Origin of the sequence: Maribacter aquivivus, assembly GCF_900142175.1 — a bacterium.
Taxonomy (GTDB): Bacteria; Bacteroidota; Bacteroidia; order Flavobacteriales; family Flavobacteriaceae; genus Maribacter; species Maribacter aquivivus.
On record NZ_FQZX01000001.1, the window covers coordinates 1,901,898 to 1,959,568 of the forward strand.

Annotated in this window: 38 protein-coding genes (2 of these 38 cut by a window edge); 21 read left to right on the forward strand and 17 right to left on the reverse strand. The window is 34.7% G+C overall.

The genetic code is table 11. The features are described from left to right. Window positions 1-128 carry the 5' portion of a hypothetical protein gene (locus BUC31_RS08095; protein WP_036157855.1) on the reverse strand. Its footprint begins 94 nt before the window's first position, so the window shows 128 of its 222 coding nt (coding positions 1-128); the start codon lies at window positions 126-128; the stop codon falls past the left edge of the window. 548 nt (window positions 129-676) lie between these two features. Between BUC31_RS08095 and uxaC the strand changes: the two genes are divergently transcribed. Genes uxaC through BUC31_RS08115 form a run of 4 tightly spaced genes read left to right on the forward strand, consistent with a single transcriptional unit; the run spans window position 677 to window position 4,834 of the window. After that, the gene (gene uxaC / locus BUC31_RS08100; RefSeq protein ID WP_073242891.1) at window positions 677-2,083 is read left to right on the forward strand and encodes a glucuronate isomerase; all 1,407 of its coding nucleotides are present in this window, start codon (window positions 677-679) and stop codon (window positions 2,081-2,083) included. Window positions 2,084-2,096: 13 nt separating this feature from the next. Continuing rightward, window positions 2,097-3,074, forward strand: coding sequence for a TRAP transporter substrate-binding protein (locus BUC31_RS08105; RefSeq protein WP_073243824.1), 978 nt, complete (start codon window positions 2,097-2,099; stop codon window positions 3,072-3,074). Between the two features lie 6 nt (window positions 3,075-3,080). Further along, window positions 3,081-3,539, forward strand: coding sequence for a TRAP transporter small permease (locus BUC31_RS08110; protein WP_073242893.1), 459 nt, complete (start codon window positions 3,081-3,083; stop codon window positions 3,537-3,539). Beyond that, complete coding sequence (locus BUC31_RS08115) at window positions 3,539-4,834, forward strand: TRAP transporter large permease (protein WP_073242895.1); 1,296 nt, start codon at window positions 3,539-3,541, stop codon at window positions 4,832-4,834. Before BUC31_RS08110 ends, BUC31_RS08115 begins: the two co-directional genes overlap by 1 nt. A gap of 61 nt (window positions 4,835-4,895) precedes the next feature. Here the strand turns inward: BUC31_RS08115 and BUC31_RS08120 are convergent, their stop codons facing one another. Further along, a complete protein-coding gene (locus tag BUC31_RS08120; protein ID WP_073242897.1) occupies window positions 4,896-5,918 on the reverse strand; it encodes a LacI family DNA-binding transcriptional regulator in 1,023 nt (340 codons plus the stop codon). Window positions 5,919-5,992: 74 nt separating this feature from the next. After that, entirely contained in the window at window positions 5,993-6,685 is a 693-nt protein-coding gene (locus tag BUC31_RS08125) for an NUDIX hydrolase (protein ID WP_073242899.1), read from the reverse strand. A gap of 374 nt (window positions 6,686-7,059) precedes the next feature. Here BUC31_RS08125 and BUC31_RS08130 point away from each other — a divergent pair, with 374 nt between their 5' ends. Continuing rightward, window positions 7,060-8,235, forward strand: coding sequence for an aldose epimerase family protein (locus tag BUC31_RS08130; protein ID WP_073242901.1), 1,176 nt, complete (start codon window positions 7,060-7,062; stop codon window positions 8,233-8,235). A gap of 241 nt (window positions 8,236-8,476) precedes the next feature. Beyond that, window positions 8,477-9,295 (forward strand): SDR family oxidoreductase, encoded by an 819-nt coding sequence (locus BUC31_RS08135; protein ID WP_073242904.1) that lies wholly within the window; start codon window positions 8,477-8,479, stop codon window positions 9,293-9,295. A gap of 60 nt (window positions 9,296-9,355) precedes the next feature. On the opposite strand, the gene BUC31_RS08140 is transcribed toward BUC31_RS08135, so the two are convergent. Beyond that, complete coding sequence (locus BUC31_RS08140; RefSeq protein WP_073242905.1) at window positions 9,356-9,892, reverse strand: lipid-binding SYLF domain-containing protein; 537 nt, start codon at window positions 9,890-9,892, stop codon at window positions 9,356-9,358. A 274-nt stretch (window positions 9,893-10,166) separates the two neighbouring features. On the opposite strand from BUC31_RS08140, the gene BUC31_RS08145 reads away from it, so the two are divergent. After that, window positions 10,167-10,358 carry a hypothetical protein gene (locus BUC31_RS08145; RefSeq protein ID WP_073242907.1) on the forward strand — a complete coding sequence of 64 codons (192 nt, stop codon included), beginning with the start codon at window positions 10,167-10,169 and terminating at the stop codon, window positions 10,356-10,358. A gap of 78 nt (window positions 10,359-10,436) precedes the next feature. Here BUC31_RS08145 and BUC31_RS08150 read toward each other — a convergent pair whose 3' ends face one another. After that, window positions 10,437-11,267, reverse strand: a complete 831-nt coding sequence (locus tag BUC31_RS08150; RefSeq protein ID WP_073242909.1) for a DMT family transporter — start codon at window positions 11,265-11,267, stop codon at window positions 10,437-10,439. A 359-nt stretch (window positions 11,268-11,626) separates the two neighbouring features. Between BUC31_RS08150 and BUC31_RS08155 the strand changes: the two genes are divergently transcribed. Next, window positions 11,627-12,445, forward strand: a complete 819-nt coding sequence (locus BUC31_RS08155; RefSeq protein WP_073242911.1) for an SDR family oxidoreductase — start codon at window positions 11,627-11,629, stop codon at window positions 12,443-12,445. Window positions 12,446-12,658: 213 nt separating this feature from the next. Beyond that, window positions 12,659-14,893, forward strand: a complete 2,235-nt coding sequence (locus tag BUC31_RS08160; protein WP_073242913.1) for a DUF7133 domain-containing protein — start codon at window positions 12,659-12,661, stop codon at window positions 14,891-14,893. 8 nt (window positions 14,894-14,901) lie between these two features. Here the strand turns inward: BUC31_RS08160 and uxuA are convergent, their stop codons facing one another. From uxuA to BUC31_RS08175, 3 genes are read right to left on the reverse strand one after another with little or no spacing between them, the layout of a single operon-like run. Further along, a complete protein-coding gene (gene uxuA, locus BUC31_RS08165; RefSeq protein WP_073242915.1) occupies window positions 14,902-16,080 on the reverse strand; it encodes a mannonate dehydratase in 1,179 nt (392 codons plus the stop codon). Between the two features lie 31 nt (window positions 16,081-16,111). After that, on the reverse strand, window positions 16,112-17,467 hold the full coding sequence (locus BUC31_RS08170; protein ID WP_073242917.1) for a Gfo/Idh/MocA family protein: 1,356 nt from the start codon (window positions 17,465-17,467) through the stop codon (window positions 16,112-16,114). Between the two features lie 5 nt (window positions 17,468-17,472). Then, the gene (locus tag BUC31_RS08175) at window positions 17,473-18,852 is read right to left on the reverse strand and encodes a 3-keto-disaccharide hydrolase (protein WP_073242919.1); all 1,380 of its coding nucleotides are present in this window, start codon (window positions 18,850-18,852) and stop codon (window positions 17,473-17,475) included. 406 nt (window positions 18,853-19,258) lie between these two features. Here BUC31_RS08175 and BUC31_RS08180 point away from each other — a divergent pair, with 406 nt between their 5' ends. Next, the gene (locus BUC31_RS08180) at window positions 19,259-20,578 is read left to right on the forward strand and encodes a Gfo/Idh/MocA family protein (protein ID WP_073242921.1); all 1,320 of its coding nucleotides are present in this window, start codon (window positions 19,259-19,261) and stop codon (window positions 20,576-20,578) included. A 9-nt stretch (window positions 20,579-20,587) separates the two neighbouring features. On the opposite strand, the gene BUC31_RS08185 is transcribed toward BUC31_RS08180, so the two are convergent. Continuing rightward, window positions 20,588-21,457, reverse strand: coding sequence for an AraC family transcriptional regulator (locus tag BUC31_RS08185; protein ID WP_073242923.1), 870 nt, complete (start codon window positions 21,455-21,457; stop codon window positions 20,588-20,590). Between the two features lie 236 nt (window positions 21,458-21,693). Here BUC31_RS08185 and BUC31_RS08190 point away from each other — a divergent pair, with 236 nt between their 5' ends. The 6 genes from BUC31_RS08190 to BUC31_RS08215 all read left to right on the forward strand — a co-directional run bounded on the left by BUC31_RS08190 (window position 21,694) and on the right by BUC31_RS08215 (window position 32,028). Beyond that, on the forward strand, window positions 21,694-24,948 hold the full coding sequence (locus BUC31_RS08190; protein ID WP_073242925.1) for a DUF1553 domain-containing protein: 3,255 nt from the start codon (window positions 21,694-21,696) through the stop codon (window positions 24,946-24,948). A 26-nt stretch (window positions 24,949-24,974) separates the two neighbouring features. Continuing rightward, window positions 24,975-26,489, forward strand: coding sequence for a DUF1501 domain-containing protein (locus BUC31_RS08195; RefSeq protein WP_073242927.1), 1,515 nt, complete (start codon window positions 24,975-24,977; stop codon window positions 26,487-26,489). An 18-nt stretch (window positions 26,490-26,507) separates the two neighbouring features. Beyond that, complete coding sequence (locus BUC31_RS08200) at window positions 26,508-27,614, forward strand: twin-arginine translocation signal domain-containing protein (RefSeq protein ID WP_073242929.1); 1,107 nt, start codon at window positions 26,508-26,510, stop codon at window positions 27,612-27,614. 21 nt (window positions 27,615-27,635) lie between these two features. Beyond that, entirely contained in the window at window positions 27,636-29,027 is a 1,392-nt protein-coding gene (locus tag BUC31_RS08205) for a DUF2231 domain-containing protein (protein WP_073242931.1), read from the forward strand. A 25-nt stretch (window positions 29,028-29,052) separates the two neighbouring features. Next, entirely contained in the window at window positions 29,053-30,543 is a 1,491-nt protein-coding gene (locus BUC31_RS08210) for an alpha-L-fucosidase (protein ID WP_073242933.1), read from the forward strand. Between the two features lie 297 nt (window positions 30,544-30,840). Next, on the forward strand, window positions 30,841-32,028 hold the full coding sequence (locus BUC31_RS08215; RefSeq protein WP_073242935.1) for an HYR domain-containing protein: 1,188 nt from the start codon (window positions 30,841-30,843) through the stop codon (window positions 32,026-32,028). A 121-nt stretch (window positions 32,029-32,149) separates the two neighbouring features. On the opposite strand, the gene BUC31_RS08220 is transcribed toward BUC31_RS08215, so the two are convergent. The 4 genes from BUC31_RS08220 to BUC31_RS08235 all read right to left on the reverse strand — a co-directional run bounded on the left by BUC31_RS08220 (window position 32,150) and on the right by BUC31_RS08235 (window position 41,908). Further along, window positions 32,150-35,455 carry a VCBS repeat-containing protein gene (locus BUC31_RS08220; RefSeq protein ID WP_073242937.1) on the reverse strand — a complete coding sequence of 1,102 codons (3,306 nt, stop codon included), beginning with the start codon at window positions 35,453-35,455 and terminating at the stop codon, window positions 32,150-32,152. 146 nt (window positions 35,456-35,601) lie between these two features. Beyond that, window positions 35,602-37,044 carry a PKD domain-containing protein gene (locus BUC31_RS08225; protein ID WP_073242939.1) on the reverse strand — a complete coding sequence of 481 codons (1,443 nt, stop codon included), beginning with the start codon at window positions 37,042-37,044 and terminating at the stop codon, window positions 35,602-35,604. 17 nt (window positions 37,045-37,061) lie between these two features. Then, a complete protein-coding gene (locus BUC31_RS08230) occupies window positions 37,062-38,609 on the reverse strand; it encodes a RagB/SusD family nutrient uptake outer membrane protein (protein WP_073242941.1) in 1,548 nt (515 codons plus the stop codon). Window positions 38,610-38,620: 11 nt separating this feature from the next. Next, a complete protein-coding gene (locus BUC31_RS08235; RefSeq protein ID WP_244534019.1) occupies window positions 38,621-41,908 on the reverse strand; it encodes a SusC/RagA family TonB-linked outer membrane protein in 3,288 nt (1,095 codons plus the stop codon). 555 nt (window positions 41,909-42,463) lie between these two features. On the opposite strand from BUC31_RS08235, the gene BUC31_RS08240 reads away from it, so the two are divergent. The 5 genes from BUC31_RS08240 (at window position 42,464) to BUC31_RS08260 (ending at window position 50,977) form a co-directional block, all read left to right on the forward strand. Next, window positions 42,464-44,125: a sulfatase family protein gene (locus BUC31_RS08240; RefSeq protein WP_073242945.1), complete on the forward strand. Its 1,662-nt coding sequence runs from the start codon at window positions 42,464-42,466 to the stop codon at window positions 44,123-44,125. A 38-nt stretch (window positions 44,126-44,163) separates the two neighbouring features. Then, the gene (locus BUC31_RS08245; protein ID WP_073242947.1) at window positions 44,164-45,780 is read left to right on the forward strand and encodes a DUF5060 domain-containing protein; all 1,617 of its coding nucleotides are present in this window, start codon (window positions 44,164-44,166) and stop codon (window positions 45,778-45,780) included. A gap of 120 nt (window positions 45,781-45,900) precedes the next feature. Then, a complete protein-coding gene (locus BUC31_RS08250; protein WP_073242949.1) occupies window positions 45,901-47,448 on the forward strand; it encodes an alpha-L-fucosidase in 1,548 nt (515 codons plus the stop codon). Window positions 47,449-47,815: 367 nt separating this feature from the next. Further along, complete coding sequence (locus tag BUC31_RS08255) at window positions 47,816-49,324, forward strand: sulfatase family protein (protein ID WP_073242951.1); 1,509 nt, start codon at window positions 47,816-47,818, stop codon at window positions 49,322-49,324. An 84-nt stretch (window positions 49,325-49,408) separates the two neighbouring features. Continuing rightward, the gene (locus BUC31_RS08260) at window positions 49,409-50,977 is read left to right on the forward strand and encodes an alpha-L-fucosidase (RefSeq protein ID WP_073243826.1); all 1,569 of its coding nucleotides are present in this window, start codon (window positions 49,409-49,411) and stop codon (window positions 50,975-50,977) included. A gap of 71 nt (window positions 50,978-51,048) precedes the next feature. On the opposite strand, the gene BUC31_RS08265 is transcribed toward BUC31_RS08260, so the two are convergent. From BUC31_RS08265 to BUC31_RS08280, 4 genes are all read right to left on the reverse strand, one after another. Further along, the gene (locus tag BUC31_RS08265; RefSeq protein ID WP_073243827.1) at window positions 51,049-52,551 is read right to left on the reverse strand and encodes an alpha-L-fucosidase; all 1,503 of its coding nucleotides are present in this window, start codon (window positions 52,549-52,551) and stop codon (window positions 51,049-51,051) included. Between the two features lie 10 nt (window positions 52,552-52,561). Next, complete coding sequence (locus BUC31_RS08270) at window positions 52,562-55,390, reverse strand: glycoside hydrolase family 2 TIM barrel-domain containing protein (RefSeq protein WP_073242953.1); 2,829 nt, start codon at window positions 55,388-55,390, stop codon at window positions 52,562-52,564. Next, the gene (locus BUC31_RS08275) at window positions 55,390-56,631 is read right to left on the reverse strand and encodes a glycoside hydrolase family 117 protein (RefSeq protein ID WP_073242955.1); all 1,242 of its coding nucleotides are present in this window, start codon (window positions 56,629-56,631) and stop codon (window positions 55,390-55,392) included. The genes BUC31_RS08270 and BUC31_RS08275 overlap by 1 nt, the downstream gene beginning before the upstream one ends. Window positions 56,632-56,804: 173 nt before the next feature. Next, window positions 56,805-57,671: the 3' portion of a family 16 glycosylhydrolase gene (locus BUC31_RS08280; protein ID WP_073242957.1), read on the reverse strand. 24 nt of this gene lie beyond the right edge of the window; only the last 867 of its 891 coding nucleotides appear in the window; the start codon falls outside the window, past its right edge; its stop codon occupies window positions 56,805-56,807.

Consider the following 57,671-nt stretch of genomic DNA (forward strand, 5'->3'; position numbering starts at 1 on the left):
TCCTTATATATTTCATTAATACTTAAAATAAGTGCTTTTGCCTCTCTCGACGCTTCTACTCGGTCACTGGTAGACATATTACTCATTTTTCGACCTATAAATTCCTGAGCTTTTTCAAGTAACTCCATTTGCTTCTTTTTTTTCAAAGTTAACATAATATTCAAATTACGCAATTCTTTGTCAATTGTATATAGTTATGAGACTATTAGATAATAGTATTTATGAACAATTTAACGAAATAGGGGTGTTTTGACCGCTTTTTTTCAATTTATAGATTAATTTTTGTTGTCCGATTGTTGTTTTTTCAAGCTTTTTTGATAAAGTATGAGAAAAATTACGTTTAATTCAGTGTATTTCTATGCTTAATTATGAAATGTTTATTCTGTAGCGTTCAAATTGTTTATAAATGTAATTTCAAGTGTAATTACTTGCTGAATATATAAATTTAGATATATTTGTGTAATCGATTGCATTAAATTGACGGTGACTTGTAAAGCAATTTCTAAAGCGCTCTTTATGTAAATAGGAGTAGGTTTTGAATGTAAGTTTACTTTTTGTGTTGGTTTGAATTTTTTTTATAGAAATACAACCGATTGCCTTCTAGTTAAAATGATATTGATATTTTAAAGTAATGATAAGTAGTGTCAAGTAAAAACTACAATTGAATAATAATGATATGATAAAAAACAAAACCTTTATAACTAATGATTTTCTATTAGAAAATAAATTTGCGCAAAGGCTCTATCATGATTATGCTTCGCAAATGCCAATTATAGACTACCATTGTCATTTACCACCAGATGAAATTGCTAATAATAGGCAGTTCGAAAACCTGACCAAAATTTGGAATGATGGAGACCATTATAAATGGCGTGCGATGCGAACCTTTGGTATTGATGAAAAATATATTACGGGTGACGCTCCAGATAAAGAGAAATTTCTTGAATGGGGTAAAGCGGTGCCTTATACATTAAGAAATCCGTTATATCATTGGACACATTTAGAGCTTCAACGCTATTTTGATATTGATTTGTTGTTGAATGCCGATACGGCTAGCGAAATATATGATGAGGCAACAGCAAAACTTCAAACTTCAGAATATAGCTGTCAAAGTTTAATTAAGAAGATGAATGTAGAGGTTATTTGCACAACCGAGGATCCTATTGATAGCTTAGATCACCACGTTAAAATTAAGAATAGTAATTTCAATACAAAGGTAAGTACCGCCTTTAGACCAGATAAGGCTATTGTTATTTCTAATGATACCTACCTTGAGTATTTAGAAAAACTTTCGGCTGTTAGTAACGTAAACATAGATTCTTATAAGTCTTTGTGCGATGCGCTTTCCTTACGATTAGATTATTTTGCTGAAAACGGATGCACATTATCTGATCATGGTTTAAGCTATGTTCCGTTTAGAGTATTTACAGATGCTGAAATTGAGAATATTTTCCAAAAAAGGACAGAGAGAAAGCAATTAACTTTAGAGGAGGATGAAAAATTTCAAACTGCAATTTTATTATTTCTATGTGAACAATACCATTCTCGCGGCTGGATACAGCAATTTCATTTAGGTGCATTACGGAATAACAACGCGAGAATGACCCGAATTTTAGGTCCGGATACGGGTTGGGATTCTATCGGAGATTATTCGCAAGCAAGAACGCTTTCAAGTTTTTTAAATGCCTTAGATTCTAAAGACAAGCTTACTAAAACTATATTATATAATCTTAATCCGGCTGATAATGAAGTATTGGCAACCATGATTGGTAACTATAATGATGGTAAGGTAAAAGGTAAAATGCAGTTTGGTTCTGGTTGGTGGTTTTTGGACCAAAAAGATGGAATGACAAAGCAACTAAATGCCTTATCTAATATGGGATTAATAAGTTGTTTTATTGGTATGTTGACAGATTCTAGATCGTTTCTTTCATACCCTAGACATGAATATTTTAGAAGAATTGTTTGTAACCTCTTTGGTCAAGAAATGCAGAAAGGTGAACTGCCTCAAGATTTTGAATTGGTTGGTAAAATAATTCAAGATATAAGTTATAACAATGCCAAAGCTTATTTCAAATTTTAAGCAATATAAAGCTATGAAAACTATAAAAATCGTACTGCTATTCATTATAATTGGCACCTTTTTAGGTTGTGAAATACAAAGCGAAGTAAAAACATTACGATTGGGTCATGGTCTAGATGTTAGCCATTCTGTACACAAGGCAATGGTAAAAATGGCTGAAGATTTGTTGGTGCGATCTGGGGGTAAGCTTAAACTTGAAATCTATCCTAGTCAGCAATTGGGTACTGAAAGAGAATGCTTAGAACTTTTACAGATCGGTAGTTTAGATATGACCAAAGTATCTGTTGGTGTATTGGAGAATTTTGCTCCAAAAATGAAGGTTCTTGGTCTTCCTTTTTTGTTTAGAGATCGTCAACACTCATTTAATGTACTTGACGGACCTATTGGAGAGATGTTATTGAACGACGGTGAGAAATATTGGTTAAAAGGCTTAGGATATTATGATGCCGGTAGCCGTAGTTTTTATACCATGAATAAACCTATTGAAAAACCAGATGATTTGATCGGTGAGAAAATACGGGTTATGGAAAGTGCCACTGCTGTTAATATGGTAAAAGCCCTTGGTGGTTCCCCAACTCCAATTTCATGGGGAGAATTATATACTTCCCTGCAACAAGGGGTAGTTGATGGTGCAGAAAATAATCCTCCAAGTTTTTACCTTTCTAGACATTATGAGGTTTGTAAATATTATTCTTTAGATGAACATACCGTGTTGCCAGATGTTTTATTGATAGGTACATATGTATGGGATAAGTTAAATGAGCAAGAGCGAAAATGGCTTAAAGAAGCAGTGAAAGAATCGGTGAAATACCAACGAATTCTTTGGGCAGAAGCAGAAGAGGAAGCATTACGCGAAGTTCAAAAAGCAGGAGTACAAGTTATAAGACCAGATAAATCACTTTTTGCAGAAAAAGTACAAAGCATTTTTGAAGGTTATAAAGAGGATAAAGAAATGTATTCGCTTATCAAACAAATTCAAGAAACTAAATAGTTTACTATGCGAAACAAAATAGATTCCATTTTAGGCAAGACATTGGTGCTTATTATGTCAGTTATGGTCATAAATGTGCTATGGCAAGTATTTACAAGATATGTAACGGGCAATCCAAGTTCCTTTACAGATGAGCTGGCGCGTTATCTTATGATTTGGATCGGTGTACTTGGTGCTGCATATGTTTCTGGTCGAAACTTACATGTGGCTATTGATATTTTACCATTAAGGCAAAGTAAGAAAACACAGAAAAAATTAAAAGTTATTGTAACCACTTTAATTATTCTATTTGTCTTTTTCGCTTTTGTAATAGGTGGATCAAGATTGGTGTATATCTCTTATGTTCTAGGGCAACAATCACCGGCTTTACAATTACCATTGGCAGTAGTTTATCTTATAATTCCCATTAGCGGTTTATTGATTATGTATTACAAAATATCTGACTTAAAAAATATCAATTCATGATGGAGCATCTACCAATTATTGTTTTAGTACTAAGCTTTATTTGTTTGTTATCAATAGGTACGCCGGTAGCTTGGAGTATTGCTATTTCATCTTTACTGACCATGTTAGTAAGTATACCTGCTATGCCAGCATTCACTACAGTATCGCAGCGTATGGCGACCGGTTTAGATAGTTTCGCCCTCTTGGCTATACCTTTCTTTGTACTTTCTGGTGAATTGATGAATAAAGGTGGTATTGCTCACAGACTCATTGCTTTTGCAAAAACTTTGGTAGGGTCCTTTCCTGGCGGCTTGGCTTTAATCAATGTAATTGCTGCAATGTTAATGGGAGCTATCGCTGGTTCAGCAATGGCATCTGCATCTGCCATGGGAAGTATTTTAGGTCCAGAAATGGAAAAAGAAGGGTACTCTAAAGAATTTGGTGCGGCAGTAAATATAACATCAGCAACCACAGGTTTAATTATTCCACCAAGTAATGTATTGATCGTTTATTCATTAGCAAGTGGTGGTGCGTCTATTGCAGCTTTATTCTTGGCAGGATACATTCCTGGTATTATGACAGGATTATTTCTAATGATAGTGGCATCTTTTTGGGCGAAAAAGAAGAAATATAAAGTTGGTAAGCGTAGTAGCTTAAAAGAAGTAGGTAAAACGTTTATTGATGCATTACCTAGTCTTTTTATGCTTGTAGTAGTAATAGGAGGTATAGTAACGGGGATTTTTACAGCTACAGAGGCTTCTGCCATTGCTGTACTATACAGTTTAATTTTAGGTTTTATTTACAAGGAAATTACCTTGCCAAAACTACCTCAAATTTTATTGGATTCTTCGGCTACGACTGCAATTGTTATGTTATTGATAGGTTCTTCTATGTGTATGTCATGGGCATTGTCTTATGAAAACATTCCACAGGATATTAGTAGCGGAATTTTAAACTTAAGTGATAATAAAATTGTTATTCTATTGATTATCAACTTATTGTTATTGTTCGTAGGTATTTTTATGGATATGACACCCGCAGTTTTAATTTTCACTCCAATATTTTTACCAGTTGTAACAAAACTAGGTTTGGATCCTGTTCACTTTGGTATTATCATGGTTCTTAATTTATGTATAGGATTGTGTACACCACCTGTAGGGTCGGTCTTATTTGTTGGGGTTGGTGTAGCCAAAACTACCATAGAGAAAGTCTTTAAGCCTTTATTGCCTTTGTTTATAGCAATGATTGTTGCACTGTTTTTGGTAACCTATATTCCACAGTTAAGTTTATGGTTGCCTAGCTTATTTGATTTGTAAAATTGCGCTATGATAGTTATTGGCTTAATTGAGATTGTAGGGAGGGAGATGAAATTATAATTTACTTGTGTTTGCTAGATGATTTTCTAATAATCAATTTAGCAGGTAGCACAACGTCTTTATGAATTTTCACGTCTTGATTACTTTCTATCTGCTCTAAGAATACTTTAGCAGCCATTTTTCCCATTTCTACGGGCGACTGATCTACAGAGCTAATAGATGGCTCTAAAAATTGGGTAAAGGGCTCATTACTAAATCCTACTACACAAAAATCTTCTGGTATTTTTACAGCTATACTTTGTAGGTATTTTACAGCTCCCAACAATCCATTATCTGTAGAAGAGAAAATAGCATCGGGTGGTACTGGCAAGTTCATGAGTTTTTCAGCAGCTTCTTTACCTGCTTCCATATCACTTTTTAAGGTAATTACGTAATCGCTATTGTAGGCTACACCATGTTTTGAAAGTGCATCTTTATAGCCTTTAAATCTGTTGTTATATAGTTCAATATTTTGATTTACATTAAAATGGGCTATTCTTTTGCAGCCTTGGTTTATTAAATGTTCGGTTGCATCAAAGCCACCTTGATAATCATCTATGGTTACCGTACTAATATCATCAAAATGTAAAACACGATCAAAAAATATAAAGGGAGAAGATTTTTTTAAAACCTGATGTAATTGATTTTTATTCTCATTTGTAAAAGAGGTAGACACTAGAATGCCATCGACCTGAGCATTTATCAAATTTTGAATAATTTTCTTTTCACGATCATTTTCCTCATGGGTTTGGGAAATGATAACATGAAAGCCTTTTGGATAGAGTTCTTCTTCAATACCACGTATTACAGAGGCAAAAAAGTTCTTATTAATAAACGGTACTACCACACCTACATTATTGCTCTTGCCACTTTTAAGTGCAACGGCAAGTCTATTTTGTTTATAATTTAATTTTTCAGCAGTGGCAAGAACCAGGTCGCGAGTTTTTTCGCTTATTTTAGGATTGTTGTTTAAAGCCCTAGAGACAGTAGCTGCAGTTATTTTCAGCTCTTTTGCAATATCATAAATGGTGGCTTTCTTGCTCATAAAAAAGTGTAGAACGAATTTACGATTATTGAACCATAAATTGTTTCTGCAAGTTGCTTAAATATAAATGGGAGTTAAATTTTGAAACTAAAACCTTCTTCTACCTTTTTTTGGTATTTATCTTCATCGAATTCAAATAGAAAGGCACCTTTTTTAGATGAACTCATATCTTTTTCTTTCAATTTAGTCAATAGGTCAAAAGAGTTGAATTTGTTGATAAAATTTCTTTTGTCCAATTCGGTATCTAAAATCGCTTCATAAAGTTTTTGAAGTTGGCGCATGGTAAATTTTTCTGGTAAAAGCTCAAATCCGATGGGTTTATTGCCAACTCTATTTCGAAGAGATTTAAGAGCATCTTGTACCATGTCATTATGGTCAAAAATTAATTCAGGACAATCTTTAAGATCAAACCATTTAATTGGGTTTTGCTTTAAAAGATCTTTACAATGATGGGCTATATCAATTAGCGCAAAATATGATACTGATATGGTTCTTTCTTCCGGATCACGGTCTAATTTAGAATAGGAATGAACCTGTTCCATGTAAATGTTGTTCAGTCCTGTTAAATGACTAAGAATTCTTGTTGCTGCAACATCTAAATTTTCCTCTTTTTTAAGAAAACCACCTATTAGTGACAATTCGCCTTTGGCTGGTTCAAAGTCTCTTTGTACAAGTAATATTTTTAATTCTTCTTGATAAAATCCGAATATAATACAATCTACAGCAAGTAAGACTTTGTCTTCTTTGCAATAATTATTCAAAACCATTCCTTAATTTTTGCGAGCCTAAATTAATAAGATTGAATCAAATAAAACCCTTTTAATTACGAAAAGGTTTGAGCATTTTTTTTCTATAGTTGCCTATTATTAAATATGTTAATGAGTTTACAGGGGTATTTTGTAAAATGAAAACTAAATAGATTTCTTTTGTGATATAACGTTAGTAAGTGAGAATTACAGAGCGGAGCAAACTTTTGGTATAGCTTCTATAGCGTTAATTTAGTTTAAGTAGCGTATAATGACTTTCAAATTATTTATAATATTTTGAATAGACAGTTTATAATTCATCGTTTAGAATTAAATGTGGTTAGGTAAAAATAAAGTTTATCTATACATTTAATTTGTTACTAAGCACTAATAGTATGAGATTAGAAAAGCAGACTGCTCTTTTGATAGGGATTTATATTGTTTTGACAGTTTGTTTTGCTTGTAATGAGAATATTAAAAAGAAAATCATCAGAGAAAAGGAAAGTATGATGCAAATCGATAAAAACGTTTACGGTAGTACTATAGATAACAACTATGTATCAGAATTTAGTTTACGTAATGTAGGTGGAATAGAAGTGAATATTATCACTTATGGAGGTATAATAACAAAAATAATGGCTCCTGACTCAGAAGGAAGAATGGAAAATGTTGTATTAGGTTTTGATAACCTGGAACAGTATGAAAAAGAGAACCCTTTTTTCGGAGCTTTGGTAGGTCGTTATGGAAATAGAATTGCAAAAGGAAAATTTAGTTTAGAAGGTGTAGCTTATACTTTGGAAAAGAACAATGGAGATAATTCTTTGCATGGAGGACTAAAGGGTTTTGATAAGGTTGTTTGGCAAGTTGAGGAGGTAAAAGAAACAGATTCGTTTGTCTCTTTAAAATTAAGCTACCTAAGTGAAGATATGGAAGAGGGTTTTCCAGGAAATTTAAAAACAAACGTTACCTATACCTTACATAAAGACAATAGCTTAGATGTTTTGTACGAAGCCACAACAGATAAAACTACAATTGTCAATTTAACGCAACATTCTTATTTTAATTTATCAGGAAATTTTTCTGAATTAATTTTAGATCATGAAGTAGCCATTGACGCAGATAAATTTGTGCCGGTTGACCCAAAACTTATACCCTTAGGTGAGTTAGCTTCTGTACAAGACACTCCTTTCGATTTTAGAAAGGCTAGGTTAGTAGGTAATGCAATCAATGCGGATAATGAACAAATTAAATTAGGAAGTGGTTACGATCATTGTTGGGTACTTAATAGTCAAGAAAAGGGATATCGTTTAGTAGCAAAAGCATATCATTCAAAGTCTGGGCGCTTAATGGAAGTTTTTACCGATCAACCTGGTATGCAATTATATACTGGTAACTTTTTAGACGGAACTTTACCTGTGCCAGGTGGTGGTACCTATGCAAAAAGAAGCGGATTATGTTTTGAGACACAACATTACCCCGATTCGCCAAATCAACCACAATTTCCAAGTACTACGTTAGAACCGGGGAAAAAGTATATCACAAAAACAACTTTTAAATTTTCTACAAAATAGTTAGTTGAGTAGGAAAAAGGAAGAGTAGTTTCAATAAGGTAGATTCGTTAGTCTATATATTTATAGGATTATTGTATTAATGTTATGATTATCTTTTAGGGAGATAATCCTTTTATTTCCATCATATTTTCAATTTGTAAGTTGTAATTTTTACATGGATATGTTGTGCTAGTAATTTTGGTTATTGAGATAATTAAAATCATGATAACAGGATATTTTTATCCATATAAAATAAAACATCATGCAAAAACCAAATAAAAGATTAGAAGGGCAAACGTGCATAGTTACGGGCTCTAGTGATGGTATCGGCGAAGCTGTTGCAAAAGCAATGGGTATGGAAGGAGCCAATATTGTTGTTAATTACCACAGTAGTAAAGAAGAAGCTGAAGAAGTCGCACATTGGATCAGTACAAATTCTAATTGCGGTAGTGCAATAGTCGTTAAATGCGATGTCAGTAAAGAAGATGAGGTTAAGAACATGTTCAAGAAAACTATTGCTGAATTTGGTACTGTAGATGTTTGTGTAGCCAATGCAGGTTTGCAGTTGGATCATTCACTTCATGAGATGCCATTGAAAGATTGGCAAAGAGTGATAGATGTAAATCTTACAGGTCAGTTTCTTTGTGCTAAAGAAGCTATTATAGAATTTAAGCGAAGAGGAATGAGACCAGAGATTTCGAAATCTCTTGGTAAAATAATTCATATGAGCTCGGTTCATGAGGTAATTCCGTGGGCGGGTCATGCAAATTATGCAGCTTCTAAAGGCGGATTGGTAATGTTGATGCAAACCATTTGTCAAGAATACGGTCCAGATAAAGTAAGATGTAATTCAATAGCTCCGGGAGCAATAAAAACAGATATAAATAAAGATGTGTGGAGTACTCAAGAAGGTAGAGATGGTATGTTAAAATTAATACCATACAAACAGATTGGTGTGCCAGACGATATTGGTAGTGTGGCTAGTTGGTTAGCATCTGATGAGTCTGAATATATAAATGGAACCACTATTTTTGTAGATGGCGGTATGACCTGCTATCCAGGTTTTACCGCAAATGGATAAATGAAAAACTAAAAAAAGCCACCCATTGGGTGGCTTTTTTTTCTCTTAAAAAGAGATAAATTATTTCATCATTGGCTTGTAATCAAATTTTTGTCCGCCAACAGATGCAACTGCCATTAATCCTGCTTTTGGTAAAGCAAAAACGGCTACACCATCTCTATATTTAGCATTTACAGAAACACCAGATTTCAATGCAACTGCAGAAGCTTCTGCAGAAAATTCAAAATCTCCGTCTTTAAATTCAGCCAAATCATCAGCTGTTTCAAAAAATATCACTTCGGTGATTGCTTGACCTCCTGCCTGTAGACCTACACTTAATTTTTTCAAATCAGCCATACCCACCATAGTACCATTTTCATATACCACACCATTACCTGATGCACCACCAATGATGAATCCGCCTTTACCCACATTTGGGAATATTACATACCCGGCAGAGTTGGTAAAAAATTGGTCTAAACCAACTTCCATAGTCATTAATTTTTCTTTCGCTTTTTCTGAATCTTTTATTATTTTCTGGTCTTTAGTGCTTTGTGCATTTACGCCAACAGCTAAGAATAATAAGGTTGCGAATGTTATTGATTTTAAAATTTTCATTTGTTCTAAATTTTATATGTTATTGAAATTATATTATATAACAAAAGTATAATTAGCTTGGCGTATTTCTTATCCTAATAGCCATAAAATTTAGCTCAATACGAAGTTAAACATATGTTAATCAGTTAATTATAAGTTAATATTTGAAATTAGGTGAGTATGTTTTAATCTAAATCATTTATAGAAAGCACTTTATCTCTAATTTCCATTTCTTAAAAATTTGTTAATTAATTACATTAGTTCTATATTCATGGAATATTAAAACCTAGAAGCTATGGATAATAACGAGAACTTTTTAGATTCAAAGATGGTTGCAAATTTTCTTATTGTATTTGCACTAATTTTTACTGCTATTTATTACTTTAATTATTCTGATGAAATTGAGGGTGAGGTTAATACGGTTATTGTTAATTCGTTGAAAGATGTAAACAATAGTTTGGCAGAGCAAGAGACTGCCAGTAAGTAATTGAAATTTCTGACCATAACTATAGGCTGTCAATTCATTGTAATTGGCAGCTTTTTTTATACCTAATTTTTAATACTGTTATCTCTTTCCAACAATAACATTAGCTATTAACGCTGCTACAATCATAACAATGCCTAATAGACTCCAAGGCGAGTATATATCTCCGAACCAAAAAATACCCACAGATATGGTGAATATGACTTCAATATATTTTAAAGGTGCAACCAAGTTGGTCTTCGCAATCTGAAAAGCTTTAGTCATAAACACCTGACCGAAAAAACCGAATATTCCTAGGCTTGATAATAATAACCAATCAATACCCATAGGGGGCACCCAATCTTTAATACTTAAAACACCTCCTATTACAGCACCTATAAACATAAAGTAATTTACGATTACTAGAGGGTGATCACCGTTCCCAATTTTTCTAATCAATACATATACCAATCCGCTGAAAACAGATGCTGCCAATACTAATAGTAGACCAGTGGTATTTATATTATTATCAAACCCTTTTAAGACTAAAACGCCGGCAAATGCGAATAAAAATAGAAACCATTGAATAGGTTTTAATCTTTCTTTAAGTAAAAAAACAGCAAACACAGCGGCATAAATAGGAGCGAGATATCTAAGTGATACAGCCGTACCAACAGGTAAATACTTTAGGGACATAAAAAATAAACTCATGGCGGTTAAACCTGCAAGAGCCCTAAATATCATAAACCTTCGGTTATTGCCTAATATGGGTATACCCTTTATTAGTATGTAGGTAGTTCCTAAAATCAGGGATCCTATGGTTCTGAAGAATACAATTTCAAACGTGGGAATATGTGCTAGATATTTTATAAACGAGTTCATTAAACTAAATGAAAACGTACTAATAATCATAAATAATATTGCCTTCTTCATTGTCCAAAATTGTCTTTGCAAAGTTACTGGGGAGAAATAAAATTATACCTGAATACTATTAGAAATAACTATTTAGCTATAAGTTTTACGATACCCGTAATTTTAGAGGGATATGTGTTGTCTTTCAATCAGATAATTGACTTTGAAGTTCATAAACGAAAAGAATGCTATAAATTTTTTATCATTTCTATTTTAGCGACAATTCTGTTAATAATCATCTTGTATCTAGTTATAATAGGCAGAACATTATGTATCATTTTAAGAATTCTATTAACTTGCCAGTACAAAACAAATTGGTTGATTTAGTCCTCATTTTAGTAGTACTGAATCTTACTCAATATTGATAAAACAGAATTAATATGAACGAATTGTTATCGTTAAAAGATAAAAATTATGCCCTATCTGGGGGAACAGGAACCTTGGGTGGTTCAATTGCTCAATATTTGGTACAAAATGGAGCAAAGGTTCTCTTGTTAGGAAGGTCAGAAGATAAATTAAAAGAGAAGCAAACTGAGCTAAATAAACTTGTTGCTGATAGTGCATTTATTTTTAAAGTAGATGTAATGAATGAGAGTGATCTTATCAACTTAAAAAACAAAATTAAAAAGGATTTTAACCACTTAGACGGGTTAGTGAATCTTGCTGGAGGAAATATACCTGGTGCAACTTTAAAACCAGATCAGACCATTAGGGATATTGAAATGGGCGATACTAAACAGGTTGTTGATATTAATTTATTCGGAACGGTTACACCAACTGTTATTTTAAGTGAATTAATGGTAGAACAGGGTTATGGATCTATTGTTAATATTTCATCTATGGCGGCTAAGCAAACTATTTCCAGAGTTCTAGGTTATTCTATGGCTAAAGCTGCAGTAGATATTTTTACGAAATGGATGGCCAATGAACTAGCGTCTAAGCATGGTGATAAAATTAGAGTAAACGCCGTAGCTCCGGGGTTTTTTATTGGTAATCAGAATAGAAGATTGCTTACTAATGAAGATGGATCATTTACAGAAAGAGGTAATAGTATTATTAAAAATACTCCAATGGGACGTTTTGGCGATGCTTCTGAGCTTAATGGTATGGTTCACTATCTACTTAGTGATGCCTCAAGTTTCGTTACTGGAAGTATCTTTGATGTTGATGGCGGATTCAGTTCTTTTTCTGGTGTTTAAATAGTATTTATATAATAGAACTGCGACCCTTTTTTGCAATCGATTACACTTATATTTTGTGATGATTTGCAGTATTATGAGTGTATCGATTATTTGAAATAAATAGTTACTTGGCTCAACTTTCTGATTTGCAATTGGAGATTGGGATGAAATTTATAATTCCTATTATCAAATAAATAAATTAATATTTAAGTTATAATCATATATAGTTTCATGCGCATATCATTTTTATTCTTACTAATTATTTCATCACTATTATTTTCTTGTCAATCTAAGTTTAATGAAACTATAATTGCTTTAGATTCTTATAAAATTGAAGACGGATTTAATTTAGAAGTGATAGCCGCAGAGCCCCTTTTAAAAGCGCCGGTAGCTATAGGTTTTGATGCAAAAGGTCGAATATGGGTAGCACAGATGCCGGGTTATATGAATGATTTACAAGGGTCTGGTGAAGAAGACCCTTCTGGTAGTATTGTTATTTTGGAAGATTTGGATAATGACGGTATTGCTGATCATTCAAAAGTTTTTATGGATAGCCTAGTGATGCCCCGTGCATTGGTACATGTCTATGGCGGATTGTTATATGCAGAACCACCATATTTATGGTTTGTTGATATTAAGGATGATAAGCCCGTAAATAGGGTGATGGTAGATTCTATCTATGCTGTTGCTGGAAATCCAGAGCATCAACCAAACGGACTAGAATTAAATATTGATAATTGGATTTATAATGCGAAATCTAATTTTAGATATAGAAGAAAAGCTGGGAAATGGGAAAAAGAACCCACCACTTTTAGGGGCCAGTGGGGAATTACCCATGATAATTTTGGGAGGTTATATTACAATGATAATTCTAGAATACTACTTGGGGATTATGCTCTGCCAAATACATTTATCAATAATAAATTTTTTACGCCAAAATCTAGTTTAGATAAGCTTCTGACTAATGATCAAAGGGTATATCCTGTATTTGCCGGTTCGGTTAATAGGGGGTATGCAAAAGGTGTTTTAAATGCTGATAGCATTTTAGTGAATGCAACCGCTGCATGCAGTCCTTTAGTGTATAGGGGAGGTGAGTTTACAGAATCTTATGACGAAAATGTTTTTATCTGTATACCAGAAGGTAATTTAGTAAAGCGAGCACTATTGACTTTTACGGGAGATTCTGTTATTGCAAAACAAGCTTGGCAAGAAAAGGAATTTATAACTTCTACCGATGAAGGTTTTAGACCTGTAAGTTTAAAAAATGGTCCAGAAGGTAGTATGTATATAGTGGATATGCATAGAGGGATGATAGGTCATCATGCGTACATGAGTCCGTATCTAAGAGATAAGGCAAAGGCCAAGGAATTGGACACTATTATAAACTTTGGAAGGATACTAAAAGTTGCTCACGAGAATTCTACAGCTGATAAATTACCTGACTTTAATGCCTTGAACGGAAGTGAATTGGTGAAATTACTATCTAACGATAATGGTTGGATTCGAGACCGTGCACAGCATTTTCTAATTTTTAAAGAAGTTAAAGATGTAATTGATGAAGTAAAAGAAGTAGCACTTAATTCTAAAAATCAGTGGAGCCAAATACACGCATTATATGTGCTGGAGGGGTTGAACGCTTTATCGTTTGATTTCTTGACAACCATAATAGATAAGAGTAATAGTCAAGTAGCTTCCCATGGCTTGGTCCTATTAAAGGATTTTGCATCCACAGCGCATATAGAAAAGGCGCTAGTTTTATTTAATAATGTGATAGAACGTAACGAAATTGAATTAGACCTGTACTTAGGGAATGGGTTAGGAACTTGGATGTATTTAGATGAAAGTAAATTCACACCTGTTATGATGAAAACCTTAACAAGAAAACCGGACAATAACACTTTAGCAGATGCGGTAATTGGTGGTTTGTCTGCTGTAGATACAGAGGTCTATAACAATACCGTTATCATGGATAGTTTAAAGCATACGCCGTTTGTAAACAAGTTGGCAAGAACTATTTCAGATAAGAATGCAGGTAAGATGAACGCCATTTTCACTAAAGAAAAAACTACAGAAGATACCCGCACTAGTGGTGCAAGAATGTTTTTTCAAATTTGTGCATCTTGTCATGGAGCCGGAGGAAAGGGCATAGAAGGTTTGGCACCTCCTTTAATGAACTCTGAGCATGTGAAAAACACAGAGAGATTGGCTCTTATAATATTACATGGTCTTGAAGGACCTGTACACGTTAATGGTGAGCTTTATAATATAAACTTGGCAATGCCCGGTCTTATAAGAAATGACAATATTACCGATAAAGACATTGCCAATATTATATCATATGTAACCAACGCTTTTTCTGATAAACCAAAAAGATTGAGCACCACACGTATACAGAAACTAAGAAATGTAAAGTCTTTCTCTGGTATGGAATTTACAGAGAAAGAACTTCAAGCACTTGATAAATAATTACCAAGCTATTTCATACTTTTTCTAATGCCCATTTCTAGACCTCTTAGCTCAGCCAAACCTCTTAGTCTACCTATGCCAGAGTAACCTGGGTTTGTTTTCTTTCTTAAATCATCTAACATTTTATGGCCGTGGTCTGGGCGTAATGGCATTCTAGTATCTGTTCTGCCAGAGGCTTTTCTCTTTTCTTGTTCTTTTATCAATGCCTGCATAACCAAAAACATATCTACATCTCCTTCTAAATGATTTGCTTCATGAAAATTACCATGAGCATCACGCTGTGTACTACGTAAATGAATAAAATGAATGCGATCACCTAAGCGCTCTATCATTCCGGGTAAATCATTATCTGGTCTAACACCAAATGAACCTGTACAAAATGTAAGTCCGTTGTTTGGACTATCTACAGCATTGTAAAGGTCAATGATATCTTGCTCTGTACTTACAACTCTTGGAAGTCCTAAAATTGGAAATGGTGGATCATCAGGATGAATACACATACGCACACCCGCCTTTTCAGCTACTGGAATAATATTAGATAAAAAATCGAATAAATTATCCTTAAGTTCTTTTGGTCCAATAGCGTCATAGGTAGCTAAAATTGTATTGAACTCTTCTAGAGAATATCCTTCTTCTGCACCAGGTAGACCAGCTATAATATTGCTGATTAATTTGGTTTTATCGTCTTCAGAAAGCGACTTTAAGTATTCTTTAGCGGCAGTTTTTTGGGCTTTTGAGTAGGTATCTTCAGATCCTGGTCTTTTCAATAGAAATAATTCAAAGGCCGCGAAAGCAGCAGCTTCAAAACGTAGTGAGGTAGAGCCATCTTCTACTTCATAATCTAGATTGGTCCGTGTCCAATCTAATACAGGCATGAAGTTGTAACAGACCGTATCTATACCACATTGACCTAGGTTAGCAATGGTTTGTTTATAGTTCTCATAATAAACTTTATAATCCCCTTTTTGGGTTTTTATTTGTTCATGTATGGGAACGCTCTCTACAACAGACCATGTTAAGCCAGCGGCTTCTATTATATTCTTACGCTCAATAATTTCTTCTACCGACCATACTACGCCATTAGGAATATGATGCAAAGCACTAACTACACCTGTTGCACCTGCTTGTCTAATATCTGATAATGATACGGGGTCATTTGGACCGTACCAACGCCATGTTTGTTCCATTAAAGGTAAATTTTTAAGATATGATGCGGAATTAAATATCTTTTATTTCCCACCCTGGTTCATATGTTCTTGACCATAATTTCATGGCTTCTCTATTAAATATACGTCCAGTAGTTTCATCTATTTCAAAAGAGTCATCTATTCTAGATGCAATATTAGCATAATGGGTTAACATTTGGCTAATTGAACCCTCGTCAATTGGAGAAGTTAATGCAGCTTTTCCTCTTATAGCATCAAAAAAGTTAACGGTATGCAATGTAGACATATCACCACCACCGCCAAGTGCAGTGCCAGCTTCTTTGCCAGATGATAAGTTTTCTTTGATTAAGCCTCCTTTTTGATCATATAACTTATAACCGCCACGATCTATGTAAGCTGTACCCTCAGATCCAGAAACTATGGTACCTCTACCATATTTATTTCCATATTTGTGATAGCCTGTTCTACTATTACCATCCCATTTTATGGTTTTATTCCCAGCAAACTTAAAAGTAGCCTCCATGGTATCGTACATTTCCCAACCATCATCTTTGTAATGGTGTTTTCCCGCATCTACAGATACATGTTCAGGGTAGGTAACGCCTAATGCCCAGCGGGCAATATCTAATTCATGGGTTGCATTATTACCCATTTCTGCGGTACCATAATCCCACCCGTACCAATGCCAATTATAGTCCCAAGTATTATCTGTGTACTCGCGTCTTGGAGCCGGACCTTGAAAAAGGTCCCAATCTAGACCTTCTGGTGGGTTGGTTTTTGTTTGGTGAGGTACACGACCTCTTCCACTAATGTAAAATGCAGTTGCTTTATACACATCGCCAATAATACCATCGTGAATTTCTTTTATAATTTCTTTTGATTCTAATGCTGAGCGTTGTTGATTACCCATTTGAACCACTTTATTGAATTTCCTTTGATAGGCAACTACCAATTCGCCTTCACGCGGATTATGACTGCATGGTTTCTCTAAATATACATGCTTGCCAGCTTGCATTGCCATACATGCACCTGGTGCATGCCAATGATCTGGGGTAGCCATGAAAATGGCATCTACCTCTTTATCATCTAAAATTTTACGTATGTCATTCTCTAATTTTGGTTTGTTACTTAATTTATCACTTACTTCAATTAAAGCTTTATCGCGTTGACTTTTCATTACATCACATAGATACGTTAGCTCTACATTGTTTTTCTTGTGAGCTATAGCTGGTATGTATGCAGGGTATCTTCTTCCTAAACCTTGAATTGCAACATGAATTCTATCGTTTGCACCAATTATTTTAGAATAACTTTTAGCCGTCATTGCATTTGCGCTAGAGCTAGCGAACGTTGCACCTACGGCACCAAGGGCAGTTTTCTTAATAAAATTTCTTCTGTTTGAACTCATGATAGTTATTCTTTAGTGTTGTTGATAGAACGAATTTTTACATTTTTGAAGGATACAAGGTCGCCGTGGTCTTGAAGTAAAATTTGACCTTTGTCCAATTCTCCAAAATTTGGCCATTTTGCATATTTACTTTCGGCTACTAGTTTTCTGTACCTATCACTCTTTCTTTCGTATTCGAGCACTTTTGTGCCGTTTAGCCAATGCTCAACATGATTGTTTTTAGAAATTATGTGAGCAGTGTTCCACTCTCCAATTGGTTGAATTGGTTTATTGACATTTGCCTCTATTAAATCATATAACGAACTAACGGTTCTACTGCCTTCATGATTACCAAGTTTTGCATCGGGGTGAAGGTTGTCATCTAAAATTTGATATTCTAAACCTATAGAAGAGCCTTCGCCTTTGTTGATATTTGTATCAACATAATATTTAATACCACTATTTGCACCAGGTGTTAATTTGAAATCTACTTTTAATTCAAAATCTCCATAATGTTCTTTGGTTACAATATCTCCACCAGCTGTAGATTCTGCTCCACCCGACGAAAGCACACTTAAAACTCCGTCTTCAATTATCCATCCTTTATCAGGAAACTCTTCCAATTTGGCACCTTTCCATCCATTTGTTGTCTTCCCGTCCCAAAGTAATTCCCAACCATCTTTTTTCTCATCAATTGATAAATGATTTTTAATGACAATTGGGGTAAGTGGTGATGTTCTCGAATATTTAGAAACACTATCTGTAATGATGTTGATATTTTTCCAAATAATGTCGGTTCCGGCTTTTTGATCTTTAGAAATACTATGAACCTGTAAACTAATAAATCCTTTAGCAGTTTTATCATCTATAAGGTATGCGGCGGGAACATCATTTACCCATGTTTTTATAGTATCGCCAATAGCTTCTATGCGGTAATTGTTCCATTCGTTTTGTTTGAAAGCTTTTTGTGCCTTAGGATTGTTGGTCATTGGATTTAACCATCCACGTCTACCTTCGTCATATATTCCACCACTCCAAGCTCTTTCAGATGGGTCTATTTCCACTTGATACCCATGTACTCTGCCATTTTGATAATTAGGTATACTATTACTTCGAATTTGGATACCTGAATTCATGGAAGAATCAACCTTGTAATCCAATTCTAAAATAAAATTATCATATAATTTTTTAGTAGATAAAAAGGTGTTCGGTGTACCATGTGTGGTTGTGCCAACTATGGTACCATCTTTTATAGCGTAAGTGGCCTCTCCACCAAGCTTTTGCCAACCATTTAAAGTTTCTCCATCAAATAAAGCTACCCATGGGGTATCATCATTTGGATTTTCTTTACAGCTCGCAAAAATTAAAAGAATTAGTAAAGCAATTGTGTTTACTGTTGTTCGCATCTTGTCCATTTTGTATTTTAAATTTGGATATGGTTTGATTGTGTTATTCAGGTTAAATATCGCTATTAATTCAATTTAATGAGATATAGATAATGTGTAATCGATAACTTGTGAGAATATTATTCATATTTATCTAAAATATTGAAAATTTGATAACATAAAAATATGTTATTTTTTGTAGTTGAGTCCTTTTTTTGATGTATTAACAGGATGTTAACATTTGTGATTTTATCATTTCTTTTTTATTGATTTTTTTAGATTAAAAAGGCACATAAAAATCATTTATGGCATCTTTTTACTCATATCTATTACCTGTACAGTTATGAAATATCTAGTTTTAATCATAACAAATTTTACGCTTTTCAATAGAGCTTAATTCAAACATAATTTACCATACTTATATAAAATGAAGAACTCTAAAAAATCTAATAAAATTTCGAAACAGTCCCTATCTCGTAGAGGCTTTTTGACTAAAACCACTTTGGCTGTTGGGGCAGTTACAATTCTTCCAAGGCACGTATTTGGTAGAGGTTTTACAGCACCTAGCGATAGACTTAATTTAGGCTTTATTGGTTTAGGTAAACAATGTCAAGGATTGGCTAAAAATTTTACTGCTAATACAAATGCACAAATTATTGCTGCCAGTGATGTTTGGAGTACTAAAAACGATTGGTTTAAAGGTCATGTAGAACGTATTTATGCTGAGAAGAGAAATCAATCAAATTATACATCTGTAACAACTTACCTAAATTATAAAGAGCTTTTAGAACGGAATGATATTGATGGTGTAGTAATCGCAACTCCTGATCATTGGCATGCGATACAAGCAATTGATGCAATGAAGGCGGGTAAAGATGTGTATTGCGAAAAGCCTTTGACACATAATATAGAAGAAGGTATTGAGCTAGTTAAAACTACCAATAAAACAGGTCAAATTTTACAAACTGGTAGTATGCAACGTTCATGGAGTTCATTTAGAAAAGCATGTGAGTTGGTTCGAAACGGTTATTTGGGAGATATTAAGCAAGTACTTGTTAATGTAGGTGACCCGGCAATACCGTATAATTTAAAAGCTGAAACAATGCCGTCTGAAATTAACTGGAATAACTGGTGCGGACCAGCGCCTTTGTTGGCTTATAATCATCGTTTGGCACCCTCTCGTAATGATGTCGATTTTTGGCCAGATTGGCGACTTTATGAAGAGGTTGGTGGAGGTATTCTTTGTGATTGGGGGGCTCATATGTTCGATATTGTTCAATGGGCTTTAGATATGGATAGATCAGGACCCGTTAAGTATGTACCTCCAACAGATAAGAATGCTGTACGAGGATTAAAAATGTATTACGATAATGGTGTTGAAATGATACATGAAGATTTTGGCAGGGGATGGGGTGTACGTTTTATTGGTTCTGAAGGTACTATGGATGTAAGTAGGTCTTATTTAGAAACTACACCAGAAAATCTATTGTCTACAGATTTAACCAATGCAAAAGTGAAACTGTATAATACAGAGGGTAATCACTTAAAAGATTGGTTAGATGCTATGAAAACTAGAACGCAACCTATTTGTGATGTAGAAACAGGACATAGATCTGCAACTGTATGTAATATTGCCAATATTGCATATAATCTAGGAAGACCATTAGAATGGAACCCAACAAAAGAGAAGTTCTTAAAAGATTCAGAAGCTAACAGAATGCGAGGTAGAAAAGCGCGTAAGTTCTAAACTATCTAATTATATATTCACCTGTTCTTTTCTGAAAAAGGCAGGTGTTTTACCTGTATATTTTTTAAATAATCTTGAGAAATAAGAGATATTGTTTAAACCTACTTTTTCAGCTATTTCGTTTAAAGAATCATTGGTTGTAAGAAGTAGTAATTGTGAACGCTCTATTCTTTTTTCTTGAATATATTTACTAGGTCCAGAACCATATAGTTCTTTAAAAAGTTTTGAAAAATGATCCGGACTATAATTGCAGATTGCAGCTAGTTCAACTACTGTAATGGGTAAATGTAAATTTTTATTTATGTAGTTCAATATTTTTTGCATTCCATAATCGGCAATCTGTATATTATTCTGCAGTTTGTAACTGGTTACAAATTTTGAGAAGAGTATGGTGAGTAAACCTTGGGTTTCTAAAAAGTCTTTTGTACTCAATACTTCATTCTGCTTAATGAAATCTTGTAGAGTGGGTTTGTTATCATATGTTTTAGGATCACTATTTATAATTTCTCGATTACTGTTTAAAGCAAGTAATCGTTCAAAATATTTTTTGTCGTTTTCATCTGCTTCAATTTCATAATTAAAATCTTTTAGACTGTAGATAGATACGCCATTGTTTACTTCTTGTATGAAGCTTATGTAAAATTGTTCATGGTAGTTGTCACATGAGTATTTTGCATAACAATAACTTGGTATCAAGTACATATAGCCTGGTTTTAAAGTAAATACTTGATTGTTATGGTACACTTTTGCACTCCCTTTAGTGATATAGTACATACGCGTAAACGGGCTAATTACGTTTTCGAAATCCCAAGAACTATTAAGGTTGGCATAGCCAGTATTTAATAACGTTAAGCGTAAAGACTGCAGAATCTCTATCATATATTGGTCGGTAATTTATCTACTCAATAGATTTTTTAAAACTGAATATCGTATTATTTAAATTTTCGCTTTTTACAAAAGGTGGACTTCAGGCATTAAAAATAGAGATTTTAGCTCAAAAATTAACTAGATATAATCTGAACATATCGGAAATGTACAATTTTTGAACTGATTTGTTCTAAGCTTTAGGTTGTTGAAAACATATTTTTGATAGAATATTTATTTTACAATTTTTTATGACAAAAATCAGCAAACAAATAATATTTGGGATTTTAATTATGGTATTATCAGCTTGTGGTGGTCCGGAATTACCTGAATTAGTAGAAATAGCGTATGAAAAACTACCTGAAAACGTTGATTTCAATCAACATGTCAAGCCTATTTTGTCGGATAAGTGTTATTTGTGTCACGGTCCAGATAAAGGAAATATAAAAGGAGGTTTACAACTTCATGAAGCATCATTTGCTTTTGGTGAGTTAAGCGAAAGCCCTGGTAAATTTGCAATAACTCCTGGAAATTTGAAGAAAAGTGAATTCTTTCAGCGTATTATGACAGATGATCCAGATTTAATCATGCCGGCACCAAGTTCACATTTAACGCTTACAGAATATGAAAAAGCAGTTTTAATTAAATGGATAGAAGATGGCGCTGAATATAAAGAGCATTGGGCCTTCTTGAAACCTGAAGAATATAAAATCCCTAAAGTAGATATTAATGATTTGGTCGGAAATGAAATTGATAATTTCGTTTTAGCAAAACTAAAAGAGGTAAATCTATCGGCTTCTAAAAGAGCTGACAAAGAGGTATTATTACGTAGGGCTTCTTTTGATTTAATTGGTTTGCCGCCTACACCTGAAGAAATTAATACATTTTTAAAAGATACTTCACCCAACGCGTTCGAAAAACAAATAGATAGGCTCTTGGCCTCATCGCACTTTGGGGAGCAGATGACTTTAGATTGGATGGATGTTTCTCGTTATGCAGATACACATGGGTATAGTAATGATAAGTACAGAGATACATCGCCGTGGAGAGATTGGGTCATAAAATCTTTTAACGAAAATATGCCCTATGATGAATTTTTGACTTGGCAATTGGCTGGCGATTTATTTGAAAATCCAACTAGGGAACAAAAACTAGCAACAACATTTAATCGTTTACATCCTCAGAATTTAGAGGGTGGTATTATAGATGAAGAATTTAGATCAGAATATGTTGCAGATAGAACAGCAACCGTAAGTCAAGGTATCTTAGGTTTATCTTATGCCTGTGCAAAATGTCATGATCACAAGTACGATCCTATCTCTCAAAAGAACTATTATGAGATGTATAGTTTTTTCAATAACATAGATGAAACAGGATTGATTCCTTGGGATTTGGCAACCCCTGTACCTGCTATGTTATTACCTACAGAAGAACAAGAGGGAGTTTTGGCCTATTTAGATGAAATTGTTAAAACAAGTGAGAAAAGGTTATCCAATACCGTACTTACAGAGGGTCAAAAAGCTGAAGAATGGTTGGCTAGTAATGCCTATCAAAAAACACCTTTAAACGTTAAACCTAACGGTTTAGTAGCTGCATTTAATTTTGATAATCAGAATCTAGTAAATACAATTGGCGGTAATGGTAAAAACCATATTAGAATGCGCCAAGAGTTTGTAGATGACGAAAAAGCGGTGTTCAAAAAAGGAGTATCTGGAAAAGGTTTGTCGATGGACGGAGATACGTGGCTTGATTTGGATAAGATTGGAATTTACAAACGAAACCAACCTTTCAGTATTTCAATACAAGTATTCATTCCAAAAGACCTGGAGACCGGTGTTATATTCCATAAAATGAATAGCTCTGAACTACATGCTTTCAGAGGCTATCACCTAAAAATAAAAGAGAATAAAATAGAGGCTTTACTAGCTCATGTATATCCTGATAATGCTATTGTTATAGAATCTTTAAACGATGTGCCTAAAGAAAAATGGATTCAGTTAACAATGACTTATGATGGGTCTAGTAAGGCAGATGGTATAGCTATTTATCAAGATGGTGAAAAACTAAAGACCAAAACAACATTCGATAATCTTTATAAAGATATCGTATTTAATGGTTTACAATTGTATGGAGATGAGAGTCCTAAACTAGAACCAGGCTTAAGAGTAGGTGCTATTTGGAGGGATAAAGGTATTCGGGGTGCCGTAATTGATAATTTATTGGTGTTCAATAAAGAAATCTCTGCGATAGAAGTTTTACAGATCAGTAATACTGAGAAACTGAAAGAATTGCAGAAAAAGCCATTTTCTAATTTGAATGACATAGAAAAGCAACAGTTAACACAATACTTTTTAAACACGAAATCTAAAGAATATGCATCTGTACTTAAAGATGTAGAGCTTAAGCGAGAGGCATTGGTAGATAGTGTTGAAGGTGTTAAACAGATTATGGTAATGAAAGAGCGTAAGACGCCGCGTCAAGCCTATATTTTGGATCGTGGAAATTATGATTCTCCCACCGATTCGGTTTTTCCTAATGTGCCTGAAGACATTTTACCATGGAAAAAAGAATGGTCTAAAAATAGATTAGGATTAGCTAAGTGGATAACAGATAAAGACAATCCTTTAACGGCAAGAGTAACGGTAAATAGATATTGGCAAAATTTATTTGGTAGAGGATTAGTGCTAAGTTCAGAAGATTTTGGAAATCAAGGTGACTTACCTAGCCATCCTAAACTTTTAGACTGGTTGGCTATTCGTTTTGTAGACTCGGGTTGGGATGTAAAGGCGTTATTGAAAACCATGATGTTGTCAAGAACATACCAACAGAGTTCGGTTATAAGTGAAGAGCTTCTTGCGGTCGATGGTGAAAATAAGTGGTTGTCTCGCGGACCATCAACACGTCTTTCTGGTGAAATGCTTAGAGATAATGCTTTATATGCTTCTGGTCTTTTAAATGAAAAAATTGGAGGGGAGAGCGTAAAACCATATCAACCTGACGGTTTATGGAAAGTGAATGGAGACACTTATGTACAAGATGGGGAAGAAGGTCTATATAGAAGAAGTATGTATACTATTTGGAAGAGAACGGTACCCAACCCAACTATAGCCACTTTTGATGCTCCCACAAGAGACTTATGTTCTTCAAGAAGACAGAAAACCAACACACCGCTACAGGCGCTGGTAATTTTGAATGACCCAACGTATATAGAGGCTTCAAGAGTACTGGGCAAACGAATTTCTGAAGCTACTTCTATTGAGACGGGTATTCGTTCAGCATTTATAAAACTGACGGGTAGAGAACCTAATCAACAAGAATTATCATTATTGTTGAACCTACAGAAAGAAGAGTATTCGAAATTTCAGAAGAACATTGATAAAACAAAGGGCTGGATAAATACAGGTGCTTTTAAATTAAGCGAAGCAGATGACAAAGCCCTTATTGCTGCAAATGCAGTAGTGGCAAGTACTATTATGAATGCAGATGCCACCATCACAAAAAGATAAATTGGTAACCTTATAAGTATAAAACTATGTGTAACGATCATCAACATAAATTAAGGTCTAATAATAAAGATTTACAAAAACTAGAAAGTCAGCTAGACAGAAGACATTTCTTAAAGAGAACTTCTTTGGGTATTGGAGCTCTTGCTTTAGGTAGTCTTTTGGGTACAGAAAAATTATTTGCCGGTATTGGAAAGGACAGTGCTCCCGAAGATATTTTAAAGGCATACAATAAGAATAGATTAGGATTGCCACATCATTTACCAAAGGCGAAGAGAATCATCTACCTTTTTCAAAGTGGCGGACCATCACAAATGGATCTCTTCGATTACAAGCCAAAACTTTCAGATATGTTCGGTAAAGAACTACCTGATTCTGTAATGAGCGGTCAACGCTTAACTGGTATGAGCGGTAACCAAAGTACCTTACCTATTGCACCATCAACTTTTAATTTTAAACAATATGGAGAGTCAAGAGCTTGGGTAAGTGATGCTATGCCATATTTATCTGAGGTGGTAGACGAATTATGTTTTATAAAGGGTATGCAGACCGATCAAATTAATCATACACCAGCAATTACTTTTATGCAAACGGGTAATCAGTTACCGGGCAGACCGTCTATTGGTTCTTGGTTAAGTTATGGTCTTGGTTCTGATAATGAAAACCTACCTACATTTATTACGTTGGTTTCTAAAAATGGAAAGGGACAACCGTTAAAAGCTAGTTTGTGGGGTAATGGATTTCTGCCAACAGAACATCAAGGGGTGCAGTTTAGATCGGGTAAAGATCCGGTTTTATACCTAAGTGACCCCGAAAATTATGATGGTAATGATCGTAGACATATGTTAGATTATTTAGGAGATTTAAATAATTTACAACATGATGCTTATGGTGATCCAGAAATTCAGGCTAGAATGTCGCAATATGAAATGGCTTTTAAAATGCAAACTTCGGTACCTGAAGTTTCAGATTTATCAGATGAGTCAGAAAGTACTTTTGAGATGTACGGCAAAGATAGTAGAGACCCAGGTACTTATGCAGCCAACTGCCTAATGGCAAGAAAACTTTTAGAAAAAGGCGTAAAATTTGTGCAATTATACCATCAAGGTTGGGATCAGCACAACTACTGCCCAGGTGGGGTTAAAAGTCAATCTAAGAAAACAGATCAGGCAACAGCGGCTCTAATAAAAGATTTAAAGCAACGTGGTATGCTAGACGACACCTTAGTAGTTTGGGGTGGCGAGTTTGGTAGAACTGTATATTCACAAGGGCAATTAACTAAAGAAAATTATGGTCGAGATCACCATCCTAAAGCATTTACCATGTGGATGGCGGGTGCTGGCGTAAAACCTGGTTTCACTTTTGGCGAGACTGATGATTTTAGTTATAACGTAGTTAAAGATCCAGTGCATGTGCATGATTTTCATGCTACACTTTTACACCTGTTTGGTGTTGATCATGAACGGTTAACGTTTAAACACCAAGGTAGACGCTACCGATTAACCGATGTTCATGGTAACGTAGTTAAAGATTTATTAACCTAATAATCAACCAATACACTTATGCCAACCAGAAGAAATTTCATAAAAAAAACCTCCATTGCAGGAGCAGCGTTAACGACTGTGCCTTCCTTTGGGTTCAATATTCTAAAGAAAAATAAGCCAGAAGAAATTATCTTAGGTCATGGCGATTATAGATACAAGGTGAATAATAATTGGGCTCAAATAAGTTCGGTTAGAACGCCATTGCTTAACTGTCATGAAATGCAAATGGATAGTAAAGGGCGTTTAATTATGATTGGGGATCACCCACAGAACAATGTATTGATTTTTGATAAATCTGGAAAATTATTAGACTATTGGGGTACAGCATATCCTGGTGGTCATGGTTTAACTATTTCTAACGAAGGAGGCGAAGATTTTTTGTTCTTGGCAGATTCTGGGTGGTACCTAAATAAAACAGGAAGCTGGACCAAGCATAATGGTAGAATTTCAAAAACTACGATGGACGGGAAGGTTCTATTTGATATTGGGCACCCTCAAACTATTGGTGTTTATGAACCAGGATTAAATTTTTGTCCTACTGAAGTTGCCGTTGGTCCTAATGGTGATATCTATGTTGCAGACGGTTATGGGCAAGATTTTATTCTACAGTATAATTATAAAGGCGAGTTTATTCGTAAATGGGGCGGCCATGATAATGAAGATGCAAATTATAATCTTCAAAATGCACATGGTGTAGCAATAGATTACAGAGAAAAAAATAATCCAATGGTTGTTTGTACTTCTAGAAATGAACAATCGTTTAAGTGGTTTACTTTAGAAGGTAAATATGTTAAGACACTTAAACTACCTAATATGCAAGTATGTAGACCTGTCTTTGATGATGTTAATTTATACGCAGGGGTATGCTGGTCTCAACCTAAAGTTGGGAAAACAAATTGGAAAGATCATACTGGTTTTGTTACCATTTTAGAGAATGACAAAGTAGTTTCTAACCCAGGTGGTACAACTCCAGAATATAAAAACGGTGAATTGCAAAAATCATATCAATTAGAGAATAAACCTATTCTTCATGGTCATGATGTTTGTGTAGATGAAGATAAAAATTTATACATATGTCAATGGAATGCGAATAAGACAGCACCTATTAAATTAGAACGCGTTTAAGGTAATTTTGAAAAATTTATTATGGATAATAGTGTTCCAGATTTTGTATTGTTTTTAGGTAGGTTTCATCCGCTTGTTGTGCATTTGCCAATTGGTTTTTTATTTTTCGCATTTGTTCTAGAAGTTTTTAGCAGATGGAAAAAAAATCCTGTTTTAACCTCTGGTATTCCTTTAGCCTTATTTTTAGGTGGACTTAGTGGTGTCGTTGCTTGTATATTAGGGTATATGTTGTCTCTAAGTGGCGATTATGAAGAAGCAGCTTTAGATACCCACTTTTGGTTCGGTATTGCAACTACCGCAATTGCTTTTTTAGCATGGCTCATACGGATTGAAAAAATAAAAATTTCTAGTTTAAAAAAGCTACAGCCAAATATTGCATTTCTTACGCTATTGGTAATACTGTTAAGTGTTACCGGTCATTATGGTGGTAACCTTACCCATGGTAGTGATTATTTGGTGAAATATATGCCTTTTGGCGGTGCAGAAGAAGAGGAGCTTGTTGCGGTAACTAAGGTAGAAGATGCTGAGGTTTTTGGTCATTTGGTTAATCCTATTTTGCAGAATAAATGTGCAAGCTGCCATAATTCAAGTAAAAAGAAAGGTGGACTTTCTATTGCTGATAGTGTATCTATCCTTGATGGTGGAAAAAACGGGGAGGTAATAATTGCTGGGGATGCCCTGAATTCTGAAATGCTAAAAAGAGTATTATTAGACCCGCACGATGATGATTTTATGCCTCCAGAAGGTAAAACACCATTGACCGAAGAAGAGATAGCTATATTAACGTATTGGATCGATAATGCGCAAGCGAATTTTAAAACTAAAGTTGCTTCTGTAGAAACTGATGAAATTGTAACGGGTATTGCTAGTACTATGTTAGGGTTGTCAGCGGGTTCTTCAAGTGGTTCAGAAATACCTATACCGAGTGTGAGTTTAGTTTCAGATGATAAAATAATTGAGCTACAGGCAGAAGGTTTTAGGTTACGTGAACTTGCATTTGAATCTGGGTTGTATGAAGCTGTATTAGCGCCAAATTCAAATGAAAATGGTACACCCGATGCGATGTCCAAAAAACTCGAAAAATTACTTTCTATAAAAGAAAATATTCTTTGGTTGTCATTAGAGAATAATCAAATAAAAGATGATCATGTAAAATTGATTTCCCAATTCCCTAATATTCAGAAATTGAAATTGAACGATAATCCGTTATCAGATAATGCAGTTGAGCAATTGATTAAATTAGAAAATTTGACAAGTGTAAATCTGTTAGGGACTGAAATAACCTCTAAAAGTATCCCTTCTTTTTCTGAAATGAAGCAGCTTAAATATGCCTATGTTTGGAAAACGAATATTAAAAAAGAGGATATAGTAAAAGTATTGATCAATGATTATCCTAAAATTATAATCGATTAAAAATTAAATAGGAGCACTAAATCGCATGAAGAAAGGTATATTTTTTAGTAGTATCATAATTTTAATTTCGCTCGGTTGTTCTTCGCAAAAAACAATTGTCGATTCAGAAATTAATACGCAAAAATATACTCCAGATTGGGAATCTTTACAGCAATATGAAGTGCCGGAATGGTATAAAGATTTAAAATTCGGAATCTATTTTCATTGGGGTCCGTACGCTGTTCCTGCTTATGAAAATGAATGGTATTCTCGGTGGATGTATGTAGATGGGCACCAAATTAATAAACATCATAAAGAAACGTACGGGCCTTTAGATAAATTTGGCTACAAAGATTTTATACCCATGTTTAAGGCAGAAGAGTTTGATGCCGATGTTTGGGCAGATTTATTCGTAAAAGCTGGGGCTCAGTTTGCAGGACCCATTGCCGAACATGCCGATGGTTTTGCCATGTGGGATAGTCAACTTACCAAATGGGATGCAAAAGATATGGGACCCAAAATAGATGTAGTCGGCGCTATGGAAAAAGCCGTAAAATCTCGCGGACTTAAATTTATCACTACCTATCATCGTCATTGGCTATACGCATGGTACCCAACTTGGGATGAAAATACAGATGCGTCCAACCCATTGTTTGAAGGTCTTTATGGTCCGAAAGTTCCAGAGGGTACATTTGTTATGGCAAATAAACCTACAAATCCCTTACCTGATGAAAAATTTAACCAAGATTGGTTAGACAGACTTACAGAATTAACTACTAAGTATGATCCTGATATTGTTTGGTTCGATAACAAAATGGATATCATAGGTGAAGATTATAGAAAGCAATTTTTAGCCGACTTTTATAATAGAGGCCTTGAAAAAGGAAAAGACGTAGTCGTTACCTATAAGTTTACCGATTTAGCGGTGGGCTCTGCAGTTTTAGATCTAGAACGCTCTAGAATGAGGGAGAAAAAAGAGTTTACTTGGTTAACTGACGATTCTATAGATTGGAAAGCATGGAGCAATATTGAAAATCCTGAATATAAATCTACCAATAGGCTAATAGATTTTTTAGTTGATGTGGTTAGTAAAAATGGTGCGGTACTTTTAAATATTACGCCGACCGCTGAAGGTAAAATACCAACGGAAGTTGAAGAACGTTTGTTGCAAATGGGGGAGTGGTTGCGTATTAATGGAGAAGCTATTTATGGAACCAGACCTTGGAAAATTTATGGAGAAGGACCTGCAGAGGTTATTGAAGGTCATTTAAGTGAGCACAAAAATGCTGATAATACGGCAGCGGATATTAGATTTACTACCAAAGACAATTTATTATATGCTTTTGTTTTAGACCTGCCAGAAGTAGAAATACGTATAAAAGCACTTGGTAAACACGAAAGAAAAATAAAAAGTGTTCAACTTTTAGGTAATCCTGAGAAAATATCTTGGGATCAAAATGATACTGAACTAATTATTCAACCAACTAAAAATCAACTTGGTGATTATGCTTTTGCATATAAGATTGAGTTTTATTAAATGATGTTAGAAATTTGGTTGTGGTGATTTTTTTACTCTCACGTCCTTTATTTGAAACATAGAAACTAATAGTAAAACTAGTATTATTGTTTTCATCACATAATTTTTACAACTATCATTCCATTTAACCCGAATCCCCAAATATTTGTTCTTCCAGTAATATCTTATAGAGTTGTTACTATACGGTACTACCAGAATGTTCTTAAATTCTATGAGGTAAAATCATATGTTGCAGTTTAAAATACATTTGAAAAGTATACTTGTTTAGGCGCCGATTAAATTTGTGAAAAAAGATATATGAAGTTTCACACATTTAGTTATAATATGTTTTTACTATTAATTGCAATAATTTTTACTTCGTGCAGTAGTGGTGATGATACGGTTAAAGTTGAACAAGATACTATTGCCCCAACAATAGATTGCCTTGAATCGATTACTGTTAATATACCGTCTTATGAAGATGGGTCAATTGTATCTTTTGAAACACCTGAGGGTAGCGATAATATAAGTGCGGTTACTTCTCAGATTGCTGGTTTTTCTTCCGGAACAAAATTTCCAATAGGTACAACAATCAATACTTTTGAGGCTAGGGATGGTGCAGGAAATAAGGCTACATGTAGTTTTGAGGTTACTGTTATTCAAGATGAACCATCTATAAATCTTCCATATTTTGTAAATGCGAACCCCACTCCAGAAGGAAAAAAATGGACTAAGGTAGAAAATATGTCAGATGAGTTTAATGGGACAACCTTTGATGATGATAAGTGGCATAGAAGCCCAGCTACAGATGGGTTTAATTGGATAGGTAGACCTCCAGGTTTATTTGAATCAGACAATGTTACTGTTAGCGATGGTAATATGAACGTAACTACAGAGAAATTTGAAAGCCCTAAAATGGTAAATGGCATAGAGTTTACCCATGGTGGTGCAATAGTTCGTTCTAAACTAAAAGCACAACAAGGTCATTATTATGAAAGTAGAATGAAAGCCAACAAAACCATTATGTCTTCTACTTTTTGGATTTCTTTTCAACAGAATTGTAATACTGGTCCTTTAAGAAAACTAGAATTGGATATACAAGAATGCGTGGGTAGACTAACAACTACAGCTGCTTGGGCGGCAGATTTTGATCACATATATGCATCTAATACTTGGAGACATGAAAGGGAATGTGATACCGAAGTAACTGGGTCATTACAAAGCCCGGCTAAAACAGTTTTAGAAAAGAAAAATAATTCTAGGTATTTTGTTTACGGATGCTGGTGGAAATCACCAACTGAGATTTTATTTTATTTAGATGGGCAGTTGACACATACCATTACAAATCCTCCTGCTGATTTTGATTTAGAGGGTCATTTAACCATGGCAATAGAAACTTATGACTGGAACCCGATAGATTCTGAAACTATCTTTGAAACAGGCTCTTTTGATGATTTAACCACAAAATATGATTGGATTAGGTCTTGGAAATTAGAGGATGAATAAGTAAAACCGTAATACATTTTTAGTTCAAAGGACAATCACAATGAAAAAAGACGGAGTTGGTAATTCAACTTCGTCTTTTTTCATTGCAAATTTTGAACTATTGGTTAGATGCGATTGTTATTTATTGTTCTGTAAAAAGGCGAAGTTTATCATCATTGATAGCACTTAGAATTCCAGTTTTATTACCAATATTTATTTTTTCAATTCCTTTGACATTGTATGGAAGTAAAATTCCACTTTCCAAGTAACTTACAGCATTGAAACTTCCTTTGCCTGTACCAATAAACAGTTGACCTATTGATGCATCTGCTCTTGTAGTTTCAACTTCAACTTCAAACTTGTTTCCCGCTATTAAAATATCAAGAATATCATCCTTGTTAAAATCATCTACAATAATGCCGTTTATGACCGAAAACTGAGCTTCTTTTGGTAAGGCTTTGATTTGTAATTCACCGTTGTTGTTTTCTAATATGATGCTTTCAAAAATTTGAGTTTCATATTTCAAGGCATTTTCAATATCTGGTAAAATATCGTCGATATCTGCTTTTGCAAATTGTTGATAGGTTCTAAATTTTCGGCTTATTTCTGGCAGTTGTTGAGAAGAACATTCTTTGCCACGCACAGGTACAAGCCTATCTTTATAATGTTTAGTCAGAAAAATATCATTGGTGCCATTACGATCAAAATCATTTGCAAAAATGGTAAATGGTTTTTCAACGCTAGCCTTAAATTTGTAGTTAAGACCAAGGTTGCCAATAACAAAATCTGTATCTCCGTCTTTGTCGATATCCGTGGCAACAATTTTGTTCCACCAACCGCTTGTTTTCGTTAAATTAAATGATGCTGTTGCATTGATGAATTCTTGACCTCGTTTTTTGAAAATGGTAATAGGCATCCATTCACCAACAATAATAAGCTCTTCTGTAGAATCACCATCAATATCGTTCCAAGTAGCCGAAGTAACCATGCCTATCTTTGATAATTCAGGGGCTATTTTTTGCGTTACATCTGTAAAAACACCATTATTATTTTCAAGCAAAAAGCTGTTTGGTGCGCTAGGGTAAGAATTAGGAATCAGCCTACCGCCAACGAAGAGATCTAAATCACCATCCTTATCAAAATCTAATGTAACAACACATGAACCACTCTCTGTTAGCTTTGGTAAATTGTCAGATAATTCAAAATTACCTGCACCGTTATTTAAGTATAATCGATCTTGTAGGGTGGGGGAGTTTTGTGAAAATTCATTACCGCCACTTACAACATACAAATCTAAATCAAGATCACCATCTGCATCAAAAAACACTGCGCCAACATTTTCGTTTTGGACGTTTGTTTCAAAAGCAGATTGTTCTAGTAATAAAAATTCACCTTTTATATCTTGTACATATATCGCTGCTTTTTGGCTTGCGGCACCACCTACATAAAAATCTTCTATACCATCGTTATTGACATCACCAACAGTTATACATGGACCATTTTGAGATAATTTATGTGGTAATAGAATCTGTTTTTTAAAATCATCATATTCGTTTTCATGATGAACAAAGGGTGAATTAAACTTTGAATCGGTGACATCTTTAAAAATAGGTTCACTTATTTTTTCAGGTGTTATTTTACTCTTGGCATCTAAATAGTTTATATTAATTAATTGATTAGCCTTAACATGCTGTAAAAGCTGCTCTTTGCCGTCTGGCCATACAATAGCAATCTTATCTATAATTGTGGTTGTTCCTAAACCAAAATGATTGACTGGTTCAACAGAAGATAAATATCCTCTTACGGTTTTAAACTCATGGTACTGAATTTCATTATTATAGGTTAACGTTATTTTTGTTCCTAAACCTGACGGGTTGTTTTTAGGACCGTCTAATTTTATTTTCAAGTAATTGTTCTCTAAATCTTCAGCTGTGTTTTTATAAATAAAGGCAGGGCCATCTATATTATTGACTATGATATCTAAATCGCCGTCATTATCTAAATCACCCAAAGCTGCACCATTAGAGAAACTTTCTTTATCAATGCCCCATTCTTTTGTTTTCTTAGTGAACGTTAAATCGCCATTGTTTTTGAAGATGTAGTTTGCTCTTTTATTTTCTTTAAATTGACTTACAATGTATGCTACATTCTCCTGGGTAGTCTTTTTACTGGCTTCAATACTACGCATATATTGACCTATTTTAGCATTGGTATCTTTATCCCAAATATCTCGTTTAAAGCCATTGGTGATGAAAAGATCATTGAAGCCATCATTGTCAAAATCGCTGCCAAGGCAAGCCCAGCTCCAATCTGTTTTTTCTACACCTGCATACGCACTAATCTCACTATAGATACCATTTCCTCTATTTAAATGGAGCATGTTATGCATGTATTGGTAATGAAAACCGTTCGTGGTCATATCACTGAATAATTTTGTATTCATTGAAGCCATTGTTGTTTTTGAACGCTCATAATCTTCTGGTAGCATTTCTAACTGAATGATATCTTCAAAACCATCATTGTTAAAATCTACAATATCTACACCCATAGCGTAAAATGGAACATGATTAAAACGTTTGGTTAATTCGTCACTAAAGGTGTTGTTACCTTTATTGATATAGGCATAATCTCTTTCTAAATAGTCGTTTGAAACATAGATATCTATTTTACCGTCACTATTTAAGTCTGATGTAGCCAAACCTAAACCGTATCCGTAATTATTTTTTATACCGGCATTGAGCCCTTCTTCTTTATAATTACCATTATCGTTAATGTATAATTTATCTCTATAGATATCATCTTCGTTTGCTTTACCTTGTAGTACTTGAGTGTAGTTTTGAAAGAATTTTTCAGGTCTATTGGTAAGGTACATGTCTAAATCATTATCATTATCGGCATCAAAGAATGAAGCCATTATCGAGTAGCCATTATCATTTAAACCAAATGATGCTGCATCTTCTTTGAAGGTCAAATCTCCTTGATTGATAAATAGTAAATTTTCTCTGTCTTCTTTTTTATTTCTAAATCCACCTCGGCATACATAAATATCTAATAGATTATCTCCATTGATATCGACCATGACTACACCGTTATGCCATCCTTTATTTTGATCAATATTCGCCTTAGCGGTGATATCTTCAAATTTAAAATCACCTTTGTTTAAGTATAGTTTATTTTCAACTTCGTTACCAACAAAAAAAATATCTGATAAGCCATCATTGTTAATATCGCCAACGGCAACCCCTGCACCGTTATATACATAATTGAAAAATTCATAAAAGTGTTCGAAATTTTCTTCAATTTGATTATTAAAATTTATTCCACTTGTTTCGGATGAAACGAATTCAAATAATGGGCTTTCATCTTCAGTTGAGACTTGCTCTTTCGAATCTTTATTGCAACCACATATTGTTAAGAATGCTAAGATTAAAAAAGTAGAATATTTCATACTGATAGTATCTTTTAGGTTTTAAAATTTAGTAAGTCAGAAGGAAACCATATTATTAATACGGTCAAATATGATAAATAAGAAAGAGGCTGACTAAGAATTATAGACAGCCTCTTTCAAGCTTAAATTAATCTGAAAATATGATCTTAATTTTTGATCACACTTACATTGTCCATATATAAATCAATATTTTGCCCTATACTAAACCCTGGATTGAATATAGCTAGTCTTACATAGTATTTGCCTACCGGTAAATTTACCGTAGCAGATGCGGTATTCCAAGTATCTGCTGCAAATCTACCTTGAAATGCTCTTAATGGTGTTTCAAAAGCGCCTAGGTTTTCTGTATTTACGAAACCTAAATTAAAGACATATTCGGCACCACCTGTAATGTCGCCAAAATGGTCTAATGCAACAGTATAAGAACCAGCTTCGGTAACATTAATTTCAACTAAATAATCAATATTGATGTCAGTAAATCCTGGTACGCCAGGACCAGCTTCGTTATAGCTATATAAAATACTGCCAGATCCACCGCTAGGTGCAAATATGGTATTCGATACCGATAGATTTTCAGATCTGTCTGTTACAAAATCTTCAAATACTGCAGTCCATTGCGATAAATCATCTGATTCACCATCATTATTACCTCCTGCAACAATATTTGAATCTACGGTAATATAATCTGTTTTAGTTATAGTCTCTGAGGCATTATCGCCAGTTCTAGTTGCTTCCAATGTAACATCGTAGCTACCTAATTCATTATAAACAACCGTTGGGTTTTGTTCTGTTGATGTCGCTGGTAACCCACCAGGAAATGTCCATAACCACGCATCTACTGCACCAGACGTTTCATCTGTATATGTGACTGTTGACGTAATCCCTGTTACTTGAGCATTAGCAGTAAACTCAGGAACTACAGGAATTGGTTCAACTACAGTTATATAACCTTCAACACTCTTAGAATCTTCACTTAATGGTGATTCTCTATGAGCGGTTAAGGTTACTTTGTAAGTACCTAAGGTATTATATGTTATAATTGGGTTATCTGAAGTTGATGTGGCAGGTGTACCTCCTTCAAATGTCCATTCCAAAAGATCATCTTCTCTAGATTCTAAAAATAAAGATTGAAGATTTTCAACTTCGGCAGTAAATGTTGAAGCAGTTCCTACGATTACCTCTGTTTCCGAGGCAGAAAATTCTACATTGACTTTTTTATAGACACCTACTAAAAACTCTCCCTTTTCAATAGTACCATCATCATGCGTTACTTCTAATGTTGTAAGATAGCCAGGTAACTTACCTTCTTCATTTAAACTTTGCCCAGTAGGGTAGTTAACATCTACCGTTGCTTGGTCAGAAGTAGGAATGCTACCTTCTACAAATGTCCATAATCTACTTGTAACATTAGATGAAGAATCAATATAGGTTATAGTACCACCTTCTGTTATATTTCTGTTTTTTGCTGTGGCTTTAAAGCTCACATCTCTTATGCCATCTCTAACATCACCATCTTCTTCACAACTTATAAATGTTGCTACAAGTGCTAGTGTTAAAACCCATAAGCTATAATATTTTTTATTTTTCATTTTTATAATGTTTTTATTTAGTAACCTGGGTTTTGAACTAGGTTAGGGTTTAATTGCATTTGAGCATCTGGTATTGGCCATCTAATTTCAAAATCTTCATATTGAGTAATAGGATCGCCAGCATTTGGTCCTCCTTGGGTAATGCCTGAGATAGACTCTTTATATTTTCCAAATCTGATTAAATCATTACGTCTCCAACCTTCAAAACACAATTCTTTTCTCCTTTCAGACAATAACTCGGTGGCATTATCTTCTTGAGAACCTAATGTCATCATACCTGCTGGTGAAAGTCCGGCTCTTGTTCTTAAACGATTTACCGTATTATCAATAACACCTTGGGTCAATTTGTTCTGACCGTTCAAAGCCTCTGCATACAATAATAAAACATCTGCATACCTGATGTACGGATAATCGAACGGTGAATCATTTGCATACCCATTTGGACTTTCTGCATGCCATTTCCAGCCTCTCCAAGTATTTTTGCCAACAGTCCATGAAGTTTCATCTGTTACTGCAGTCTCTGGGTCTGTATTATTGGCATTATGTCTAGCTATGTTGTTGATCATACGAACATCAGTATCAATATCATAGCTATCGGCAAAACTGTGGTTAATGTGACATGTTCCCCAGCCACCGCCGTTTTGTACACTACCTTGTGGACCAAAAAAGAAACCTAACAATCCACCTTCACCTAGTGCAGGACCGTCAAGACTAATGGCAAAAACCATTTCTTGACTTTGTTCGTTATCTAAATCGAAAATAGATGCATAATCTGGTAAAAGATCATATACACCACTGTCCATAACCTTTTTTAAAGCCTGTTCTGCCAATGGAAATTTATCCGTCTGGTTTAAAGGAAAACCGGTCATTTGAAGATAAATTTTGCCAAGTAATGCATTAGCGGCACCAGCAGTTACACGACCACCACCCTGCTCGGTAGGTAAGTATGGTAGGGCAGAAATTAAATCTGCAACCATAAAGTCATATACTTCTGAAGGAGCAGCTTGCGTTACATTAATATTTTCTAATGTAATAACCTCATTCTTCATTAACGGTATATTTTCCCATGAACTTACCAAAGCAAAATTAACGGTAGTTCTAAGAAATTTTGCCTCGGCTACATATTGGTTTTTTAAATCACTATCTATTTGATCAGAAGACATTGCGCCAACTCTGTCAACAACACTGTTTATTCTATTTAAAGATTCATAGTATTTAACCCATGCTTGATTAATTGCCCCAGTGGTAGGCGTAACCTGATGTAAGTAAATTAATTTACGCTCGCCGCCCCAGTTAGGAAATACTACTTCGTCAGCTGCTGTTGTACCCCAATAAATGGACCAAGGTGCTGGGTTGCTGCCACCAGTTGGTGCTATTGATTGTTGTACGGCATCATACGCACCGTTAAGGTATGTTTGTGCTCCAGCTTCATTAACTAATAATAATGGTGGTGATACAAATGTATCTGGATCTTCTGATAAAAATGATTCACTACAAGAAGTTATCGTTAGTATAGCTCCGAGTAAGAAAAATGATTTTAAGTAATTTTTTTTATAATTTTTCATAATAGTTTTTTTTAAAATCCAATATTAAGTCCAACTCTAAAAGTTCTAGCTCTAGGGTAAGAATCAGAATCTAGACCGGGCGTTAGTTGGTTATTGCCAACACTTACCTCAGGGTCATATCCTGAGTAATTGGTCCATACATATAAGTTATCTGCGGCAGCGTAAAGTCTAAAGGTTTTAACACCTAAGCTTTGTGTTACCTTACTTGGTAATTTATAACCAATTGTAATATTGCTCAGTCTTAAGAAAGAACCATCTTCAACATAATCTGAATATGCGTTACCACTTACACCTGCATCACCAAAACCATTTATTATAGGCACGTTGGTATCCGTATTTAATGGTGTCCACCTATCTCTTATAGAACCATATTTGTTGAAGAACGGAATGTTTTGACTAGTTCCTCTAACAAGGTTTTTATTGTAAACATCATTACCATAAGACCATGATGTTAGCACAGATAAATCGAGGTTTTTATATGTAAAATTATTAGTAAATCCTCCAAAATGCTTTGGTACCGTACGTCCAATTATAGTTCTATCATCTGAATTTACAATACCATCACTACTATCTGGTATACCATCACCATCAGTATCTACGGTTATTTGATCTTTAAGCTTAGGTAGCCCTGGTCTATATGTTGCAGTATCCGTTCTACCAGAAGATACAACTACACCATCTTTTAGTTGGTAATTGAGTGCATAAAGAGGTAACCCTGTATCAGATGCATCTTGCGCCATTTTTTGAGCAGCTTCAGCGTCTGTTAATCCGTCAAAATCAACAAAATCAGAATATTGGTATAAACCATCATTTTCTATACCGTAAATAGAACCAACTGGCTCTCCTACACGAGTAACATAATCGATTGGAATTTGATTATCACCAATAGCTCTTGTAAAGAATTCTGTTGCTCCTCCTAAATCTGTAACCTCATTGTCGTTGAAACTAATATTGAAACTGGAGTTCCATGAAAAGTTTTCATTATCGACGTTTACCGTATTAACCACAAATTCAAGCCCTTGGTTAACTAAGGTCCCAACATTTGTAAATACAGTTTCAAAACCAGAAGTTCCAGGTACAGGCTTATCTAGTAATAAATTAGTGGTTTCTTTCTTGTAGTACTCGGCATCAATAGATATTCTATTTTTAAAAAGACCTAATGAGATACCACCATCAAACTGAGAAGTAGTTTCCCATGTTAACCCATCAACCACAAGATTTCCAATAGCTACACCTATAGCCAATTGATTGCCATTAAAAATAGAAGATGCAGTTGCTGTTTGTGGTAAAGATCTATAGGAACCTATGGCCGTGTTACCGGTTTCACCATAACTGGCTTTTAATTTTAAGTTACTTATAGTTTGGTTATCCTTTAAAAAATTCTCGTTAGATACTTTCCAAGCTACACCAGCTGAAGGAAAGAACCCCCACTTATAACCTTCTGCAAATCTTGATGAACCATCACTACGAGCACTTAAGTTTAATACATACCTATCATCAAAATCATATTGTACACGACCTAATACCGATCTTAAAGAATTATCTACAAAACCAGATCTAGTTGCTAAAGTCTCTTGTGCAGTGGCCAAGTTATTTAAGTTTACACCAGGTAAATCAAAACCAGTTGAGCTAGAATTAGTAAATTCAAAAGAAGTTTCTTGTTGTTCATATACCGCGGTTGCACTTAATCTATGCTTACCATACGTTTTATTGAACGATAGGTTTTGCTCCGTGGTAATACCTACATTGGTGCTGTTATTTGTAAAAGCCCTTCCACCAACAGATTGTCCATAACCAAATTTCTCTGAGAAATATGCCTGACCTTTACTAGAACCAAAATTACCTCTAAGTGAAGATGTAAATTTTAAACCGTCTGCTATTTGATATTCTAAATAAACGTTTCCAAAAGAGTTGAAACGTAAAGAACGATTTGTATTTCCTTCTAAAAGCCTATTAGGGTTTATTACATCTCCAGAACGTAATGATAAAATTCTACCATCTTCATCATATTCAGCATCGTCATAACGGGTTAAACCTTGAACAGGACTAAACAAAACCGAATTGGTTATAATACCCGACTGACCATTGGCGTTTGAACTTGCCGAAGTAACCACACCCGTAGATTGTGTGAAACCCATATTAAGATTTACACCTGCTCTTAATTTTTTCGAGATATTTTGATTTAATCTCAAACTCGCATTATATCTTTCAAAATCTGTAGTCTTTATAACCCCTTCACTATTTAAATATGAAAACGATGCGGCATAAGAATTGGTTTCAGATCCACCTGTCATTGAAAGATTATAGTTGCTTGTTATTGCAGTTCTAGCTATCTCATCTTGCCAATCGGTAAGAATTACTCTTGGGTCATTTAGATTTATATCATTGCCAAATTCATCTCTATATGCTAATATTTGAGGTTGAGTTGTGTTGTTAGGATCCCATGGAAAATACTCGTTCCACCAATCAACAAATTCTTGTCCCTTTAATAAATCTATTTTTCTTGCTAACGTACCAACAGATGTATACGTTTCAAAGTTTAAGGTAGACCTTCCTTTTTTTCCGCCTTTAGTTGTAATTATGATAACTCCATTAGCTCCTCTAGAACCATATATGGCTGTAGCAGATGCATCTTTTAAAACCTCAATAGATTCAATTGTACTTGGGTCAATTGAAGATAAAGGGCTTGTAGTCGAATTACCAAGTCCAACACCTGTACTTTGGTTGTCGCCCTGTAGCGCAAATCCATCAATTACATAAAGTGGATCGCTACTTGCATTAATTGATGTTCCACCACGTACACGTACTTTAAAACCTGCATCCGGACCACCTTCTGAGGCAACTATTTGAACACCCGCAGCCTTACCTGCAATACCGCCTTCAAAGGAAACAGGTTTTATCCTATTTAATTCGTCCGCTTTTATAGATACAATAGATCCAGTAAGGTCTTTTCGTCTTGCAGAACCATAACCTATAACAACTACTTCATCAAGAGCAGATACATCTTCAGATAAACTTACATTTATGGTTGATTTTCCGTTTACCGCGATTTCTTTTTTTGTATACCCAATGTAAGTAAAGACCAAAATATCATCGCTGTCGCCATTAATGGTATAAAGACCGTCAAAATCAGTAACTGTACCGTTAGTAGTACCTTTGATAACTACACTAACGCCTGGTAATGGGCCATCTTCTGCAGTTACCGTTCCTTGAATTTTACTCGATTGAGCATTTATGGTTCCCGTGCCCAATAGCAATAGAAATGCTATCAGTAAGGTTCCTGATTTCCGTTTAAGCATGATTTTCATTTTCATAAGTTGTGAATCTAATTAAGTTAGTTCAGCAAATATTTAATTATTCAGCTTATCGTGGGATAACAAATGTTTTTAAAAGAGTAACAAATGTGTTTATCTAAAATAAATGTTAAAATGTACGAACTCTTTAAAATCTAATAGGTTTTATTTTTAATTCATTAGTAATAACTATTAAATATTATCAGATGTGTTTATGATGCTTTTTCTTAAGCTAAGATTTATTTAAATGAAGAGTATGCATTTAAAAGTACACTGAGAAAGATGTTCTTGCAGTTTGTGAAATTGGAATTGTTTTATAGATAAAATGGATAGTTTTTGTTAATTACTTCATTACTAATAAAATATAGATTTCTGTATTCAGAATAATAAGCCTCCCCTTCAATAAAAGACTTTTTAAAAATTCATATGTACTTGGCTTTAATCATATGTGTTGTTCATAAAATCATATGTTATTAGGTATTCTTAAAAAATAGCTAACTTTTGTATAGCGCTTACAGTGCTTTATTTTATTCAAATTCAGACTTTATAAATTCTAGTTAAATGTTTAAAAAACTCTTTTTCCTTTTTCTTGTAGTCGTATGTTTTTCATCTTGTGAAAAGGTTGCTAAAGAACCTATAGTTACCAAAAAACCAAATATCATTTATATAATGGCCGATGATCATACAACACAGGCTTTTGGTATTTATGGTAGTAGATTGGCGAGTTTAAACCCTACTCCGGCATTAGATCAATTGGCAAATGAGGGGATGATTTTTGACAACTGCTTTGTTACCAATGCTATTTGTACACCTAGTAGAGCTACCATTATTACAGGGCAATATAGCCAAGCAAACGGTGTGTTGGATCTAGAAGGTCATATACCACCAGAAAGGCAATATCTGCCTCAAGAAATGAAGAAATTAGGGTATGAATCTGCTATTGTGGGTAAATGGCATTTAGAAAATGAACCTGCTTCATTTGATTATTATGCAGTTTTACCTGGTCAAGGTAAATATCATAATCCAGAGTTTATTGTACAAGGTGAAAACGAATGGCCAGAAAATAGAATACAAACAACGGGACACTCTAGTGATAATATTACTGATTTAACCATAGAATGGCTAAAGGACAAACGAAATAAAGACAAGCCATTTTTCTTAATGCATCATTATAAAGCGCCACATGATGACTTTGAGTATGCGCCCAGATATAAAGATTATTTAGAAGACGAGTATATACCAGAGCCAGTAAGTTTATATGTAAATGGTAATAACGGATCTATTGCAACAAGAGGAAATAATGATTCACTGTTAAATGTAATTGGCTCATCTGTGTCTAAACGAAATACAATAAGAGGTATGGGCATGCGTATCTGGAGTGATGAGTATACTAAGATTTCTAATCCAGATTTTGATGCTTCTATCAAAACTAAATTAGACTTAAGCGATAATGGGTATACACATGCAACCTATCAAGAATATCTAAAAAGATATTTGCGTTGCGTAAAAGGTGTTGACGATAACATTGCCCGATTAATTAAATTCTTAAAGGAAGAAGGACTTTATGATAATACCATTATAGTATACACCGGTGATCAAGGTTTTATGCTTGGAGAGCATGATTACATTGATAAAAGATGGATGTATGAAGAATCTATGCGTATGCCATTCTTTGTTCGTTACCCAGAAAAAATTAAAGCTGGATCAAGAACTGATGCTATTATCAATAACACCGATTTTGCACCTACTTTAATTGATATGGCTGGTGGTACAGCACCTGAACAAATGCAGGGACATAGTTTTAAAACTATTCTAGAAACGGGAGAGGAGCCAGAGGGCTGGCAACAATCTACCTACTATAGATATTGGATGCATATGGCGCATGCGCATGCTAACCCAGCGCATTTTGGTATTCGTACAAAACAATATAAACTAATCTTCTTCTATGGCAAATATTGGGTAGATACAAAAGACCCGAAGGCAACGTGGAATAAAAAAAGTTGGGGTAATAGGTTTGAGATGGATACACCTGTTGCGTGGGAGTTTTATGATTTAGGTAAGGATTCTCAAGAAATGAACAATGCATATAATAACCCTGTTTACAAAGATGTAATTGCAGATTTAAAAAATCAACTTTTACAAAAGCGAAAGAGTTTAAATGAAGAGGATGGCGATAAGTATCCACATATTCAAAAGGTAATAGATGAGCACTGGAATGATTAAACGGTACTTCTTTTAAACTAATTATAATTCAATTTTGTATGAAAGTCATTTTTAGAACAGTAGTGTTTTTATGTATTATCGTATCAACTAATGGCTTTGCCCAATTAAAAAAGCAGAACTATAGCGCAAAAGCTATCTCTGTTCAAAAATGGGAAGTTCTGGATATTAACTTTCAAGCTAAATCAAAAAATACATCTCCTTTTACGGCTGAATTTTCGGCCGTTTTCACTCATGAAAATGGTAAGCAGCAGAAGGTGCCTGGTTTTTTTAATGGAAAAAATGATTGGATTCTTAGGTTCTCAAGCGCTGCAGAAGGTAATTATACATATATAACTTCTTCAGAAATAAAGGCATTAAACAATAAAAGGGGTAAGGTTACGGTAACGGCTGCCCAGATCAATAACCACGGTGGTATTGTCGTTAACGATGATGATCCCCAACATTTTTATTATGAAGATGGTACGCCATATTTTTTATTGGCATTTGAGTGCGATTGGTTGTATGCCTTAGATTACCATAATGAAAAAGGCTTGCCAAAAACCGAACATTTATTAAACCTTATTTCAGAAAATGGCTTTAACCAGATTGTAATGAACGTCTTTTCTTATGATGTAAGTTGGCAAAAGGATGAAAAGCTAAAACAATACCCTGAGCATGAATTTGGAGGACCAGATGATATTTTTCCTTTTTTAGGTAACAATGAGAATCCAGATTACTCTGCTTTGAACCCTATTTTCTTTCAAAGATTAGATCGTACTATAAGTATGATGCATGACAAACGTATTGCCTCTCACCTAATGATTTATGTTTGGAATAAATTGGTCGCTTGGCCAGATATGAATAGTGATGCCGATAATATGTATTTCGATTATGTGGTAAAACGTTATCAGGCTTTCCCGAATATGGTTTGGGACATTTCTAAAGAGGCGCTTTATTATGGTAGGGCAGATGAAGATTATATTCATGGTAGAATTGAAAGAATACGCGAAAACGACCAGTTTAATAGGTTGGTTTCTGTTCACGATTTTAAATACTGCTCAAATTTTCCAGAAAAAGTAGATTTTATTTCCACTCAAAATTGGTCGCATAATATCTATGATAAAATGCTTGATGCCAAGACTAAGTTTAAAGACAAACCTATTTTTAATATTGAACATGGTGGTTATGAGGAGTCCCCATATACTGTCTTTACTGGAGATTATATAAATGCCGAAACTTGCTTACGAAGAAATTATATGTGTTTGTTTGCAGGTGTTTACACTACTTATTATTGGCAAGGCGCTTCATGGAATGTTATCATTTATAACCCTTTTGAACAGCCAGAAGATTTCATAAAACCAAAGTTTGAATATTTTGAACATATGCAAAAGTTGTTTAAAGAATTCGACTTTGCCAAGTTAAAACCAACTCCTTGGCAAAATGGCAGCGCATACAATCTAACCGATAACAATGAAACTGTTCTGTTGTATATGCACAAAGAAAATTACGGTATTGATGCGGCTTTTCTTAAAAAAGAAAGCTCAAAAAGGTCATTACAATGGTTCAATACATTAACGGGAGAATTTAGCCAAACTATAGGATTGCCAAATTCTGGAAAATTAATTTCACCATGGCAAGGAAAAGCCGATGCAGTATTGATTTCCAGGCTTAAATAGGAATAAAAAGGAACATATTAATCATTTGGTCTATTATAAAAGACATACGTTTTAATCGTTTCAATGAGATAATTAGAATTTAGCGATATCAAAACCAATGAAACTAATAAGACATTTTACATGAATTTTAAAAGATATAAGTTATTCGCCTTTTTGATTTGCACCACCGTACTTTTTTCTTGTGGCGATCAAAAAGAAAAGAAAGAAGTTGTTGAGCAAACGAAACCTGTTTATGAAGCAAATTGGGAATCTATAAAAGCTAATTACAAAGATCCTGCATGGTTTAATAAACAAAAATTCGGAATTTTTATTCATTGGGGTGCTTATAGTGTACCTGCTTATAGTTCTGAGTGGTATCCTAGAAAAATGTATATGGATTCGGCAACCTTCTCTGCACAATTAGAACTAGGACAAAAAGGACCTTCAGATGTATTTTTACATCACAAAGAAAAATGGGGCGATCAGAAAGAGTTCGGTTATAAAGATTTTATTCCAATGTTTAAAGGAGAAAACTTCGATGCAAACGAATGGATCGATATTTTCGAGAAAGCTGGGGCTAAGTATGTAATACCTGTAGCAGAACATCATGATGGTTTTGCAATGTACAAGTCTAATGTAACACGATGGAATTCTGTAGACATGGGTCCTAAGAAAGATATTTTAGGAGAATTGTTCAAAGCAGGTAGAGAAAAAGGTATGATTATGGGGGCTTCTTCACATTTCGCCTTCAACTGGTCATTCTATAATAAGAAAGATAAATTCGATACTACAGATCCTAAAAATTCAGACCTGTATTCTACAAAAGGTAAAGACTTAAATGAACCGGTATCTGATGAGTTCAAAGAATTATGGTGGGCGAGAACAAAAGATATTATCGATAACTATCAACCAGATATTTTATGGTTCGATTTTTACCTAGATATACCAGATTTTGCCGATCAAAGACCTAAGCTAGCGGCTTATTATTATAATAAGGGTATTGAATGGGATAAAGAAGTGGTCTTACAAGATAAAAATTTCTCTCATGAAGCATTTCCAGAAGGTACGGTAGTATACGATTTAGAAAGAGGTAAGCTGCCAGGTATTCGAAAATTGCCATGGCAAACAGATACATCAATAGGTAAAAACTCTTGGAGTCATGTTACAAATTGGGAGTCTAAAACAGCCAATGAAATTGTAGATGATTTAGTAGATATTGTAAGTAAAAATGGAAACCTATTATTAAATGTGGGTCCCAAATCTGACGGTACTATTCCAGAAGATCAGCAGGCTATATTATTTGAAATAGGAGATTGGCTAAAGATTAATGGCGATGCCATTTATGATACCACATATTGGAAAACTTTTGGGGAAGGCCCAACTGAGGTAAAAAAAGGACATCATTCTGAAGGGGATAATGAAGGTTTGTCTTCAAAAGATATCAGGTTTACCATAAAAGATAATAAGTTGTTTGCCATTGTTCTAGATTGGCCAGAAGACGGTATGGTAAATATTGAGTCTTTAGCTAAAGATTCTGAATATGTAAAAGATTTAGAAATTGCCAATGCAAAAGTATTGGGTAGTACAGATAAAATTAAATGGAGTCAAGAGACTGACGGTTTAAAGGTTACTATGCCTAAAGAAAAACCAGGTGACTTTGCATATGTTATTCAGTTCGATTTACGATAGTTTGTTAGTTTAATTTAATTGTTCGCCAAGACTTTTGTTGTTAGAGGTCTTGGCTTTTTTTATGCAAACTTTTAATATTAAGATATAAGTAAATACCTATTTTCATCTTCATTTTGTTTCGGTTAAGTAAAATGATATAGTTAGTGAAATGCCCTAATACCCCTATTGTTCAAGTAGTGAAAGTAGGCAATATTATTAATCGAAAGTTGCTTATAGCAATAATTGCACTGTTCTGCAAAATACGCTGATTTTTAGCCCCTAAAATCATCCGTTCTAGTTTCAAAATCATACGTTATTAACTAAAGGGGGCTATTGAATTATTTTTGAGTGCATTGCTGTTCTAGTAATAATTCTATAAAATAATTGAATGAAAAATTTTACTACAGGTTGCCTTTTTGCAATAACTGCATTTTTATCGGCTCAAGAAAAGCCAAATGTTATTGTTGTTTTGGCCGATGATATAGGTGTAGGCGATGTCTCGTATTATAGAAGAATGCATTCCAATGAAATTATAGTTGAAACCCCTGGCTTAGATCAATTGGCTAAAGAAGGTATGGTTTTTACAGATGCACACTCACCTGCCGCACTTTGCGCACCTTCGCGTTACGCTATAATGACGGGTAATAATTGTTACCGAAGCTATGCGCCTTGGGGTGTTTGGGGCGCATACCAACCTTCTCCTATTGAACCTGATCAATTGACCTTAGGTAAGTTGATGAAAAACGCTGGTTACCAAACTGCTTTTTTAGGCAAATGGGGATTTGGAATGGACTTCTATAAAAAAGGAGATTCAACACAAATACATGAAGGGCCTCGTAAACGTGTGGAGCTTGATGTAGATGTACGACAAATAGCGGGTAAAGGTCCACTGCAAAACGGATTTGATTATAGTTTGACCTTCCCTGCCGGAATTCAGAACGTGCCCTACGCAGTTTATGAAAATGAAAAGTGGATGCCTTTAAGTGAGGATTCTGAAATAGGTTACATTTCTCAAGAGAAAATGACCAAACTCGATGTCAAGCTTGATAAAGACGAAGGTTTAGGTGACACTGCTTGGGATCCTCATAACATGGGGCCACTGCTAGTAAATAAGGCAATAGATTATATAGAGAATACTAATGAAGATCAACCCTTCTTTATGTATTACTGCTCTCTAGCGGTGCATTTGCCACATACACCTACTAAAGAACTTAATAATATTAAAATAGCGGAAACGACACCATCGCACCATTTAGATTTGGTTAAAGAACTAGATATACAAATGGCGATGCTAATAAAGTCGCTTAAAAAGAAAGGTATTTACGAGAATACATTAATCATTTTTACTTCTGATAATGGTGGTCTCCAAAGGAAGGAAACCATGGCCTCTGGGCACCAATCTAATGATATTTATCGTGGTGGTAAAAATCAACCTTATGAAGGTGGTCAACGAGTGCCATTTATTGCTTCTTGGGCAGGTAAAATTAAACCAGGCTCTATTTCTAATACACCTGTTTTAGGTCTTGATGTTTTAGGAACTCTTGCTGCAATTACGAACCAAGAAGTTGAAGAAAACCAAGCGAACGATTCGGCTAATTTATTACCTACGTTATTAGGGCAAACGTCAAGTGAGGTACATCCATATCTAATTAATCAATCAGGTACTAGTCGAGAAGCTATGATTGTTAAAGATGGTTATAAATTGATAATTGCTTTCGATAAAAAAGATAAAACCGACAATACAAGGAAGCCCTTAGCATTATTTAATTTGAAAGATAATGCTGAAGAAAATGAAAAATTCAATTTAGTAGACAAACCTAATTATAAGGAAAAGGTTGCAGAGCTTTTTAATGCTTACAATACATTTCGATCTAGTGGTAACCATACAAAAATTTAAGTGTTAGATACTATTAAACTTGGTGATCTATCTAATTCAATAAGCAGTTTTGATAACGTACCAACCATAATTCAATTTTTAAATATGAAAAAAGTAAAATTAACATTAGTCTTGGCTTTGATGTTCACCATTGGTTATGGTCAACAAAGCAATAAAATAGAAGATAACAAGAGTCAGATGTTCGAAGAGAGCTGGCAATCTTTAGAAAAAGTGAATGCTAGTCCTAATTGGTTTCAAGATGCCAAATTTGGCATTTATGCCCATTGGGGTCCCGTTTCTTCAGCATTTGAAGGCTCAGATCCTGATACATTCTACGCAGGTTGGCATGGCATGAAAATGTATGAAGATGGTAAAAAAGTACCTACTAAAAGTGGTAAACCTACTTCTAACTTTGTACATCATTCAAAAAAATATGGAAATCCTAAAAAGTATGGCTACAAATATATTATAGAGCAATTTGATCCATCGGCTTTTGATGCAAAACAATGGGCAGAGCTGTTTGTAAAATCGGGAGCTAAATTTGCAGGGCCTGTTGCCATGCATCATGATAATTTTGCAATGTGGGATAGTAAGAGTACTAGATGGAATTCTAAAAACTATGGTGGTATTGACCCATCGGCAGAACTAAAGAAAGAAATAGAAGCAACAGGTTTAAAATTCATGGCATCTTTTCATCATGCTTTTACGTGGCAATATTATGCTCCCGCACATAAACATGGTGGCGTGGCTCCAGAAGATTATGATTTATATACCAATCCGCATGAGTTGAATTCAGAAACTCCCGATGATCAATTCTATGCAGATTGGTGGGCAAAACTTAAAGAATATATTGATGTGTATCAGCCAGATTTAATTTGGTTCGATTGGTGGTTAGAAAATATGAATGAAGAAACAAGGTTAAAATTCTTGGCGTATTACTACAATAAAGGGCTAGAATGGAACAAAGAGGTGGTGGTTTCTTATAAAGAATCAACGTTTCCGGAAACAGTGGCAATTAAAGATTATGAACGTGGTAGACCTAACCAGCCAAAATCGCCAACATGGTTAACTGATACTTCACCTGGTGCTTGGTTTTATAGACCTAATGCAAAGTTTAAAACACCAAATGAACTTGTTGATATTTTGGTGGATATTGTTTCTAAAAATGGATTGATGCTTTTGAACGTTCCTCCAAATCCAGATGGGTCTATTCCTCAAGAGATGCAAGATTTATTAATAAATATGGGTGAGTGGTTAGCGATTAACGGTGATGCTATTTACGCAACCCGACCATGGACTATTTTTGGAGAAGGACCAACGCGTTTACCAGAGGGTGGGCATAAAGTTGAAAAATTTAAAATAGAATATAAGAGCACAGATATTAGATTCACCAAAAAATCTGATAAAGAGTTTTACATTATTGTGTTAGATACACCCACAAATGAGATTATAGTAAAGTCATTATCTACCGAAATAGGAGTATTAAATTCCAAAATAAAGAATATTACTCTTTTAGGAAGTAACGAAAAAATCAATTGGGTAAAAGACGATAGAGGTTTGGTTATAAAAACTCCTTCTAAATTACCTTCTAATTATGCACATGCTTTTAAAGTTGTGTTAGAAGGGTATAAAGAAAATAATATTGGGGGTAATATTGATGCTCATGTAGATTAAACTCAAGATTTGTAATCCATTAAAAAAACACAAACACTATAATTTTATTAGTATTTGTGTTTTTTTAATTGTTACTCTAATTCAAATTTAAAAACTGTGGCTAAATCGTTCATTTTAGCATTGGGCATGGTTAAATAAAAACTCTCTGAAGTAAGTTCCCAATCCACAGAAATATCAGAACCTAATAAGCGTACGTTTTTTATTGGGGTAGGAGGTATGTTTCTATGATACCCGCCAATAGCGCGCATTTCTATTTTCTTTCCTGCTTCTGGTTTGCCTAGAAAGAATACGTACATCGCCTTTTTATCTTTCGCAATGGTAAAACGTACGTCATCTGCGGTGTATTTTATTTTGGATGATTGGCCACCGTGAGAGCCATCTACCGCTTTCGCAGGGCCATAGCCAAAAATGGTATGTGTTCTGGTACCATAAACAGCTTCACCATGTATTTTTAGCCAAGCGCCAATTTCTTTTAGAATGTATCTTTGTTCTTGATTGATGACCCCATCCGCTCTTGGAGAAACGTTTAGTAATACAATTCCATTTTTACTCCAAACATCGATCATATTTCTAATGACTAAATCAGCTGTTTTGTACGGATGCCCTTCAACATACATCCATTTACTTTCACCCAAGGTAATATCTGTTAACCAAGGCAAAGGGTGTATATCTCTTCTTCCTCCTTGTTCAAAATCTAGCACGCTATAGTCTAAGGGTAGATCATCTTGTTTATGTGCTGTAACTACTTCTTTGTTTTGTTTTAGCCCATTATTAAAATGATGTGCAGCCATTTCCATTCTTTTATCTTCAGGAATTAAATTCAGCCAAGAGTCATACCATAGAATATCTGGATGGTATTTGTCAACGACTTCATTTACTTGATCTAACCAATATTGATTGAATTCTTCTATGGTATCAAAATTTCCGAACAGTTTACGCAATTTTGGGTCTGTAGTGGCGGTCGGTAGATCAGGATGATATACATAATGACTATCATATGCTGTTTTCCAAGCCTCAGGGTTATGAGCATTTCGTTGCCCATTTCTAGCATGATGAAAAGTGGCAATGGTTTTCATGTTTCTTTTCTCTAAAGAGGTAAATAGTTCACCGAGTATATCTCTTTTCGGCCCCATATCTGCTACATTCCATGGGTTTACGTCACTATCCCACATGGCAAAGCCATCATGATGTTGTGCTACAGGGCCAGCGAATTTAGCACCTGCCATTTCAAACAAGTCGGCCCAATCTTCTGGATCAAAATGTACTGCTTTAAACATGGGTATGAAATCTTCGTATCCGAAGTCATGAATACAACCATAAGTCTTTTCATGATGTTTACGAATATCTCCCTGGTCTTTATACATGTTATGAGGATACCATGCACTACCATATGCTGGTACGCTGTATGGTCCCCAATGAAAATAGATACCTAATTTAGAGTCTTGAAACCATTCTGGTGCGGCATCGTGGTTTTTTAAAGATTCAAAAACAGGTTTATATGTAATTTTCTTGTCAGTTTTACAGCCAACCAGGAGGATAAAAGTTGAAACCATTAAAAACTTAGCTACGTGCATTTTTGTTTTTTTAAAATTCAAAAGTCAATGCTATTTGTATGGGTTCGTCTGAATTACCAAAATAATTTTCAGAATTTCCCTGTGGACCCATAGTATCTGGTTTTTGAAATTTGGTGCCAATACCAGGTATGTTTTTTACAAAAGAAATGTCACCTTCAGGATATTCAATACTTACTCTTTTGTTAGGGTCTTCTGATGGATTTTCGGGAGTTAGCATACGTAGAAATGTGTATTCAGAGTTGCAATAGACGGTAAAACCATTGTCATTTTTCCCTTTAACTTTCACCCAATATAAGCTGGAGAAAAACCCTTTAAATTCAGGATAAACATATTCGGTTTCACCTGTGATGGTATTGTTGTAATCATTCTCCCAAACCTTAAATTGGGTACCTTTCATTCTATTTCTCCAAACCCGATACGGACCATCGCCCAACCATTTCATACCACTTACCTCAGACTCAGGAAAAGAGAATGAAATGCCCTTGTATCCTGTTATAACTCTCTTGGCTTTAAAATCTACGGCCAAATCAAGTAAACCGTTAGAATGAATGGTCCATTTGATGATGTCTGACGATAATTCTTTGTGACTTGCCCATGCAGGTGATTTATCTTTTAGCTCAAAAATAGTCGTAATCTCTATACTGTTTTTTAAGCTTTTAACAGCTACCGAGATTATGCTATCATACTGTGCTAAAATGATGGGTCCGTTATTAAAAGGAATCACTTTTCCGTTCTTGATGACCTCTTTTAATAAACCCGTCTTTGCTGAAAATGTATAGTGAATGCCATTGGCTTCTACGGCAATACTATTATCTTTTATGGTTTTCTTGAGTTTACTTTTTTCAGAAGAATTTATATAGGCAGAATTTAGTGCTTTGGGTGTTTTTACGGGATAGCTCCAAGTAAATATTTCCATGCCTTTAGCATCTACAGCAGTCAGATAAAGTGCATCGGCCGATTGCCAATTGTCTGGTTTGGTAACCGAAAACGTTCCCTTAGTATTCGGATCTAAAGCAGGTAATTCAATTATTGATTCGGAGAGTATCTTACAATAATCGTTTTCATCAGGACCATTAAATTGAACCCATTTTGCGGTCATTTTAATTTCATTCAAATTCGTAAAATGATACCTATTTTCAATCTTGAAAGTTCCATTAAAGTTTGGTGTTATGTATCGATCTTCAATATATATAGGTGACCAAACTTCTTTTATGGTGAAATAACTGGCTTCTTTTTCTCCATATGGGCCTACAATGCCATCGGCAGCATGGTTGCCATCCGTGTCAAGCGTGTTATTTTTATCGGTACGAACGATGGCTTCATCTGCAAAATCCCAAAGAAAACCTCCTGCAGAAAGTGGCATGTTCCACATTTTATCCCAGTAATCGTCCAAGCCTGCACCATGCCCACCGTCATATAAGCCATGTAAAAATTCTGTAGGGAAAAGTATTTTATCTTTCGAATAGGCGTCATTGGCTAATGCATGATATTGAAAATAATGTAGCGTATTCGTTTTGTTGAAGATATTCCATGGGTGAATGACTTCTCTTTTTTGAATATCCCACAGGGCATAATCATCATCTAAATCGGTATTCCACCCTGTTTCATTTCCATTTGCCCATAATAAAATAGAGGGGTGGTTAACATCTCTAACCACAGTTTCTTTCACTATTTTTTCTCCAACTTTCGTATCTAAATGTGGCGAATGCCAGGTACAGACTTCGTCAATAACAAATAGCCCCAAAGAATCACAGGCATTTAAAAAATGAACATCGGGCGGGTAATGAGACATGCGTACCGCGTTCATGTTCATATCTTTCATCATTTTAATATGCTCAATACTCAGAGTTTTAGAAGTAGTTCTACCTGATGAAGGGTGAAAAGAATGCCTGTTTACCCCTTTAAATTTAATTTGTTTTCCGTTAACATATATTCCATCGCGTTCGCGAACTTCAACCGTTCTAAAACCAATACGATTGCTGGTGGTATGGAGCACTTTTTTCATTGCGTCTAAGACCTCAATAGTTAATAGATAAAGGTTCGGCTTTTCAGGATTCCAAGTTTTAATGTCATTTGCTGTTGTAGTTACATGCCATTTTCCTTCTTCTTGATTATTTTCGGTTATAACTAAATCTTGAATTTTGTTATTATCCAAGTCAGATAGAAACATGTTTATAGATTTAACCTTTCTTGATGAAGAGAAAATATCGGCATTAATGCTACCATCTGCCTGTGAATCTATGGCAACCCGTTCTATATGTTCTTTCGGAGAAATTTTTAAATATACAGGTCTAAATATTCCGCCAAAAACCCAAAAATCTGCTTTTCGTTCGGCATGATTGATAGATTCATTTGCCGAAACTTTATTGACTTTAACTTCTAATAAATTAGATTCTCCAAACTTTAATAGGTCTGTTATGTCATATTTGAATTCATAAAAAGCACCTTGGTGAATCTCCCCTGCTAACTTTCCATTAATTTTCACTTCGGCGTCGGTCATGACACCTTCAAAAACAATCTCGATCGTTTTATTTTCCCATTCTTCAGTAGCCAGAAATTCATGTTTATAAAGACCGAATTCTTTATGGCGTGTAGCAAGATTATCTTGCCCATAATTGTAGCCTCCAAAACCTTTTTGTTCCCAGCAAGAGGGTACGCCAATGGTGGTCCAGACACCACTGTTCATTCCTTCAGAGCAATAGAATTGCCAATCTACAGTAGTATCTTTTCCGGTACCCGATAGGTATTGTATTTCTGATTTGGCGCTTGAGGTTTGCCCAATGACCAAATGCTGTATGAGAACAAAGAAGCTAGCGACGAGATATTTAAATTTTGTCATTACTCTTTTTCTTTTAATGCTTCATTTTCCAAACGAATACGTTCTTGCTGCTCTTTGTTTAAGCCCTGCTTATAATAAAATTCGGGACTGTGGTAGACATGCGCTTTTTTCATGCCTTGATCATCTATATCTAAGCTCAAATCACAATCAAATCGAGTTAAAATAGCGTGATTTGTTTCCCAGCCATTTACCCTTGTAAAATGTGATATACCCCAAGTAATACCTCTGCCATTTTTTGTATCTGTAAAAGCATCAGGAATAAAAGGACCTGCTGCATCTGGCATTAATTCTGTAATAGCTGCAATATTAAAATTGATGCCGTCTTCTGAATATTGTATGGTATTGTGTTCATTTCCATCTCTTATACTTAGGGCCGCAATACCGGTTTTAAAAGGAAAAAGGGTAGTCTCGTGCCCAGAATTCAATACTGGGTTTAATGGATTTTTAGTAAACGGGCCAAGAGGATCTTCGGCAGTAGCTAGACCTTGCATACGTACTAAGTTTGGTCTGCCTACAAAATCAGATTTATAGTACAAGTAAATCTTGCCTTTATAGACCAGTGGATAGGGGTCATGAATAGAGTATTGATCCCACGTATCTTTTGCTCCATTAGGGATAACAATTTTGTTGGTGGCGGTCCAAGGTCCATCTGGTGAAGTAGCATATGACATTAGAACGGGGCAATCATCACCTCTTGTTCCACTAGGCTCACTAAAACCTTGGTAATACATATAGTATTTGCCTTTCCATTTAAGAATGTCGGCTGTTGATACGGAACGGTGGCCTAAATTAGGTTTTGGAGGTCTAGGTATAGCAACACCTTGCTCTTTCCAAGTAAAGCCATCTTGGCTCGTTGCATACCAGATTTCAGCCAAATCCCAATCGGCAGAAGGGATTGTTTCTGTTGCAGATGCTGCACCTTTGGGTGAGGTAACGGTATTTCGATAGGTATACCAAACATAATATTTTCCGTTTTCAAAAATCACTTTAGAAGGATCTCTTCTACTAATAGTACCATCATGATTATTATAGTCTAAGCCTTTTAATTCGGTATATTTAAACTGGGAATAAAGTTCATTATATTTTGGTTCTGGTGCTAGATAACTATCATAATTACGCTCCATTGAAGTACTTAACGGTATAGATGGTTTTTCTTTAGGTAAGTCATAGGGGAAAGATTGTGCGCTTGCGCTACACACAATTAAAAAAAACAAAGCGATAAAGGGAGCGTGTATTTTCATAGTATTTAATCTTTAATTAGTGTTTCTGTTCGTTGTTCTAAAATTGTCTATTAAAGGCATTTCTTTATTTTTATAAACCTCTTCTATATTATCTATCCTACATTTTTAATGAATTGACTGTAATGTTTTTACAGCATAAATAGAATTATGATTTAATTACTATGGGGTGTAGTTTATTTACTTTCTACTAATTCCCATGATCTTACCCAATTGTAAGTAGTCGTTCTTTCTTCTTCAGTACCGCTCATTCCGCCATCTTCTGGTACCGGATTCCAGTTGTACGTTTCTACCACCATTCTTAAATACATTTCAATGTCATAATCTGCAGGAGGGGTTACTTTTGCAAGAAATTTACCATCTAAAAAGAACTGTACTTCATCTTTAGATTTCCACCATACACCATATACATGAAAATCATCATACACTTTTCTGCCAAGCTGTGCTCCAGATTTATTGGAGCCTTTTTTATACTCACAGCCTTCTGGAATGTTTCTGCTGTGTGTATTTGAATTCATAGATTGATCAAAATTTTTCATCCACTCGGCATCATTAGTAATTTGACCAACACTTTCTTGAATATCTAACTCTGTAGTTCTTTTATCACAACCTTCTAATTCTTTAGACTCGTTTATGAGCCAAAAAGTTGAGGACATGAAGGTTTTATTTGCTTTCATTTCGCATTCATAGTAGCCATAGGTCATACCATTTTTAGAACCAACATAACCGCCGCCGTGGGTGTATTCTTTACCTTGTTTTATTACTGGTTGCGGTAATAGTTTTGTAGTTATTTTTAAGCCTCCATCTTCCACTTTTATATTTTCTGATTGAAATAAGCCTGGCGCTCTACCGATCCAACCTTGACCTGAAATTTGCCATTTTTTCTCGTCTACCTTTTTGCCCTCAAATTCATCGGACATATTTTTAACGATTTTCCATTTTTGGGTAGTTGGTTTAGGATCTTCACCATCATTAAAGTGTGGTGATTTTTGAGCAACCATGGTGCCGACGGATAAAAACAATCCTGTAAAAAGCAGTTGCTT

What these genes read in the sequence shown, in the direction of transcription:
- uxaC (WP_073242891.1), top strand. Translation starts at nt 677, where the DNA reads ATGATAAAAAACAAAACCTTTATAACTAATGATTTTCTATTAGAAAAT.
- BUC31_RS08105 (WP_073243824.1), top strand. Translation starts at nt 2,097, where the DNA reads ATGAAAACTATAAAAATCGTACTGCTATTCATTATAATTGGCACCTTT.
- BUC31_RS08110 (WP_073242893.1), top strand. Translation starts at nt 3,081, where the DNA reads ATGCGAAACAAAATAGATTCCATTTTAGGCAAGACATTGGTGCTTATT.
- BUC31_RS08115 (WP_073242895.1), top strand. Translation starts at nt 3,539, where the DNA reads ATGGAGCATCTACCAATTATTGTTTTAGTACTAAGCTTTATTTGTTTG.
- BUC31_RS08120 (WP_073242897.1), bottom strand. Translation starts at nt 5,918, where the DNA reads ATGAGCAAGAAAGCCACCATTTATGATATTGCAAAAGAGCTGAAAATA.
- BUC31_RS08125 (WP_073242899.1), bottom strand. Translation starts at nt 6,685, where the DNA reads ATGGTTTTGAATAATTATTGCAAAGAAGACAAAGTCTTACTTGCTGTA.
- BUC31_RS08130 (WP_073242901.1), top strand. Translation starts at nt 7,060, where the DNA reads ATGAGATTAGAAAAGCAGACTGCTCTTTTGATAGGGATTTATATTGTT.
- BUC31_RS08135 (WP_073242904.1), top strand. Translation starts at nt 8,477, where the DNA reads ATGCAAAAACCAAATAAAAGATTAGAAGGGCAAACGTGCATAGTTACG.
- BUC31_RS08140 (WP_073242905.1), bottom strand. Translation starts at nt 9,892, where the DNA reads ATGAAAATTTTAAAATCAATAACATTCGCAACCTTATTATTCTTAGCT.
- BUC31_RS08145 (WP_073242907.1), top strand. Translation starts at nt 10,167, where the DNA reads ATGGATAATAACGAGAACTTTTTAGATTCAAAGATGGTTGCAAATTTT.
- BUC31_RS08150 (WP_073242909.1), bottom strand. Translation starts at nt 11,267, where the DNA reads ATGAAGAAGGCAATATTATTTATGATTATTAGTACGTTTTCATTTAGT.
- BUC31_RS08155 (WP_073242911.1), top strand. Translation starts at nt 11,627, where the DNA reads ATGAACGAATTGTTATCGTTAAAAGATAAAAATTATGCCCTATCTGGG.
- BUC31_RS08160 (WP_073242913.1), top strand. Translation starts at nt 12,659, where the DNA reads ATGCGCATATCATTTTTATTCTTACTAATTATTTCATCACTATTATTT.
- uxuA (WP_073242915.1), bottom strand. Translation starts at nt 16,080, where the DNA reads ATGGAACAAACATGGCGTTGGTACGGTCCAAATGACCCCGTATCATTA.
- BUC31_RS08170 (WP_073242917.1), bottom strand. Translation starts at nt 17,467, where the DNA reads ATGAGTTCAAACAGAAGAAATTTTATTAAGAAAACTGCCCTTGGTGCC.
- BUC31_RS08175 (WP_073242919.1), bottom strand. Translation starts at nt 18,852, where the DNA reads ATGCGAACAACAGTAAACACAATTGCTTTACTAATTCTTTTAATTTTT.
- BUC31_RS08180 (WP_073242921.1), top strand. Translation starts at nt 19,259, where the DNA reads ATGAAGAACTCTAAAAAATCTAATAAAATTTCGAAACAGTCCCTATCT.
- BUC31_RS08185 (WP_073242923.1), bottom strand. Translation starts at nt 21,457, where the DNA reads ATGATAGAGATTCTGCAGTCTTTACGCTTAACGTTATTAAATACTGGC.
- BUC31_RS08190 (WP_073242925.1), top strand. Translation starts at nt 21,694, where the DNA reads ATGACAAAAATCAGCAAACAAATAATATTTGGGATTTTAATTATGGTA.
- BUC31_RS08195 (WP_073242927.1), top strand. Translation starts at nt 24,975, where the DNA reads ATGTGTAACGATCATCAACATAAATTAAGGTCTAATAATAAAGATTTA.
- BUC31_RS08200 (WP_073242929.1), top strand. Translation starts at nt 26,508, where the DNA reads ATGCCAACCAGAAGAAATTTCATAAAAAAAACCTCCATTGCAGGAGCA.
- BUC31_RS08205 (WP_073242931.1), top strand. Translation starts at nt 27,636, where the DNA reads ATGGATAATAGTGTTCCAGATTTTGTATTGTTTTTAGGTAGGTTTCAT.
- BUC31_RS08210 (WP_073242933.1), top strand. Translation starts at nt 29,053, where the DNA reads ATGAAGAAAGGTATATTTTTTAGTAGTATCATAATTTTAATTTCGCTC.
- BUC31_RS08215 (WP_073242935.1), top strand. Translation starts at nt 30,841, where the DNA reads ATGAAGTTTCACACATTTAGTTATAATATGTTTTTACTATTAATTGCA.
- BUC31_RS08220 (WP_073242937.1), bottom strand. Translation starts at nt 35,455, where the DNA reads ATGAAATATTCTACTTTTTTAATCTTAGCATTCTTAACAATATGTGGT.
- BUC31_RS08225 (WP_073242939.1), bottom strand. Translation starts at nt 37,044, where the DNA reads ATGAAAAATAAAAAATATTATAGCTTATGGGTTTTAACACTAGCACTT.
- BUC31_RS08230 (WP_073242941.1), bottom strand. Translation starts at nt 38,609, where the DNA reads ATGAAAAATTATAAAAAAAATTACTTAAAATCATTTTTCTTACTCGGA.
- BUC31_RS08235 (WP_244534019.1), bottom strand. Translation starts at nt 41,908, where the DNA reads ATGCTTAAACGGAAATCAGGAACCTTACTGATAGCATTTCTATTGCTA.
- BUC31_RS08240 (WP_073242945.1), top strand. Translation starts at nt 42,464, where the DNA reads ATGTTTAAAAAACTCTTTTTCCTTTTTCTTGTAGTCGTATGTTTTTCA.
- BUC31_RS08245 (WP_073242947.1), top strand. Translation starts at nt 44,164, where the DNA reads ATGAAAGTCATTTTTAGAACAGTAGTGTTTTTATGTATTATCGTATCA.
- BUC31_RS08250 (WP_073242949.1), top strand. Translation starts at nt 45,901, where the DNA reads ATGAATTTTAAAAGATATAAGTTATTCGCCTTTTTGATTTGCACCACC.
- BUC31_RS08255 (WP_073242951.1), top strand. Translation starts at nt 47,816, where the DNA reads ATGAAAAATTTTACTACAGGTTGCCTTTTTGCAATAACTGCATTTTTA.
- BUC31_RS08260 (WP_073243826.1), top strand. Translation starts at nt 49,409, where the DNA reads ATGAAAAAAGTAAAATTAACATTAGTCTTGGCTTTGATGTTCACCATT.
- BUC31_RS08265 (WP_073243827.1), bottom strand. Translation starts at nt 52,551, where the DNA reads ATGCACGTAGCTAAGTTTTTAATGGTTTCAACTTTTATCCTCCTGGTT.
- BUC31_RS08270 (WP_073242953.1), bottom strand. Translation starts at nt 55,390, where the DNA reads ATGACAAAATTTAAATATCTCGTCGCTAGCTTCTTTGTTCTCATACAG.
- BUC31_RS08275 (WP_073242955.1), bottom strand. Translation starts at nt 56,631, where the DNA reads ATGAAAATACACGCTCCCTTTATCGCTTTGTTTTTTTTAATTGTGTGT.